Origin of the sequence: Pantoea sp. ACRSC, assembly GCF_022346785.1 — a bacterium.
In the GTDB taxonomy this organism is placed as follows: Bacteria; Pseudomonadota; Gammaproteobacteria; order Enterobacterales; family Enterobacteriaceae; genus Pantoea; species Pantoea alvi.
This window is the reverse complement of sequence record NZ_JAKRNN010000004.1, coordinates 168,282-225,952: the sequence shown is the minus strand read 5'-3', so window position 1 is coordinate 225,952 and position 57,671 is coordinate 168,282. Positions and strand designations below refer to the sequence as shown.

50 protein-coding genes and 1 other annotated feature (1 of these 51 only partly in view) are annotated in these 57,671 nt (G+C 56.3%); of the genes, 30 read left to right on the top strand and 20 right to left on the bottom strand.

Annotated features, from left to right (window positions below):
- On the bottom strand, window positions 1-500 hold the start of the coding sequence (locus MHZ97_RS07185) for an MdtA/MuxA family multidrug efflux RND transporter periplasmic adaptor subunit (protein ID WP_239313770.1). The gene continues 724 nt to the left of window position 1, outside the view; only the first 500 of its 1,224 coding nucleotides appear in the window; the start codon lies at window positions 498-500; its stop codon lies beyond the left edge, outside the window.
- A 238-nt stretch (window positions 501-738) separates the two neighbouring features.
- Here MHZ97_RS07185 and MHZ97_RS07180 point away from each other — a divergent pair, with 238 nt between their 5' ends.
- Together MHZ97_RS07180 and MHZ97_RS07175 are read left to right on the top strand one after the other, a co-directional pair.
- Window positions 739-1,698 (top strand): aldo/keto reductase, encoded by a 960-nt coding sequence (locus MHZ97_RS07180; protein WP_239313773.1) that lies wholly within the window; start codon window positions 739-741, stop codon window positions 1,696-1,698.
- A 212-nt stretch (window positions 1,699-1,910) separates the two neighbouring features.
- Window positions 1,911-3,251, top strand: a complete 1,341-nt coding sequence (locus tag MHZ97_RS07175) for a carbohydrate porin (RefSeq protein ID WP_103794068.1) — start codon at window positions 1,911-1,913, stop codon at window positions 3,249-3,251.
- 156 nt (window positions 3,252-3,407) lie between these two features.
- Here the strand turns inward: MHZ97_RS07175 and yegD are convergent, their stop codons facing one another.
- The 3 genes from yegD to MHZ97_RS07160 all read right to left on the bottom strand — a co-directional run bounded on the left by yegD (window position 3,408) and on the right by MHZ97_RS07160 (window position 8,166).
- On the bottom strand, window positions 3,408-4,760 hold the full coding sequence (gene yegD, locus MHZ97_RS07170; RefSeq protein WP_103794067.1) for a molecular chaperone: 1,353 nt from the start codon (window positions 4,758-4,760) through the stop codon (window positions 3,408-3,410).
- Between the two features lie 63 nt (window positions 4,761-4,823).
- Complete coding sequence (locus tag MHZ97_RS07165) at window positions 4,824-7,385, bottom strand: diguanylate cyclase (RefSeq protein ID WP_239313776.1); 2,562 nt, start codon at window positions 7,383-7,385, stop codon at window positions 4,824-4,826.
- A gap of 166 nt (window positions 7,386-7,551) precedes the next feature.
- Complete coding sequence (locus MHZ97_RS07160; protein WP_103794065.1) at window positions 7,552-8,166, bottom strand: phosphatase PAP2 family protein; 615 nt, start codon at window positions 8,164-8,166, stop codon at window positions 7,552-7,554.
- Between the two features lie 296 nt (window positions 8,167-8,462).
- On the opposite strand from MHZ97_RS07160, the gene udk reads away from it, so the two are divergent.
- The 3 genes from udk to asmA all read left to right on the top strand — a co-directional run bounded on the left by udk (window position 8,463) and on the right by asmA (window position 11,613).
- A complete protein-coding gene (udk, locus tag MHZ97_RS07155) occupies window positions 8,463-9,104 on the top strand; it encodes a uridine kinase (RefSeq protein ID WP_103794064.1) in 642 nt (213 codons plus the stop codon).
- Window positions 9,105-9,187: 83 nt separating this feature from the next.
- A complete protein-coding gene (gene dcd, locus MHZ97_RS07150) occupies window positions 9,188-9,769 on the top strand; it encodes a dCTP deaminase (RefSeq protein WP_239313779.1) in 582 nt (193 codons plus the stop codon).
- A gap of 20 nt (window positions 9,770-9,789) precedes the next feature.
- Entirely contained in the window at window positions 9,790-11,613 is a 1,824-nt protein-coding gene (gene asmA, locus MHZ97_RS07145; protein WP_239313782.1) for an outer membrane assembly protein AsmA, read from the top strand.
- A 1-nt stretch (window position 11,614) separates the two neighbouring features.
- Here asmA and MHZ97_RS07140 read toward each other — a convergent pair whose 3' ends face one another.
- Window positions 11,615-13,189 (bottom strand): TerC family protein, encoded by a 1,575-nt coding sequence (locus MHZ97_RS07140; RefSeq protein ID WP_239313785.1) that lies wholly within the window; start codon window positions 13,187-13,189, stop codon window positions 11,615-11,617.
- A 796-nt stretch (window positions 13,190-13,985) separates the two neighbouring features.
- On the opposite strand from MHZ97_RS07140, the gene wbaP reads away from it, so the two are divergent.
- The 24 genes from wbaP (at window position 13,986) to gndA (ending at window position 43,979) form a co-directional block, all read left to right on the top strand.
- Window positions 13,986-15,419 carry an undecaprenyl-phosphate galactose phosphotransferase WbaP gene (wbaP, locus tag MHZ97_RS07135; RefSeq protein ID WP_103794061.1) on the top strand — a complete coding sequence of 478 codons (1,434 nt, stop codon included), beginning with the start codon at window positions 13,986-13,988 and terminating at the stop codon, window positions 15,417-15,419.
- Between the two features lie 293 nt (window positions 15,420-15,712).
- Complete coding sequence (locus MHZ97_RS07130; protein WP_033750198.1) at window positions 15,713-16,852, top strand: polysaccharide export protein; 1,140 nt, start codon at window positions 15,713-15,715, stop codon at window positions 16,850-16,852.
- Window positions 16,853-16,860: 8 nt separating this feature from the next.
- Window positions 16,861-17,295 carry a protein tyrosine phosphatase gene (locus MHZ97_RS07125; protein WP_239313799.1) on the top strand — a complete coding sequence of 145 codons (435 nt, stop codon included), beginning with the start codon at window positions 16,861-16,863 and terminating at the stop codon, window positions 17,293-17,295.
- A 12-nt stretch (window positions 17,296-17,307) separates the two neighbouring features.
- Entirely contained in the window at window positions 17,308-19,485 is a 2,178-nt protein-coding gene (wzc, locus tag MHZ97_RS07120; RefSeq protein ID WP_103794059.1) for a tyrosine-protein kinase Wzc, read from the top strand.
- Between the two features lie 239 nt (window positions 19,486-19,724).
- Window positions 19,725-20,861, top strand: coding sequence for an EpsG family protein (locus MHZ97_RS07115; RefSeq protein ID WP_103794058.1), 1,137 nt, complete (start codon window positions 19,725-19,727; stop codon window positions 20,859-20,861).
- 13 nt (window positions 20,862-20,874) lie between these two features.
- Window positions 20,875-21,597 carry an SGNH/GDSL hydrolase family protein gene (locus MHZ97_RS07110; protein ID WP_103794057.1) on the top strand — a complete coding sequence of 241 codons (723 nt, stop codon included), beginning with the start codon at window positions 20,875-20,877 and terminating at the stop codon, window positions 21,595-21,597.
- Between the two features lie 32 nt (window positions 21,598-21,629).
- A complete protein-coding gene (locus MHZ97_RS07105; protein ID WP_239313802.1) occupies window positions 21,630-22,832 on the top strand; it encodes an acyltransferase in 1,203 nt (400 codons plus the stop codon).
- Between the two features lie 81 nt (window positions 22,833-22,913).
- The gene (locus tag MHZ97_RS07100) at window positions 22,914-23,831 is read left to right on the top strand and encodes a glycosyltransferase family 2 protein (RefSeq protein WP_103794434.1); all 918 of its coding nucleotides are present in this window, start codon (window positions 22,914-22,916) and stop codon (window positions 23,829-23,831) included.
- Window positions 23,832-23,896: 65 nt separating this feature from the next.
- Window positions 23,897-24,649, top strand: coding sequence for a glycosyltransferase family 2 protein (locus MHZ97_RS07095; protein ID WP_103794055.1), 753 nt, complete (start codon window positions 23,897-23,899; stop codon window positions 24,647-24,649).
- Window positions 24,650-24,689: 40 nt separating this feature from the next.
- Window positions 24,690-25,724 carry a glycosyltransferase gene (locus MHZ97_RS07090; RefSeq protein ID WP_103794054.1) on the top strand — a complete coding sequence of 345 codons (1,035 nt, stop codon included), beginning with the start codon at window positions 24,690-24,692 and terminating at the stop codon, window positions 25,722-25,724.
- A 90-nt stretch (window positions 25,725-25,814) separates the two neighbouring features.
- Entirely contained in the window at window positions 25,815-28,025 is a 2,211-nt protein-coding gene (locus MHZ97_RS07085; RefSeq protein WP_239313805.1) for a phage tailspike protein, read from the top strand.
- Between the two features lie 186 nt (window positions 28,026-28,211).
- Window positions 28,212-29,474 carry a colanic acid biosynthesis pyruvyl transferase WcaK gene (gene wcaK, locus MHZ97_RS07080; protein WP_239313808.1) on the top strand — a complete coding sequence of 421 codons (1,263 nt, stop codon included), beginning with the start codon at window positions 28,212-28,214 and terminating at the stop codon, window positions 29,472-29,474.
- A 4-nt stretch (window positions 29,475-29,478) separates the two neighbouring features.
- Window positions 29,479-30,702 (top strand): glycosyltransferase, encoded by a 1,224-nt coding sequence (locus MHZ97_RS07075; RefSeq protein WP_103794051.1) that lies wholly within the window; start codon window positions 29,479-29,481, stop codon window positions 30,700-30,702.
- Window positions 30,699-32,039 (top strand): MOP flippase family protein, encoded by a 1,341-nt coding sequence (locus MHZ97_RS07070; protein WP_239313811.1) that lies wholly within the window; start codon window positions 30,699-30,701, stop codon window positions 32,037-32,039. Before MHZ97_RS07075 ends, MHZ97_RS07070 begins: the two co-directional genes overlap by 4 nt.
- 275 nt (window positions 32,040-32,314) lie before the next feature.
- Complete coding sequence (gene galF, locus MHZ97_RS07065; RefSeq protein ID WP_103794049.1) at window positions 32,315-33,211, top strand: UTP--glucose-1-phosphate uridylyltransferase GalF; 897 nt, start codon at window positions 32,315-32,317, stop codon at window positions 33,209-33,211.
- A 53-nt stretch (window positions 33,212-33,264) separates the two neighbouring features.
- On the top strand, window positions 33,265-34,278 hold the full coding sequence (gene galE, locus MHZ97_RS07060; RefSeq protein ID WP_103794048.1) for a UDP-glucose 4-epimerase GalE: 1,014 nt from the start codon (window positions 33,265-33,267) through the stop codon (window positions 34,276-34,278).
- Window positions 34,279-34,578: 300 nt separating this feature from the next.
- On the top strand, window positions 34,579-35,346 hold the full coding sequence (locus MHZ97_RS07055; protein ID WP_103794047.1) for an ABC transporter permease: 768 nt from the start codon (window positions 34,579-34,581) through the stop codon (window positions 35,344-35,346).
- A complete protein-coding gene (locus tag MHZ97_RS07050; RefSeq protein ID WP_239313814.1) occupies window positions 35,346-36,083 on the top strand; it encodes an ABC transporter ATP-binding protein in 738 nt (245 codons plus the stop codon). Before MHZ97_RS07055 ends, MHZ97_RS07050 begins: the two co-directional genes overlap by 1 nt.
- 11 nt (window positions 36,084-36,094) lie before the next feature.
- Window positions 36,095-37,996 (top strand): DUF4422 domain-containing protein, encoded by a 1,902-nt coding sequence (locus MHZ97_RS07045; RefSeq protein WP_239313817.1) that lies wholly within the window; start codon window positions 36,095-36,097, stop codon window positions 37,994-37,996.
- Window positions 37,997-37,999: 3 nt separating this feature from the next.
- Complete coding sequence (gene glf, locus MHZ97_RS07040) at window positions 38,000-39,151, top strand: UDP-galactopyranose mutase (protein WP_239313826.1); 1,152 nt, start codon at window positions 38,000-38,002, stop codon at window positions 39,149-39,151.
- The gene (locus MHZ97_RS07035; RefSeq protein WP_239313829.1) at window positions 39,148-40,050 is read left to right on the top strand and encodes a glycosyltransferase; all 903 of its coding nucleotides are present in this window, start codon (window positions 39,148-39,150) and stop codon (window positions 40,048-40,050) included. The genes glf and MHZ97_RS07035 overlap by 4 nt, the downstream gene beginning before the upstream one ends.
- A complete protein-coding gene (locus MHZ97_RS07030) occupies window positions 40,050-41,177 on the top strand; it encodes a glycosyltransferase family 4 protein (protein ID WP_103796772.1) in 1,128 nt (375 codons plus the stop codon). The genes MHZ97_RS07035 and MHZ97_RS07030 overlap by 1 nt, the downstream gene beginning before the upstream one ends.
- Window positions 41,178-41,189: 12 nt before the next feature.
- A complete protein-coding gene (locus tag MHZ97_RS07025) occupies window positions 41,190-42,404 on the top strand; it encodes a hypothetical protein (RefSeq protein ID WP_239313832.1) in 1,215 nt (404 codons plus the stop codon).
- Window positions 42,405-42,569: 165 nt separating this feature from the next.
- Window positions 42,570-43,979, top strand: coding sequence for an NADP-dependent phosphogluconate dehydrogenase (gndA, locus tag MHZ97_RS07020; protein ID WP_103796774.1), 1,410 nt, complete (start codon window positions 42,570-42,572; stop codon window positions 43,977-43,979).
- Window positions 43,980-44,011: 32 nt separating this feature from the next.
- Here gndA and MHZ97_RS07015 read toward each other — a convergent pair whose 3' ends face one another.
- From MHZ97_RS07015 to hisL, 12 genes are all read right to left on the bottom strand, one after another.
- Window positions 44,012-45,310: a succinylglutamate desuccinylase/aspartoacylase family protein gene (locus MHZ97_RS07015; protein ID WP_103796775.1), complete on the bottom strand. Its 1,299-nt coding sequence runs from the start codon at window positions 45,308-45,310 to the stop codon at window positions 44,012-44,014.
- Between the two features lie 106 nt (window positions 45,311-45,416).
- Window positions 45,417-46,211 carry an ABC transporter substrate-binding protein gene (locus MHZ97_RS07010; protein WP_239313834.1) on the bottom strand — a complete coding sequence of 265 codons (795 nt, stop codon included), beginning with the start codon at window positions 46,209-46,211 and terminating at the stop codon, window positions 45,417-45,419.
- Between the two features lie 62 nt (window positions 46,212-46,273).
- Window positions 46,274-46,750 carry a YbaK/prolyl-tRNA synthetase associated domain-containing protein gene (locus tag MHZ97_RS07005; protein WP_239313836.1) on the bottom strand — a complete coding sequence of 159 codons (477 nt, stop codon included), beginning with the start codon at window positions 46,748-46,750 and terminating at the stop codon, window positions 46,274-46,276.
- Window positions 46,751-46,820: 70 nt separating this feature from the next.
- Window positions 46,821-47,432, bottom strand: coding sequence for a bifunctional phosphoribosyl-AMP cyclohydrolase/phosphoribosyl-ATP diphosphatase HisIE (gene hisIE / locus MHZ97_RS07000; RefSeq protein WP_239313843.1), 612 nt, complete (start codon window positions 47,430-47,432; stop codon window positions 46,821-46,823).
- Window positions 47,426-48,202: an imidazole glycerol phosphate synthase subunit HisF gene (gene hisF / locus MHZ97_RS06995; protein ID WP_103796779.1), complete on the bottom strand. Its 777-nt coding sequence runs from the start codon at window positions 48,200-48,202 to the stop codon at window positions 47,426-47,428. The genes hisIE and hisF overlap by 7 nt, the downstream gene beginning before the upstream one ends.
- On the bottom strand, window positions 48,184-48,921 hold the full coding sequence (gene hisA / locus MHZ97_RS06990) for a 1-(5-phosphoribosyl)-5-[(5-phosphoribosylamino)methylideneamino]imidazole-4-carboxamide isomerase (protein ID WP_103796780.1): 738 nt from the start codon (window positions 48,919-48,921) through the stop codon (window positions 48,184-48,186). Before hisA ends, hisF begins: the two co-directional genes overlap by 19 nt.
- The gene (hisH, locus tag MHZ97_RS06985; RefSeq protein WP_103796781.1) at window positions 48,921-49,511 is read right to left on the bottom strand and encodes an imidazole glycerol phosphate synthase subunit HisH; all 591 of its coding nucleotides are present in this window, start codon (window positions 49,509-49,511) and stop codon (window positions 48,921-48,923) included. Before hisH ends, hisA begins: the two co-directional genes overlap by 1 nt.
- On the bottom strand, window positions 49,512-50,579 hold the full coding sequence (hisB, locus tag MHZ97_RS06980; protein WP_103796782.1) for a bifunctional histidinol-phosphatase/imidazoleglycerol-phosphate dehydratase HisB: 1,068 nt from the start codon (window positions 50,577-50,579) through the stop codon (window positions 49,512-49,514).
- Window positions 50,576-51,652 carry a histidinol-phosphate transaminase gene (hisC, locus tag MHZ97_RS06975; protein ID WP_239313854.1) on the bottom strand — a complete coding sequence of 359 codons (1,077 nt, stop codon included), beginning with the start codon at window positions 51,650-51,652 and terminating at the stop codon, window positions 50,576-50,578. Before hisC ends, hisB begins: the two co-directional genes overlap by 4 nt.
- Window positions 51,649-52,956: a histidinol dehydrogenase gene (gene hisD / locus MHZ97_RS06970; protein WP_103796784.1), complete on the bottom strand. Its 1,308-nt coding sequence runs from the start codon at window positions 52,954-52,956 to the stop codon at window positions 51,649-51,651. The genes hisC and hisD overlap by 4 nt, the downstream gene beginning before the upstream one ends.
- Before the next feature lie 3 nt (window positions 52,957-52,959).
- Window positions 52,960-53,859 (bottom strand): ATP phosphoribosyltransferase, encoded by a 900-nt coding sequence (gene hisG, locus MHZ97_RS06965; protein WP_239313862.1) that lies wholly within the window; start codon window positions 53,857-53,859, stop codon window positions 52,960-52,962.
- A gap of 50 nt (window positions 53,860-53,909) precedes the next feature.
- Window positions 53,910-54,030, bottom strand: a sequence feature (His leader region).
- Window positions 54,006-54,053, bottom strand: coding sequence for a his operon leader peptide (hisL, locus tag MHZ97_RS06960; protein WP_100396937.1), 48 nt, complete (start codon window positions 54,051-54,053; stop codon window positions 54,006-54,008). It overlaps the preceding feature by 25 nt.
- Window positions 54,054-54,200: 147 nt before the next feature.
- Between hisL and MHZ97_RS06955 the strand changes: the two genes are divergently transcribed.
- On the top strand, window positions 54,201-55,028 hold the full coding sequence (locus MHZ97_RS06955; protein ID WP_239313865.1) for an SDR family oxidoreductase: 828 nt from the start codon (window positions 54,201-54,203) through the stop codon (window positions 55,026-55,028).
- Between the two features lie 9 nt (window positions 55,029-55,037).
- Here the strand turns inward: MHZ97_RS06955 and MHZ97_RS06950 are convergent, their stop codons facing one another.
- The 3 genes from MHZ97_RS06950 to puuD are packed head-to-tail and all read right to left on the bottom strand — an operon-like array spanning window position 55,038 to window position 57,658.
- Complete coding sequence (locus MHZ97_RS06950; RefSeq protein WP_239313868.1) at window positions 55,038-56,315, bottom strand: FAD-binding oxidoreductase; 1,278 nt, start codon at window positions 56,313-56,315, stop codon at window positions 55,038-55,040.
- A 24-nt stretch (window positions 56,316-56,339) separates the two neighbouring features.
- On the bottom strand, window positions 56,340-56,897 hold the full coding sequence (puuR, locus tag MHZ97_RS06945; protein WP_103796787.1) for an HTH-type transcriptional regulator PuuR: 558 nt from the start codon (window positions 56,895-56,897) through the stop codon (window positions 56,340-56,342).
- Entirely contained in the window at window positions 56,894-57,658 is a 765-nt protein-coding gene (gene puuD / locus MHZ97_RS06940) for a gamma-glutamyl-gamma-aminobutyrate hydrolase (RefSeq protein ID WP_239313871.1), read from the bottom strand. Before puuD ends, puuR begins: the two co-directional genes overlap by 4 nt.
- Window positions 57,659-57,671 lie beyond the last annotated feature (13 nt).

Here is a 57,671-nt window from a genome sequence, read left to right as displayed (position 1 = left end):
ACCAGCGAACGCTGGGTATCCAGCTCCTGCTGCGACACCAGCGAGGTTTTCGCCAGCTTTTCAAAGCGCGCCAGGTCGCGGCGGGCGTTCGCCAGCGTCGCCTGATCTTTCGCCAGCTGGCCCTGCGCCTGAGTTAACGCTACCTGATAAGGCCGGGGATCGATCTCCGCCAGCAGCTGGCCCGCTTTGACCTGCTCGCCTTCCTGAAAATGGATCGCCATCAGCTCGCCATCGACGCGGCTGCGCACCGTCACGGTGCTGGCGGCGGTGACGGTGCCGAGCCCGCTTAAAAAGTGCGGCACGCTCTGGCTGACGGCGGTGGCGGCCTGCACCGGGGCCGGCGGGGCGCCTGCGCCCCCTTTGCCGCGCTGCGGTCGGGTTGACGCCTGAGGGTCGGCGTCAGGCTGCGCCGGATGGTGCCACCAGTAGTAGCCGCCTGCGGCGGCAGCCAGCAGGGCCAGCAGCAGCAGGCTCTTTTTCAACAAGGAAGGTCGGTTCATCTTATCGGTTGCTCTCCAGCAGTGTCGAAATCCCCAAAACGCAGGCTGAAACGCGGCAGCCTGCAAATAGCAGAGTGTAGACCCGCAACGCGGGCAGAAGTTGAAGGAATTAAGGATATCTGTCAGACCGACGTAAGTATCCCTGTCAGAACAAACTTATCGAGGAATTACGCATAAGGAGTGGTTTTTGCTTTTGCTATGCTGTTAAGCAGGGCATTTCTTACAGAAGGAGAAAATGATGAGTCAGGTTGAAACCCGCCAGCTCGGCGATACCGGTATTCAGGTGCCGCTGCTGACCTTCGGCGGCAACGTCTTCGGCTGGACGCTGGATGAGGCGAACTCTTTTTCCTTGCTCGATGCGCTGGTGGAGAAAGGGCTGTGGTTTATCGATACCGCCGACGTCTACTCGCGCTGGGCGCCGGGCAATAAAGGCGGCGAGTCTGAGACCATTATCGGCAACTGGCTGAAAAAGAGCGGCAAACGCGACCGCATCGTGCTGGCGACCAAGGTCGGCATGGCGCTTTCGCCGGAGAAAACCGGCCTGAAGCCGCAGTATATTCGTCAGGCGGTAGAGGATTCGCTGCGCCGTCTGCAAACCGACTATATCGATCTCTATCAGGCGCACCGTGACGATACCGATACGCCGCTGGCGGAAACCCTCGCGGCGTTTGATTCGCTGATCAAAGAGGGCAAGGTGCGCGCCATTGGTGCCTCCAACTACAGCGCGCCGCGCCTGCAGGAGGCGCTGAAGATCAGCGAGGAGCAGGGCCTGGCGCACTACGCCACCCTGCAGCCCGAGTACAACCTTTACGATCGCGAAGGCTACGAGTCGGGGCTGGAGGCGGTGGCGACCCGGCATGGGCTGGGGGTGATTAACTACTATTCGCTGGCGAGCGGATTCCTGAGCGGCAAATATCGCAGCGCGGCGGACGCCAGCAAAAGCGCGCGCGGGCAGGGCGTGGTGGAGAAGTATCTCAATCCGCGCGGCCTGAAGATCCTGGCGGCGCTGGATGAGATCGCCCTGACGCGCGGCGTGACCCCGACCCAGGTGGCGCTGGCGTGGCAGATTGCCCGACCCAGCATTACCGCGCCGATTGTCAGCGCAACGTCGCTCGCTCAGCTCGACGATCTGATCGGCGCAAGGCAGCTGCGCCTGACGCCGGAAGAGAGTGAAAAGCTGACCCAGGCCAGCCGCTAATCCCGCCAGACGGGGCGTTAGCGCCTCGTCTTTAATTTGCGTGCCATATAGTGCGTTAATTTCAGCCGCGTTTCTGTTCAGCGATCCCCTTCACAATTGTTTGAAGAAACTGTCTCTTTGCCTATTCGTGCGCACATTTTTACAAAAGTTGAACTTTTTGCAGCACTATTCTCTGCGTGGAAATAACCTCCATCCAGATAAGAAGAACGATTATGAACACAAATAAAGCAGTGCAACGCTTCCCGCTGCGCCGAGTGGCGGCCGGCTCCCTGATGTTTGCCATGCTGAGCGCCTCTGCTGTGGCCGCAGACGCTTTCAGCTATGACTCGCCTTATATGTTCGGCGACTGGGGCGGTTCGCGAACGCAGCTGGAAAATGACGGCGTTAAATTTGACGTTAATTACACCATGGAAAGCGCATCGAACCTCGGCGGCGGCGCCGATACTAACACCTCTATGCGCTACAGCGATCAGTGGGCGTTCGGTGCCAATCTCGATCTGGAAAAGCTGCTGGGCTGGCAGGATACGCAGTTCCAGGCGACCATCACCAACCGCGACGGGCGTAATATTTCCGATCAGGTGGCCGATCGTCGCACCGGCATGCTCTCTTCGGTGCAGGAAGTGTACGGACGCGGGCAGACCTGGCGTCTGACGCAGTTCTGGCTGAGCAAAGGGTTGTTTGACGACGTCGTCAACCTGAAAGCGGGTCGCGTGACCGTGGGCGAAGATTTCGATAACTTCGACAGCAAGTTCCAGAACCTGGCGTTCGGCAGCGGCCAGGCGGGTAACTGGCGCGGCGACCGCTGGTTTAACTGGCCGGTATCGCAGTGGGGCGGCCGCGTGAAGCTCAATATCACGCCGGAAGTCTTCTTCCAGGTCGGCTTCTATAACCAGAACCGCGCTAACTACGATCGCGGCGACGGTTTCCGTCTCGATACCAGCAACTCCGAGGGCAACCTGGTGCCGGTGGAACTGGGCTGGAAGCCGACGCTGGGCCCGGATAAACTGCCGGGTAACTACCGCATCGGCTACTACTATTCGTCCGCCAACGGCGACGTTTACGGCAGCTGGCGCGACGGTGCCTATCAGGATAAAGATCACGCCTACGGCGGCTACGTGCTGTTACAGCAGCAGCTGACCGCGCAGGGCGGCGACGCCAGCCGCGGCATCGGCGTGTCGGTGCAGGCGGTGATGAACGATCACAAAACGTCGAAGACCGACAACTATCAGTCGATCGCCTTTACCTGGGCGGGGCCGTTTGATGCGCGTCCTGAAGATGAGATCGGCATTGCCGCGGCGCGTATTCACGTTAACAGCGACTACACCCGCGCGCAGCGTCAGCAGAACGCCGCCAACGGCGAAACGGACTTTAACAGCCCGACCTATCTGCCGATTCAGGATGGTTCGGAATATAACTACGAGCTTTACTACAACGTGAAGCTGGCGAAATGGCTGCAGGTGCGTCCGAACGTGCAGTATATCGTGGCGCCGGGTGCGGTAAGCGAAGTGAAAGACGCCTTTGTCGGCGGCATCAGCGCCAATATCAACTTCTGATAGCGCAGCGGCCTGAGGCTGACGCCTCAGGTCGCACAGAACATGGCATGGTGCAAAGCCTGCCGCGACCGGGACAAAACGCCGGGCGCGTTTTTGCTCAACGCGGCGCCTTGCCCCTTTACGGACGCACCTCAGAGATGAGGTGCGTCTTTTCTTTTAGCGAAACATGACCTCTGCCCAGCGCGCCAGACCGGCCGTAACCGAGCCGAAGTCATCACCGCTGGCGATGGGCGTCTCCGGCAGCGCCTGCTGTAGCGCGGCGCGCAGCACCGGCGAACGCGCGCTGCCGCCCGTCAGATAGATCACCTCGGGTTTTGCGTCGCAGCTGGCGAGCGCCAGATGCACCTGCTCCAGAATACGCTCCAGCGGCTGATTAATCGCCTCCTGCAGCATGCCGTCGCTGATGGCGGCCTGCATCTGTGGCGCGATAAAGTCGAGGCTGGCGTCGAAAGCGGCGCGATCGGAAAGGGCGATCTTGCTCTCCTCCGCCGCGCGCACCAGACGATAGCCGAGCTTCTGCTGCCAGACTTTCAGCAGATGCGCCACCTGTTCGCTCTGTTCCGCGTCGCGCACCAGATCGCGCAGCAGCTTGCCGCAGGCGGCGGAGTAAAACTCGCTCTGCGCCGGTACGTCATTAATCGCCACCGCGTTCCACCACGGCAGCGCGGGCAGGGCGGTGCCTTTCTGCGTCCGGCCGCCGAGGCCGAGCAGGGGCATCAGGGTTTTAAACGCCAGCATAATATCGAGATCGTTGCCGCCCACGCGGCAGCCGCTGTGGCCGAGCAGGCTCTCGCGGCGGTCTGACAGCTTGCGCCACTCCGGCCCCATCAGCAGCATCGAGCAGTCGGTGGTACCGCCGCCGATATCCACTACCAGCACGCGCGTCTCTTTGTCCAGCGTCGCTTCGAAATCGAGTCCCGCCGCCACCGGCTCGAACTGAAACTCCACGTCGCGGAAACCGGCGCGCTTCGCGGCGCGCAGCAGAATGCCCTGCGCCTGGGCGTTAGCGTCGTCGCCGCCGAGCCCCTGAAAGTTTATGGGACGGCCAATAACCGCCTGATCGATCGCCGCGTCGAGCTGCGCTTCGCCCTGTTCGCGGATATGGCGCATCATGGCGCACACCAGGTCTTCAAACAGCGCGATCTGCTGCGGCTTCAGGCCGCTGGCACCGAGAAAGGATTTGGGGGATTTAACGAACCAGGTCTCTTCCGGGTCGGTCATATAGTGCTGCAGCGCGCTCAGGCCGAACTGTACGCTGGTGGCTGACACCTCGATATCCTCTTCGCGGTTGTAGCGCAGCGCGCGCTGCAGCAGCGCGGTGGTCTCCGCGTCCGGGGTCGCGACCTGATGGTGGCGATAGAGCCATTCGCTCACCGCTTCGCGCGTGGGTGCGGCAATCATCGACGGCAGCAGGCGCTGACCCTTCTCCAGCGTCAGCAGACGCGGCGTGTGATTTTCGCACACCGCAATGGAACAGTTCGCCGTACCGTAATCGAAACCAATGAACATCTGATGCCCCTCCCGGAAAAAAGGGGGCGACTTTAGCGCAGCTGGGCGGGGCTGGCAAGCGGCTCAGCGCGCCTGCGGCGCGTAAACCATCAACCGTCCGCGGCCGGCATTTTTGGCGTTATAACAGGCGATGTCCGCCTGCGACAGCACCTCGGTACCGACGCCGTTGTCGGCGGCTATCTGCGTCAGCCCGGCGCTGGCCCCCACCTGATACACGCTGCCCTGCCAGTTAAATTCATAGCTGTTAACCGCTGAGACGATGCGCTGCACCACCTCGCACCCCTGCGGCATTGCGCATTCCGGCATCAGCAGGGCGAACTCGTCGCCGCCGAGGCGCGCCAGGAAATCGGCGCCGCGCAGATGGCGCTGCATCAGCTCGGCGAGTTCGCGCAGCAGCGCGTCGCCCGCCGCGTGGCCGGCGCTGTCGTTGACCGCTTTAAACTTATCGAGATCGATAAATGCCAGCACATGCTGATGCCCACGCGTCACCGCGTCGCCCAGCAGACGCTGCAGCTGACCATCGAAGCTGGCGCGGTTCGGCAGCCGGGTCAGGGTGTCATGCAGCGCGCTGTAGCTAAGGCGCTGCATCATCTGGCGCGATTCGCTGACGTCCTGAATAACGATGACCGCCCCGATCTCTTCCCCCTCCAGGGTGCGCAGCGGGGTGATGCTGTAGTGGATCTCTACCACGCCGCCGTCGGCGCCGTGCAGCACCAGTTCGTCATCCAGATCGGGGGTAATTTTTTCCGTCGGCAGGCGGCGCAGGCGCTGGTTTTCCATCGGCGCGCCGTGAACGCCCTGGGTGATATGCAGCAGTTCGCTCAGCGGTTTACCCGCCGCCTCTTCCTGCCGCCAGCCGCTCATCTTCTCCGCCACCGGGTTCATAAAGGTCACGCGCATCTCGCTGTCGGTGCTGATAACCGCTTCGCCGATGGAATCGAGCGTAATCGCCATGCGCTCTTTTTCCTGAAACAGCGCGTCGGTGAGGTGGCGCAGGTGGGTCACATCCTGGCAGATGCCCAGCATGCGTTCGATGCGTCCCTCCTGATTAAAGAAGCGACGCGCCTGAGTGCGCAGCGTGCGCGTCCCGTCGGCGCGCTGAATGCGGTACTCAATATCGAAAACGTCGACCTTCTCTGACGGCTGCAGCGCGCGGTCGAGCCGCTCGCGATCCGCCGGGTGTACCTGGCTGCGCCACAGCTCGCGGCTGGGCGGCTGGTGGGCGGGCAGGTCGAACAGCCGGTACATATGGCGGTCCCACATCATCTCATTGCGCGTCAGGTTCCATTCATAGACGCCAATATCGCCCGCCTCGTTGGCCAGGGTGATGCGCTCCATCAGCTGCCGGTTTACCTGCTCGCTCTGCTTCAGCTCTGAAATATCGATAATCTGGGAAATAAAGTAGAGCGGCTGCTGCACGCCGTCGCGCACCAGCGACACCGTCAGGCGCGCCCAGACGATCTCGCCGCTTTTACGGAAGTAGCGTTTCTCGATGGTATAGGCGTCAATCTCGCCGCGCAGCAGCCTGTCGGCATGCTGCAGATCGTTTTCCAGATCGTCGGGGTGGGTAATCTGCTGGAAGGTGAGCTTTTTCAGCTCGGCATCGGGAAAGCCCAGCGTCAGGCAGAGAGAGTGATTGACCTGCAGCCAGCCTCCCTGCGGCGACACCAGCGCCATACCGATGGCGGAATATTCCATCGCGTGGCGAAACCGGGTTTCGCTTTCGCTAATGTGATGCTTTTCGCGCTGAAAGGCGTCCATAACCAGCGCCATCACATGGCTCGGAATCAGCACCAGCAGTAAGGGCAGCCAGCTGGCGATCTGGCCCGGCACGTCGCTGCGCGTTTCGATGGGGGTAGGGCCGAGCGTCAGAAACAGCGAAATCGCACAGGCGTTGAGCAAAAACAGTAAAAAGGCGTCACGCTTCGGCAGCCGCACGGCGCACCAGAAGAGGATCACCACGATAAAGGTAAATGGCCAGGGCATAAAGCGCAGCGCCAGCCAGCTCGCGCCCGCGGTCAGCAGCAGGGTAAAGAGGAACTCCGCCACGCGGTGCAGGCTAACCGCGGCAAGCCGCAGCGGCCAGGGCATCAGCAGCAGCACCGGGCCGAGCGCCAGCATGCCGATGATTTCAGAAATTACCCAGGTCGAGAAAAAGGATAAGGTGCCGTGGCTGCTGATATTCAGCATCCACAGCGCCAGCAGGCCGCCCACCAGCGGCGTAATAATGCCGACCGAGAGCACAAATCGCAGCCAGTCGTGCAGGGCGTTCAGCGGCGCATGGCGCTTCAGCAGCGCGCGCAGCAAGAGGCCGCCCACCATCGCCTGCAGCACGTTAAGCAGGGTAAATTTCAGGTTCCCCAGATTGAACCCGAGTATCAGCGCGTTCGCCAGCGCGGTGCCCGCCGCACAGCCCAGCAGCAGCAGCGGCGCATGGCGGGAAGGCGAGCGAAAGGCGACGATGGTCATCAGCGCGGTCGCGAACCAGAGAGGCGAAATGCGGCCGCTGAAGACAATCAGCTCCAGGCAGAAAAGCGTCAGCAGAAAAGCGAGCGCTGCCAGAATCAGGGCGCTCAGCAGGGTTTTTTGCGGTTTGTCCGGCAAGGACAACAGTTCAATACTCATTCACTAACCCGGCAACGCGCACCGCGTCTGGATGACGAAAAATGCGCCAGTCATTCTCTTTTGGGCATGCTAGCACATCGCCGCTGCCGTGGGTCGGTTAAATCAAATTAGTGTGTTATTCAACGGATTGACTGGCCCTGTCGCGGCGCAACAGGGCGTAGACAGGCTACTGGCGGAAGAGATCGGCGCGCGTGAAGGGTTTCTCCAGCCCCGCCAGATCGGCGGAAAAGCGCTCGAGGAACTGTTGGGTCGTGGCCAGGCGTCCGTGGCCCAGCAGCAGCAGCGGCACTAAAAAAGCGGCGCCAATCTGCGGCCAGCTAAAGCCCTTCAGGGCGGTGCGGCGCTGGCTAAGCAGAAACGCCGAGCTGAGAGTAAAGCCCAGCAGGAGGCCGGTTGCCACTTCGCTGGCGGAGTGCGCGTGGATCACCAGGCGTGAGAAGCCCACCATCAGCGGAATCAGATAGCCGACGCCGATGGCGAGCAGCCGCAGCGGGGTCGGCCAGCGGCCGGAGACCAGCCACAGCATCACCGGCCAGAGCGTTGCCGACATCGCGCTGTGCCCGCTGAAGCCGGTAAAGTTAAAGCGGGCGCTGCCGATGCCGAAGCCGAGAAACAGAATCTTCGACAGGCTCACCAGCAGGCCAGCCAGGCCAAAGGCGAGCAGCCAGTACCAGACCGTGCGGCGGTTATCGCTCTTCCACGGCAGGATCAGGGCGATGATCACCGCAGTAGGGATCAGCAGCATGCTGTCGCCGAAATAGGTCAGTGTTCTCCAGTGCATAAGCTTCCTTTTTGTGGGCCGACAGTGATATTCCCGCGCCCTTTTCCGGGGCGGAACGCGCTTCCGTCGCCTGTTGCGCCAGCCGCATAAGTAAAAACAGATCTGTCAGTTAGTTTATCGGGTAATGGTTTCGGTTTGAAAAGGGGAAATTCTGAAATGCCTGGAGCGGCTTTTTCTGGCGTCAAAAGAATGAAATCCCTATACTTAGCGCCTACTAAACCCTCTCCATTCCGTCCTGCGTCAAAACGTCTAAACCGCGTACAGCGCAGGCTCCAGTATCAGGTCTTAAAAAAAGTATGAGTGACAAGTCTCATCAGTGCGTGATTGTGGGCATTGCCGGTGCCTCCGCATCCGGAAAAAGTTTAATCGCCAGCACGCTCTATCGTGAAATCCGCGATCAGGTCGGTGACGAGCATATCGGGGTTATTCCTGAAGATGCTTATTACAAGGATCAAAGTCACCTCACCATGGAAGAGAGGGTAAAAACCAACTACGACCACCCCAGCGCGATGGATCACGATCTGCTGCTGCAGCATCTGCAGGCGCTGAAAGCGGGCCAGGCGATCGATCTGCCGGTCTACAGCTACGTTGAGCATACCCGCACCCGCGACACTATTCACCTGAAGCCGAAAAAGGTGATTATTCTGGAGGGGATCCTGCTGCTCACCGACGCGCGCCTGCGCCAGGAGCTGAACTTCTCTATTTTCGTTGATACGCCGCTCGACATCTGCCTGATGCGCCGCATGAAGCGCGACGTGAACGAGCGCGGCCGCTCAATGGATTCGGTGATGAGCCAGTATCAGAAAACCGTGCGTCCGATGTTCCTGCAGTTTATCGAACCTTCGAAGCAGTACGCCGACATTATCGTGCCGCGCGGCGGGAAAAACCGTATCGCCATTGATATCCTCAAGTCGAGGATCAACCAGTTTTTTGAGTAGCCGCGTCGGGTCTGGCGCGCAGCGAGCCGCCTGTCACGCGAGTTTCAGGCAGTTCGCTACACTTATATCATGGAGACAGATGAATGAGATTATGTGACCGCGATATTGAAGCCTGGCTGGATGACGGCAGGCTTGCTATCGATCCGCGTCCCCCGGTCGAGCGCATCAACGGTGCCACCGTCGATGTCCGTCTGGGCAATCAGTTCCGCACGTTCCGGGGCCACACCGCCGCCTTTATTGATTTAAGCGGCCCGAAAGATGAAGTCAGCGCTGCGCTGGATCGCGTAATGAGCGATGAGATTGTGCTGCCGGAAGGCGAAGCCTTTTTCCTGCATCCCGGCGAACTGGCGCTGGCGGTAACCTTCGAGTCGGTCACTATTCCAGACGATCTGGTGGGCTGGCTGGACGGCCGCTCCTCGCTGGCGCGTCTCGGGCTGATGGTGCACGTTACCGCACACCGTATCGATCCCGGCTGGCAGGGCCGTATCGTGCTGGAGTTCTATAATTCCGGTAAGCTGCCGCTGGCGCTGCGTCCAGGCATGCTGATCGGCGCGCTAAGCTTTGAGCCCCTTTCCGGGCCGGCGGTGCGGCCTTACAACCGTCGCGAAGACGCTAAATATCGCGGACAGCAGGGCGCTGTCGCCAGTCGTATCGACAAAGATTAAACCGCGAGCATGGGGATGTGATGAAAAGAGTGATAACCACGCTGGCCATTTTACTGGTGGTCATCGTTGCAGGCATGACCGCGCTGGTGCTGCTGGTCAATCCAAACGATTTTCGATCCTACATGGTGAAGCAGGTCGAGCAACGCAGTGGTTATCGGCTGGAGGTGAGCGGCGATCTGCGCTGGCACGTCTGGCCTAAGCTCAGCATTCTGGCCGGTCGCATGAGCCTGACCGCTCCCGGCGCCGCGCAGCCGCTGGTCACGGCGGAAAATATGCGTCTTGACGTTAATCTCTGGCCGCTGCTGTCGCACCAGCTCAGCGTCAGCCAGGTGATGTTAAGCAACGCGGTGGTGCGCGCCACGCCGGAAAGCGCGCCGCAGCAGCCGCAAAACGCGCCGGTGGCCCCCGGCCGCAGCGAAGCCGCCGCGCCAGCCAGCGGCTGGTCGTTCGATATTGGCCAGCTGCGCGTCGCCAACAGTTTGCTGATCTGGCGCCAGCCGGGCGGCGACGAGTACAACTTCCGCAACCTTAATATCAACCTTAATCAGGACGCCCGCCATCTGGCGAGCATCGAACTCAGCACCAGCCTGACGCGCAATCAGCGCAACGCCGTGCTGTCGCTGAAGGGCCAGCTCGACGCGTCGCAGTATCCCCACCGCCTGAGCGGCCAAATCGACGAACTCAACTATGCGCTGAGCGGCGCCGATATTCCGCCGCAGGGCATTAAGGGCACGCTGAGCGCGCAGGGCAGCTGGCGCGCCGAGACGCAGCAGTTTGCGCTGACGCAGATGCAGCTGAGCGCCAACGACAGCGCGCTGTCGGGCGAGGCGAGCGGTTCGCTGGCGTCGCCGCAGCAGCTGGCGCTTCAGCTGCACGCCACGCAGCTTAACTTCGATAACCTGATGGCAAACGCGCCGCAGGCGGGCGACGGCGCGGCGCAGCACGCCACGGTGGCGCGCGCGCCGGTCATTGCGACGCCGCGCGAGCAGAATAATCTCGATTCGCCCCTTAACGCGATGAATCTGGCGGTGAACCTGAAAGCGGACAGCGCGGTGTGGCGTGGACTGACGCTGCAGGACTTTGCGCTGGATGTCACTAACCAGCAGGGGCTGATCGCGCTGCGCACGCTGCGCGGCAGGCTGGGGGAGGGGGATTTCTCCGCGCCGGGCACGATTGATATTCGCCAGGCGGAAACCCGCGTCGCGCTGCAGCCGGTACTGAATAAGGTTGCGATCCAGCCGCTGCTCGCCGCCTTCGATCTGCCACAGACCGTGCAGGGGGCGCTCTCCCTTAACGGCGAGCTGAGCGGCGAAGGGCTGTCGCTGGAGGCGGCCAAACGCCGCTGGCGCGGCGACGCGCAGCTCAGCGCCAGCGATGTTAAGCTGGCGCAGCTCAACCTGCAGCAGATGGTGCGCCGCGCGGTGGCGCGCGCCAGCGATCGGGTCAGCAGCGACGAGAGCAGCGAGCAGGGCATTCGCCAGCTCGACGGCAGGCTGGCGCTGAATAATGGCGTGCTGCGCCTGACGGATCTCAAAGGCGAGGGCGATCGGCTCAGGCTGCAGGGCGGCGGCGAGGTGAATATGCCGACGCAGCAGTTGGATATGACGTTCGGCCTCACGCTCACCGGCTGGAAAGGCGACGACAGGCTGGTTGCACTGCTGTCGCAGCAGGCAGTGCCGCTGCGCATCTATGGCGGCTGGAATAACGTGCAGTATTCGCTGCCGGTGGATCAGCTGCTGCGCCAGCAGCTGCAGAGCGAGGCGAAGTCGCGCCTCAATCAGTGGCTGGACCGCCAGCCGAAAAACAGCGACAGCGACAGCCTGCGCAAGCTGCTGCGACCCTGAGTCACACCTCGTAATCGGGATCCTGCGGCTGCTGCAGGATCTCCACCTTCTGCACGCGATGATTCTCCACCTGCAGCGTGCGCAGCAGATAGCTGCCGACCTGCAGGGTTTCCCCCTCTTCAGGAATATGCTGCAGGCTATCCATCAGCAGGCCCGCCAGCGTGTGGTAGCTGCGTCGCTCATCCAGCGGCAGCCTGACGTAGAGCGCTAAATCCTCAAGCGGAATATTGCCGTTGACGATCCAGCGGCCTTCGCCCTGCGCCTGCACATCGTAGCGGGCATCAATCTCTTCCCCCTCAAGGGGTAAGTTGCCGGCGATGGTTTCCATCAGATCGCTCAGCGTTACCACCCCCTCGACCGAGCCGAATTCATCTACCACAAAGGCAAAATGGGTGCGCGCCTGGCGGAACTGCTCCAGCGCCTGCAGCAGCGTCAGCCGCTCGGGAAACACCAGCGGCTGACGCACCAGCGCGCGCAAATCGAGCGACTGGTGATGCAGCGACTGATGCAGCAGGTCGATGGCGTGCACCACGCCCAGCAGTTCATTGCTCTGATCGGTGATGAGCAGGCGCGTATGCTGGTTGCGGTCAAGGCGCGCCATAATTTCCGCCGGGTCGTCGTCCAGATTGATATGTTCGATATCGTGACGCGAGGTCATGATGCTGTTGACGTGGCGCTGGGCGAAGTTGAGCACCCGCGCGATCATCACCCGCTCCTGGCGGTTAAACAGCGCCTGCCGGTCGCTGTCGGCGAGCATCATCGCGCTCTGCGGATCCAGCTCGGCATGTTCCGCTTCGCCGCGCAGCAGCCGCAGCACCGTCTCTGCGGTGCGCTGGCGCAGCGGACGCCCGGCCGACAGCGCGCGGCGCCGGTTGCGCTGCGCCAGCTGGTTGAACGCCTCAATAACGATAGAGAAGCCAATCGCCGCATAGAGATAGCCTTTGGGGATCACAAAGCCGAGCCCTTCCGCCACCAGGCTGAAGCCGATCATCAGCAAGAAGCTGAGGCAGAGAATAACGATAGTGGGATGGCGGTTGACGAAGCGCGTCAGCGGCTTGCTGGCCAGCAGCATCAGCAAAATGGCGATGGTAACCGCCGTCATCATCACCGGCAGCTCACTGACCATGCCGACGGCGGTGATCACCGCGTCCAGCGAGAAAATAGCGTCCAGCACCACGATTTGCGCCACGACTGGCCAGAATTTAGCGCCGCGCTTTTGCTGATTATCCGCGTGATCCTCACCCTCCAGCCGACTATTCAGCTCGGTGGTGGCCTTAAACAGCAGGAAGAGTCCGCCGAGCAGCAGCAGCAAATCGCGTGCGCTAAAGGGGTGGCCCCGCAGCGTAAACAGCGGCTGCGTCAGCGTGACCAGCCAGGAAAGGGAGGCCAGCAGCAGCAGGCGACAGAGTAACGCCAGCAATAAACCGATAACGCGCGCCCGATCGCGATCTTTGCCGGGCAGCTTTTCCACCAGAATGGCGATAAATACCAGGTTGTCTATCCCCAGCACCAGTTCAAGAACGATTAGCGTAATTAACCCCGCCCATAGCGAGGGATCCGCAAACACCTCCAACATGCCTTAGCCGCCTGAATATATCGAAGTCAGTAAAATCTGAGGATAGTGGAGCAGGGGGCAGGGCACAACAGGGGATGGCGACCGGGGTGCCGTGCCTTATCAGGGAATAATGGAAGGGTAGTGCCAGGTTTGTTTCACCATTTTGTCAGGATCAGGTAAATGCGAAGATGGCGGCGCGATGAATAACTGATGAATTGATTAAGACGAGAGGGCGGCATCTGAAGAATTTATTAGCGTCGCGAATATGGCATTAATCTGATTTTTGCGCAGGGTATTGCACTTTCATTTTTACCGGTTGGCGGGCCTCAATACTAATGGCTGGTAGTCTTTTTCCTAAAATAGTCAGGGGACAGCGGGGCCTACTTGTAAAGAAGCCAGTAATAACTAGTATAGCAACGTGCTGTTAAAAGTCTGCGCTTATGTTGATATTCGCCCACTGATTTGGCACCTAATGTTGTGAATTGTGATCTGCCCCGTGGGTATGCATCAGGCAACCGGTCCGGGAATAGCAGGCCGGAAACAGGATATCAAAAGCGGTATTGGCAGCGACAGCCAAGGGCGGTAGCGTGCCTGAAACGCCTTTTACGTTTAGAAAATAATCAGTGCGTCACCACAGGTAAGTCAGAGTAATCTGTTGGTATTCATCACGATTTTCCTGTTTTTTACTAAGGAAACGGGTGTAGACGTACCCTGGAACTCCCCTCAGTTACGCATATGTCGACGAGAGACTGGTTCGCTCAATTATTACACAGCTCAGGGCGTCACGGGTTAAAGGAAATAAAATAAAGAGTTAAATATGCGCGATACTGAAATTACGTTTAAAAGTCTTTTCACTAAATTGTTGTTGGCAGGTTCGGATTTAATTTGTTTTAACGCAGCATTATTCATCGCGCTGGCGTTAATTAATATGATGTCTGATTCACCGCTGGCAGATATTTCTGAAAAAGATCTGAATTTGAAAATAGCTACGCATATTCTCCTGTCGGTAATTTGCGTCGGATGGTTCTGGGTCAGGCTGCGTCACTTTACCTACCGCAAACCATTCTGGTTCGAGCTGAAAGAAGTTTTTCGTACCATTCTTATTTTTTCTATTATCGACCTGTCGATTACCGCGCTGTCACAGTGGCAAATGTCGCGCTTCGTCTGGTTGCTGACCTGGGTGCTGGCGCTGGTGTTGATTCCGCTGTCGCGCGCGGTGGTCAAACATATGCTTAATCACTATGGCCTGTGGAAAAAGCAGACCATTATTATCGGCAGCAGCAAGAACGCGCAGGAAGCCTGGCAGGCGCTGCAGAGCGAAGAGGTGATGGGCTTCGACGTTATCGCCTTTTACGACGTCGACGGCAGCTGCCCGCAGGCGAGCATCTCCGGCGTGCCGGTGCTGCGCGAAGAGGCCGAACTCTGGAACCTGACCCACAGCGAAACGCAGTTTATCGTGGCGGTCGAGTTTGAGCAGAGCCAGTATCGCGACGTATGGCTGAAGAACCTGGCGATGCACAACTGCCGCTCGGTCTCTGTTATCCCGACGCTGCGCGGCGTGCCGCTCTACGGCACCGACATGGCCTACATCTTCAGCCATGAAGTGATGATCCTGCGCGTGAATAACAACCTGGCGAAGCGCACCTCGCGCTTCCTGAAGCGGGCATTCGATATCGTCGGCGCGCTGTCGATTATTATCATGCTGCTGCCTGCGCTGCTGGTGCTCGGCTTTCTGGTCGGCCGCGACGGTGGACCGCCGATTTACGGACATGAACGCGTCGGCATGAACGGCCGCAAGTTCAAATGCCTGAAGTTCCGCTCGATGGTGATCAACTCCAAAGAGGTGCTGGAAGAGGTGCTGCGCACCGACCCCGTGGCGCGCGCCGAGTGGGATAAAGATTTCAAACTGAAAAACGATCCACGCATCACTAAGGTCGGCCACTTCATCCGCAAAACCAGTCTGGATGAACTGCCGCAGCTGTGGAACGTTGTGCGCGGCGACATGAGCCTCGTCGGTCCGCGCCCGGTGATTGAAGATGAACTTTGCCGTTATGCCGGGGATGTCGACTACTATCTGATGGCGAAGCCAGGCATGACGGGATTGTGGCAGGTCAGCGGTCGTAACGACGTTGATTACGAAACGCGTGTCTATTTCGATTCGTGGTACGTAAAAAACTGGTCGCTGTGGAACGATATCGCCATTTTGTTCAAAACGGTTGGTGTCGTACTGAAGCGCGATGGGGCGTATTGATAGCAGGCGAGTGCGGGGAGTGAAGCTCAGACGCTCCCTGATTTCAAGCGCCGCTGCTGGCAACGTCATTGGCGATAGCCGCCATTATCGTGGCTGAAGGAAGCCGTTAACGGGTGGAACGCAACGCATGCGTTTGCTTATTCATCTGTTAACGGTAGCAACAAAAAAGAGTTAGGGAGCAAGTGATAATGACAGGCATTTTCAGTGCTTAGGCTGGCGAGTTTATTTTTTTTCAGCGCTTACACAGCGGCGTTTTCGCCTCTATCAATCAATAACTGATAGCGAAGATCTAAATGATTACAATCAAAACGAAATTGATACCCATGCTGGTATCCGCCACATTTCTCTCAGGGTGTACGGTTGTTCCAGGCCAGCACCTTTCCACTAGCGGAAAAGATGTCGTTGAGCAGCAGGACAGCAACTATGACATCGATAAGTATGTCAATGTCTTCCCGTTAACGCCGCGCCTGGTTGAGCAGATGCGTCCCAAGCCGCTGGTGGCGCAAGCTAACCCAGGGCTGCAGAACGAAATTCAGAACTATGAATACCGCATCGGCATCGGCGACGTGATTAACGTAACCGTATGGGATCACCCGGAGCTGACGACGCCGGCTGGCCAGTACCGCAGCGCCAGCGACACCGGCAACTGGGTACACTCTGACGGCACCATCTTCTACCCCTATATCGGCAAAGTCCGCGTCGTTGGCCGCACGGTCACCGAAGTGCGCGGTGAGATTGCGCGTCGCCTGGCGCAGTATATCGAGAGCCCGCAGGTTGACGTCAGCATCGCCTCCTTTAAGTCGCAGAAAACCTACGTGACCGGCGCGGTGACCACCTCAGGTCAGCAGCCGATCACCAACGTGCCGCTGACGGTGCTGGACGCCATCAACGCCGCGGGCGGTCTGGCGGCAGACGCCGACTGGCGCAACGTGGTGCTGACGCACAACGGCACCGAGCAGCGCATCTCGCTGCAGGCGCTGATGCAGAACGGCGACCTGAGCCAGAACCACCTGCTCTACCCGGGCGACATCCTTTACGTGCCGCGCAACGACGACCTGAAAGTTTTCGTTATGGGCGAAGTCCGTCAGCAGTCGACGCTGAAAATGGACCGCAGCGGCATGACGCTGGCGGAAGCGCTGGGCAACGCGCAGGGCATGGATCAGACTGCCGCTGACGCCACCGGCGTGTTCGTTATCCGTCCGATTCGCGGCACCAACCGCACCAAGATCGCCAACATCTATCAGCTGAACACCAAAGATGCGGCGGCGATGGTCATGGGTACCGAATTCCAACTTGAACCTTACGATATCGTGTATGTCACCTCGACGCCGCTGACGCGTTGGAACCGCGTGATTTCGCAGCTGCTGCCGACCATCGCCGGCATCAACGATGCGAGCGAGGCGGCGCTGCGTTTCCGCAACTGGTCGAACTAGGTTAAGCCATGATTACCTCCGTGTTAGTGGTCTGCGTCGGCAACATCTGCCGCTCTCCTACCGGAGAGCGCTTACTGAAGCGCGCGCTGCCGGAAAAGCGCATCGCCTCGGCGGGGCTTGGCGCCCTCAAGGGCTATCCGGCGGACCAAACCGCCAGCGAGGTGGCTGCACGCCATGGCCTCTCGCTGGAGGGGCATCACGCGCAGCAGCTCACTGCCAGTATGTGCCGCGATTTCGACCTGATTCTGGTGATGGAAAAACGTCATATCGAACAGGTCAATCGCATCGATCCAGCCGCGCGCGGAAAAACCATGCTGCTTGGGCACTGGCTCAACCAACAGGAAATCGCGGATCCGTATAGAAAAAGTCGTGAGGCCTTTGAAGAGATTTACGGGTTACTGGAAAACGCTACCCAGAAATGGGTCAACGTATTAAGCCGATAGTTGGGATTATCCATGAATATTAAAAATAAGGTTATGACCGCGCCAAGAGAGGAGTCCACAGGATTCGATCTTGGCCACCTTTTGGGACAGCTGATCGATCATCGCTGGATCATTGTCGCCGTAACCGCCTTCTTTATGCTGGTGGGAACGCTCTACACACTTTTTGCAACGCCGATTTACAGCGCTGACGCCATGGTGCAGGTCGAGCAGAAGAACAGCAGCACCGTGCTCTCCGATCTGCAAAGCATCATTCCAGCGACGCCGGAATCGGACACCGAGATTCAGATCCTGGAATCGCGCATGGTGATCGGCAAGACCGTGAGCGATCTCGGTCTGGACACCGTGGTGGAGCAGAAATACTTCCCGATCATCGGTAAAGGTCTGTCGCGCCTGATGGGCAATAAACCGGCGCAGATCGCTATCTCGCGTCTGGAGATCCCGCGCACCGTCGACAAGCGCAGCGTTGAGCTGGAAGTGAACAGCCCGACAACCTATACCGTGACCAAAGATGGCGACGAGCTGTTTAAAGGCCAGGTGGGTCGTCTGGAGCAGCATGGCGAAATCACTATGCTGGTCAGCGGCATCCAGGCGGAAGAGGGCACCAGCTTCACCGTCACCAAGCTGAACGAGCTGCAGGCGATCAACTCCGTGCTGGCGAACCTGACCGTTGCTGACAAGGGCAAAGACACCGGCGTGCTGGGTCTGCAGTATGTCGGCGAAGATCCGGAGCGCATCAGCCAGGTGCTGAACCAGATCGTCAACAACTATCTGCTGCAAAACGTCGAGCGCAAATCTGAGCAGGCTGAGAAGAGCCTCGAGTTTCTGCGCAACCAGCTGCCGCAGGTGCGCGCCAAGCTGGACGATGCTGAGAACAAGCTGAACACCTTCCGTCGTCAGAACGAATCGGTGGATATGTCGCTGGAAGCGAAATCAGCGCTCGACTCCTCCGTCAGCGTGCAGAGCCAGCTCAACGAGCTGACCTTCCGCGAAGCTGAAGTGTCGCAGCTGTTCACCAAAGACCACCCGACCTACCGCGCGCTGCTGGAAAAACGCAAAACGCTGGAAGGCGAGCAGGCGCAGCTGAACAAGAAAATCTCCCAGATGCCGCAGACGCAGCAAGAGATCCTGCGCCTGACGCGTGACGTGCAGGCGGGTCAGGAGATCTACATGCAGCTGCTGAACCGTCAGCAGGAGCTGGGCATCAGTAAAGCCAGCACCGTCGGCGACGTACGCATCATCGACAACGCCGAAACGGCTAACGCGCCGGTCGCGCCGAAGAAAGCGCTGATTATTGTCGCCAGCCTGCTGTTTGGTCTGGTTGTCTCTGTGGGTCTGGTACTGCTGAAGGCGCTGCTGCATCACGGCATCGAGAACCCGGAACAGCTGGAAGAGCTGGGTATGAACGTCTATGCGAGCGTGCCGCTCTCTGAATGGCAGCGTAAGAAAGACACCGAAGCGCTGGCGCGTCGCGGTCATAAAGTGAAGACCGATCCGCACGAAACGCTGCTGGCGCTGGGCAACCCGACCGACCTCTCTATCGAAGCGATCCGTAGCCTGCGTACCAGCCTGCACTTCGCGATGATGGAAGCGAAGAACAACATCCTGATGATCACCGGCGCGAGCCCAGGCATTGGTAAAACCTTTATCTGTGCCAACCTGGCGACGCTGGTGGCGAAAGCGGGTCAGCGCGTGCTGTTTATCGACGGTGATATGCGTCGCGGCTATACCCACGACCTGATCGGTGCGGAGAACAAGTCTGGTCTCTCTAACGTGCTCTCCGGCAAAACCGAGTTTACCCCGGCGATGATCCAGCGCGGCGCATACGGCTTCGACTTCCTGCCGCGCGGCCAGGTGCCGCCGAACCCGTCGGAGCTGCTGATGCACCGTCGCATGGGCGAGCTGCTGGATTGGGCGAGCAAGAACTACGACCTGGTGCTGATCGATACGCCGCCGATTCTGGCCGTCACCGACGCCTCGATTATCGGCAAGCTGGCGGGCACCTCGCTGATGGTGGCGCGCTTTGAGACCAACACCACCAAAGAGATCGACGTCAGCTTCAAGCGCTTCGCGCAGAACGGTATCGAGATCAAAGGCGTGATTCTGAACGCCGTGGTGCGTAAAGCCGCCAACGCCTACGGGTATGGCTACGACTATTACGACTACGAATATGGCAAGCCGACCAAAAGCTAAACTTTGACGATTAACGGGGCGGCGAGACCGCCCCTTTTTATCGTCTCTTAAAGACGACACGCAACGATGTACACAGGTGATTCTGTGTTTCGCGCCAGACGCCACGCATAACACGCATAACCGGGCGGGCGCCCATAACAGAATGGTTCAGCAACAGGCAGGCGCCTTGAGGCGCGGCTTTACGCAGAAGGCGTAAACGCCTGTCGAGCTGGCAACGTGTGGAATTAAGGAATCACACCATGGCTCCATATTGGTATATATCAGGGTTTCTGCTGCTGATTTCGATCGTAGAAATCCTGCTGAAAAAAGACGAACGCACCACGCACATCCTGACTTATCTGCTTTGCATCGCCGCTGCGACGCTGGTGGTGTTTGGCGGTATCCGCGGCCTCGGCACCGGCATGGATGATTATCAGTACCGCAGCTTTTTCGCCGACTTTATCAACCGCATTCAGGTTAACGGCTTCGCCAACACAGTGGCCTTTTTCCGCTATGAACCGCTGATTTTTGGCCTGGCCTGGCTCACCAGCCTGGTGTCACACAACGCCGACGTTTTCCTGTTTATCTTCTGCCTGCTGGCGGTAGCGGTTAACGCCGTCTTCTTTAAAAAGATGTCGCCTTATCCCATTCTGGCGCTGGCGCTCTATTCGGCGCATATCTTTATTAACAAAGATATGAACCAGATCCGCTTCGGCCTCAGTTCGGCGCTGTTTCTCGGCGTGATCTGGTATATCTATCTGAAGCGTTACTGGATGGCGCTCGCCTTTACCCTGCTGTCGTTTTTCAGCCACAACACCGCGGTAATGGTGGTGACCATTGTGCCGTTCCTGTTTATCCGCGACTCGCGCTGGTGGCCGGTGGCGATTATCCTGCTGAGTATCCCCGCCTCAAAAGTTGGCGGCACCAGCTTTATCTCGCTGATTTCGGCACATCTGGGATCGCTGGGGGAGAGGGCGGAAGGCTACAGCAACGAGACCTCCAATACCGGTGAAGGCAGTATCTTCTCGGTATCGAACCTGAAAAACATCATGCTGGTGTTTATCTTCGTCTACTTCCTGCTGAGTAACGAGATTAAAAAGTATAACTACCAGCAGTATCGCCTTAACTACCTGCTGGTGCTGACCTTCGCCATCGGCGGCGGCATCCGCATCTTCTTCTATAACTATTCGTCGGGCGCGCGCCTCTCCAACTACCTGTTGCAGGTCGAGCCGATTATTTTAGCCTCGCTGGTCTATCAGGTGCGTCCGATACTCAAGCCGGCAATGTTCGCGATGTTCGCTTTCTTCCTTGTCTACTACCTCTACTACAACACGATTTCTCTGAAGCAGGCCGTTGTCGGCTATGAAGTGGCTCAGGGATTCAGGCTGTTCCATTAACCGGGGAGGTAACATGACTAAATCACTTATTGCCGCAGCGATCCTTTCACTCTCCTGCTTCGCGCAGGCCGCCGATCGCGGCGCATTTATTATCGACGCCTACGGCGACTCCACCACGGCGGGCGTCACCTCCTCTGGCGGAAAAAATATTATCGCGCCAGGCAACGAGATGGCTTATCTGCAGCAAATGCTGCAGAGCAAATATGGCAGCGCTATTGAGGTGAAAAACCACGGCGTGCCCGGGGCGCAGGCGGCGGAGCTGCTCTACAAGAAGGGCACTGACGATACCAGCCCCTGGCGCGAGCGCATGGCGAACTCCAGCGCGCAGCTGATCCTGCTTAACTACGCCATTAACGATGCACGTCACTACTTTTTTAAAGACAAGAACGCCCATCTGGAAAGCCCGGAAGAGTACGGCCGCATTATGACCGCGCTGGTGAAAGAGGCGAAGGCGCACAACAAGCTGGTGGTGCTGCAGGAGCCTAACCCTATCTGCGGCAAGGTCGAGCGCTGGAATGTCTGGCCCTACGTCTATCAGCTTAACGCGGTCGCGAAGGCGGAAGGCGTGCCGGTGGTGAAGCAGTGGTCGGCCATTAAGGCGCAGCGCGACTGGCAGAGCGGCATGTCGGCGGATTGCATTCATCCCTCCGAATCGCTTTATAAGCTAAAAGCGCAGCAGACCTTCGACGTCATCAGCGCCAGCTTCGGCAAACAGCTGGCGCAGCCGGGTAGCTAAATTCAACTTCCCTCTGGGCTTCAGGAGTTGTCATGTATGTATTAATCATGGTGGTGTCGTTCTGTCTGGCGCTGCTTATTCTGCGCGCGACCGGCTTCCATAAAGATGTCTATAACGGCAGCGGCATTAAGAGCATCTCTGGGCTGCGCGCGCTGCTGGCCAGCATCGTCGCCTTTTCCCATCTGGTGCACTATCTCTATTCACTGGACGGCAACTGGATCTTCGATAAGGACTACTTTGTCTGGTTCTCCGAAGGCAACTTTTTCGTCAACGCCGGCAAGTTCGGCGTACTGCTGTTCTTTATGATCTCGGCGTTTCTGTTCTATCGCTGGCTGGACAACGACGGCATGCCGGCGAGCCAGCTCACCTGGAAGCTGCTGAAGTCGCGCGTGCGCCGTATCGTGCCGATGTTCTGGTTCTCCGGGCTGGTGATCATTCTGGTCGGTCTGGTGCAGGGCGATTTGCAGATCGACGCGCACAGCATTACCGACGCCGTGCTCTGGCTGCTGTTCGTCGGCAGCTATCATATGGGTGATTTTCTCACCGCTGACGTTAACGCTGGCGTGGAATGGACGCTGCGTCTTGAGTGGCTGCTCTATCTCTCTATTCCGCTGATTTTCGTGGTGAACCGTGCCACCCGTGGCAAATATAAAACCCTGCTGATCCTCGGCTCTATCGGCGCAATTTTCTGCGTCGCCGTGGCGCTGCGCCTGTGGGGCAAAACCTATACCGACCCGCGTCCGGTGCTGGGCTTTGCCATGGGCTACTTCGCCTACACCTGGCGCGACCGGCTGGTGGGCTTTAGAGAGTCGCGCGTTGCGGGCGTGGCCTGCATCCTGCTGGCGATTTTCGCGCTCGCCTTCACCAGCAACGCCTTCTGGTATCTGGTGTTCCTCTGCTGCCTGACGGCGATCTTCTTCGTGGTAAGCAGCGGCAATAACCTGCTGGGGATGCTGGAGAACAAAACCCTGATGTCGATCGGCGAGGTGAGCTACAGCCTCTATCTGATCCACGGCGTGGTGCTCTACTTTATCAAGCAGATCCCGCAGAGCATGGTGCCGCACAACATGGTGGCTTACACCCTGATCTCCACGCTGTTCTTCGTGCTCTCGTTCTACGTGGCGAAGTTGACCTATCTCTATGTTGAAAAGCCGTTTATCGGCAGCAGCAACAAGAAGAAGGTGGCGGCCGAGGTGGCGCCGACAAAGCAGGATCGCTCCGGTAACCCTTACTGATTGACGGGACTGCGTCCGGCGCCGCGCGGCACGCAGTCCGTTTTTTTATCGATTTCAGCCCTGTTTTTAAGAGGTACTGGCATGAAGGACATTCGTTTCTCCATTGTAATCCCCGCGTATAACGCGTCGCAGTCGATCGTCGCGACGCTGGATTGCGTCAAGGCGCAGAGCTACCGCAATTTCGAAGTGATTATCGTTGACGACAAATCCGCCGATGCGGCGGCCCTGGCGGAGGTAGTCAACAGCGAGCGCTATCAGGAGCTGGGCATTAACCTGGTGCTCTCCGAGGTGAAACTGAACGGCGCAGGCGCGCGCAACAAAGGGATTGAGCTGGCGACAGGGGACTACATCAGCTTTCTCGACGCCGACGACGAGTGGCACGCTGATAAGCTGCTTGAGACCAGCCGCAAAATCGAGCAGCTGGAAGCGCAGGGCAAAAGCAAATTTGTGATCTACAGCCAGGTGAACATCTATCAGGACGGCAGCTTCCTGAAGGTGATGCCGATGCAGTCGCCGGGCAAGAACGAAACCGTGGCGGAATATCTTTTCGGCTGTTACGGCTTTATCCAGACCAGCACCATCGTGCTGAAGCGTGAGGACGCCTTGCGCATCCAGTTTGATACGCGCTACATCCGCCATCAGGATTACGACTTCTGCATTCGCGCCGATCGCCTCGGCTATGAGTTTGTGATGATCGCGCGCCCGCTCGCCACCTACCATCTGGTCACGAAATTTGGATCCAAACATAAAGGCGAATCGGTGAAATATTCGCTTTTCTGGCTGGATGCCATGAAGCCGCACCTGACCGCGCGCGATATCGACACCTACAAGGCGTTTAAGCTGCCGCTGCGCTACAAAATGGACGGCAAATCGCTGATGGCGAGCCTGACCTTTGCGCGCTACTTCTTTCTCACCAACAAAGATAACCAGGCCTACTTCCTTAACCGCGTGAAAGACAAGTTAAGGGCGCGGCTGGGCGGTGAGAAAGCGGTTTCCTGACTTCTTCTTGCTCCCCAGTGCGGGAGCGTTTTCCCGGAAAGACACTTTTTTATTCAGGTATGAATATGACGAATCATGTTGGCACCGTAGGCATTGTGATGCCGATGTATAACGCTCGCCAGACGGTTTTACGCGCCGTGCAGTCGGTAATGAACCAGACCTGGCCGGACTGGCACCTTTACCTGATCAACGACAAATCTACCGATGATTCGCTGGCGCTGGTGCGCGAGCACTGTAACGATCCGCGTATTACCATCCTCGACAACGAGGTGAACCTCGGCGCGGCGGAGACCCGTAACGTCGGGCTGCGCGCGGCGAAAGAGGAGATCATCGCCTTTCTCGACAGCGATGACGAATGGCACGTCGACAAGCTGGCGCAGCAGGCGGCCGCTATCGCCGCCGGCGACGATTTTGTGATCACCGAATATCACTACAAAACCAAAAACGCCGATCACGACATTACCTACAGCAAACCCTATCTGCAGCAGGAAAACTTCGTGAAGAAGCAGTATCGCGTCTGCTTCTCCTCGGTCTGCTTCCGCCGCCCGCCGCAGGGCATTTTCTTCCAGCGTAAAGGGCACGAAGATTTCCTGTTCCTCTACGAACTCTTCACCCGCTATAAACAGGCGCGCGTGATCCAGAGCATCCTCGTCAACTACTACGAATTAGGCGATTCCCTTTCGCGCAACAAGAATAAAGCGGCGAAATGGCACCTGGAATTATTAAGAATTATCTATAAAAACAATCCTTTAAAAATCTATTACTATTACGGCTGGTATATGGTGAACGGCGTGCTGTTTACCCTCAAGCATCGATAACAGGATTGTCTTTTTACTCTTTTGAGGTGGGTAGCGTTAAATGAAAAAAATCGTCCTGGTGATCAAAGATGCCTATTCGTACGCCGGCACTGAGAACATCTGTAACTTTATGTCCGAGTGTCTGGGCGAAACGCATGACGTCACCATCTATTCGCTGGAAGGCAGCGGTAAAACCTTCTATCCCTTTGAGCACGTGAAAGAGATCGTCAGCTTCGAGGGGCACAGCAATCCGATCAAAAGCATCGTCAAACGCATTCACAGCGAAGAGGTCGATAGCGTATTTCTTATCAGCATGGGGCGCCTGAGCGTGATGTTCGCCTTCTGGAGCCTGCTCTCCGGCAAGAAGAAGCGCTTCAAGGCCTATGCCTGTGAACATATCGCCATCAACTCCTTCAGCAAGCCGATCAAACTCCTCAAGTACCTGCTGCTGCGCTACTACGATCGGGTCATCGTCCTGACCGACAAAGACCACCAGGTCTTTTCCCGCTGGCGCATTCCGAGCAAGCAAATTCCCAATCCGGTGGTCTACAAAGCCTTTGAGCGCACCTCGCGCAGCCGTCAGGCGCTGGCGGTGGGCCGTCTCGATCATCAGAAAGGATTCGATCTGCTGCTCGATATCTGGCGCGACTTCGCGCAGACCCATCCGGAATGGACGTTGGTCATCGCCGGCGACGGCGAACTGCGCCAGCAGCTGGAAGATCAGGCGGCGGCGCTCGGCATCAGCGGCCGCGTCAACTTTGTCGGCCGCGTCAGCAATATCAACGACTACTACCGCGACAGCGATATGGCGCTGATGACCTCGCGTTATGAAGGGCTGCCGCTGGTGCTGCTGGAAGCCAAATCCTGGTCGCTGCCGGTGGTGGCCTATGACTGCCCGACCGGCCCGCAGGAGATTATCAACCAGGGCGAAGATGGCTTCCTGGTGCCGATGAATGACAAAGCGACCTTCCTGGCGCGCATGGATCAGCTCGCCAGCGACGACGCGCTCTTCTACGCCATGAGTCAGAAAACAAAAATTACCGCGCTGAAATTTGACGGTAAGCAGATCAAGCAGAGCTGGCTGGCGCTGGTTTAACAGCGGCAAGGGACGGGCCCGATTGCAACGTGCCTCAGGGGACACTGTTATGGCCCATTGCGCGGCCCCATCGACTACGGGATTAGATGCATGAAAAGAAGAGAAGTCTTGCAGAGCGCAGCCTCCTCCATTGTTGCCGCACTCTCCGTCAGTGCGTTCTCCAGCCACGCCGCGAAAAACAGCGGCGTCACCCTGAAAACGGTCGATCCGGCGGCGGTGCCGAAAGGCGACGTGCCGATTCTGACCCCGGAGAACCTCTACGCCATGCCGCCGCAGTTCTGGCAGGGCTTCGAAGGAGAGCTCTGGATCGGCAAAGCGGGCAGCGACGCCAGCCAGGCCGGCAACCAGATCCCGGTTTTCCTGCGCGACGACAGCGGCAAGCTGGCGCAAATCACCCAGCCCATCGCGCTCAACAAAGGCAGCTTCGCCCGCTTCGTTCACGACAACGCCGCGCTGATCGCCGACCCGGCGCACTCCATGACGGTGAAAGACAAAGACGGCAATACGCTGTTTAACATTCCCGACGTCAGCCGTCCGGGGCAGGCGGCGTTCAGCCAGCGCCTGGCGCAGCCGGGCGGCTACCAGCTGATTGGCGAGATCGCCTCGGTTGAGGAGCTGCGCAAAACCCGTCCGCTGTTTGAAGGGGCGAAAATCAAGCTAAAAAGCTGGCATGAAGGGCTGGAAGTAGGCGGCGGCGAGTTCGTCGGCAGCTTCCAGAGCGTGAAAGATGACGGCGGCGTAAACTTTGCCGGCGAGGGCTTTTACTGGCGCCGCGTGGTAGACGACTTTAACCGCCTGTCGCTGTTCGACTTTGGCGCCATCGCCGACGGCAAAACCGACGCCGCACCCGCCATCAAGGCGATGTACCAGTGGTCGGAACAGGCGCAGCAGCCTATCTGCGTGCAGTTCCCTGCCGGCACCTTCTTTGTCTCCGCCTGCGATTTCGGCAGCGAAGGCCGCCGCTTTTTCCGCATCTCTGGCGCGATGGTTAACTTCGGCTACTTCCCGGCCACTACTATCATCTCCGACGGCCAGTCGGAGTTCGTCTTCGACGTCAACGCGCGCTGGGTGGAGATCTCTAACCTGATCTTCAACGGCAACAGCGACAAGCGGCCCAATAAACAGGGGCTGTTTCGCAACACCTGCGACGGCGGCCAGTTCTTCCGCGGCGCCTGCCTGCGTTTCAACGCGGTGGGCGGCACTGCGCTCAGCCTGCTGGATACGCTCGACTGCAAAATCGACCAGTGGTACGCCTCGCGCTGCACCGGCGACGTGATTAAAGCGGGCTGGTCAGGCCGTAAAGCGGGCGCCTGGGATCACAGCACCGCTATCGAGCTTTCTAACTTCAACGCGCAGAACTGCCGCGGCGGCATGGTGCTTAACCTGCCGCGCTGCAGCCAGTCGATTATTCATAATGGCTGGATCGAGCACTGCGACCATCCGGGCGATATCTCCAACGGCCAGTGGATCGTCGATGCGCTGAGCCTGGAAGATTGTAAAAATCCGCTGATTGCGCACAACTCGCGCCTCAATATGCGCCAGACCAATTTACAGTCCGGTAGCTGGATCGATAACTCCGATCAGGGCGAGCGCTGGCTTAACGTCTGGGAGATGGGATCGACGCGCGTGGAGTCTTACGGCGTCGCCATCGACGGCAGTCTGAAATACAACTACATCACCTCGCGCTGGCGGCTGGTGAACAACAGCGACCAGCAGACCTGGTTCGAGCTGGGCACGATCTATTCCCCTGATGTCGGCGACGCCTGGGAGATCGAAATCTTTGGTCAGTCGGAGTTCAGCAACGGCAGCACTAGCCAGCCGCTGATGAACCCGATCGCCGATCGTTCGACCGGCGGCCGCGCGGTAATCCACGTGCAGCGCAAGAAGAGCAAGGCGGAGGCGAGCTGGTCGGCGGAGGGGAGCAGCCCGGTGGTCGAGGTGCGCTACGTCGCCACCAGCGACAGCGAAGTGCGCCTCTTCGTTAAGCTGGCGGGCTGGACGCCGTCGGCGGTGGTGCTGATGAAGACCACCAGCAAAGACCGCTTCGCCACCGGCCGCTGCGCCCGCGTCAGCGCCAGCATGGAGAAGGCCACGCCGCCGTCCGGCAACGTGGCGGCGCCGCAGCGCTTCAGCCTGCATAACGGCAAGGCGGGCATCGGCGGCAACGAGCAGGGCGATCTGCTGCTGGCCTCGCGCGCGCTGCATGCCGATCAGGTCGACACCAGCAAGCCGAAAGGCTTTATCTCAATGGTGATTAATGGCGAACAGTGCGCCGTGCCCTATTTCGCCGTGAAGGGCTAATAACCTCTTACCGCGCGCAGGGAAGCGCGCGAGCAGCACCCTCTGGAGCGTTTTTTAGCTTGTCTTTTGGTTGTTTTTTAAACACAGAGTTTACTTTGCCCGTCAGGACAGGGCGGTTTGTTTATCCGACGCATCGCAGCAGTACCGGCCGGGTAAAAAATTAAAAGAATTTTTTCGGAGTTTTGGATGAAAATTTTATTGGTGGGTAACCACACGTGTGGGAATCGCGGGGATGGCGCGATTCTCCGCGGGCTGATCGATTCAATACATGCCGCCCGCAGTGACATAGAGATTGATGTGATCAGCCGTTATCCAACGAGCTCTGGGTATTTGCTCCAGCAGGACATTAAGCAGGACTCGCTGTTTCTGCACAACAGCAAAGGGGCGAAGGGCCTTATTGGCACGGTTAAGCGCAAGATTGCCAACCGGCTGATGCCGAACATTATGATGGCGCATCTCGGCAAAGGCGGCCCGTTTAAATCCTTCGCCGTACCGGCACATCTGCAGACCTTTGCCGACAGCCTGAAGCAGTATGACGCGATTATTCAGGTCGGCGGCTCCTTCTTCGTCGATCTCTACGGCGTGACGCAGTTCGACCATGCGCTCTGCGCCCTGATGACGAAAAAGCCGATCTATCTGATCGGCCACTCGGTCGGCCCTTTTCAGAATCCGCGCGTTAACGCGCTGGCGAACTTTGTTTTTGACCGCGTCGACAGCCTGGTGCTACGCGAATCGGTCAGCCTCGATCTGATGAAAAAAGATGGCGTGACCACGCGCAAAGTCGCCCCCGGCGTCGACACCGCCTTTCTGGTGCGCGCGCGCAGCGTCGAACAGCCGAGCCATAACCTGCTGCACTGGCAGAAGATTATCAGCAGCCGCAAAACCATTGCTATCACCGTGCGCGAGCTGGCGCCGTTCGACAAGCGGCTGGGCGTAACGCAGCAGGAGTATGAGGCCGCCTTTGGCCGCGTCATCAACGCGATGATCGCCGAAGGCTATCAGGTGGTGGCGTTTTCAACCTGCACCGGCATCGACAGCTATGCCAAAGACGATCGTATGGTGGCGCTGACGCTGCGCGACAGCGTCGAGCGCCCGGAGAATTACCACGTCATTATGGATGAGTTCAACGACCTGGAGCTGGGCATTCTGCTGAGCCACTGCCATCTCACCATCGGCACGCGCCTGCACTCCGCCATTATCTCCATGAACTTCGGCACGCCGGCCGTGGCTATTAACTACGAACACAAGTCGATGGGCGTAATGAATCAGCTCGGTCTGCCGCAGATGGCGACCGACGTGAAGAGCCTGATGGACGGCTCGCTGATCGGCAAAGTTAACGAGGTGCTGGCGAATTACGACGCCATCAGGCAGCAGGTCAATACGGCGGTTGCGCATGAGCGCGAAGTCGGTAACCGGATCACAGAAGAGATCCTCAACGTATTGGGGTAATGCTATGAAACTGACTTTTTTCACCATGCGTTTCCCGGTCGCCTCTGAGACCTTCGTGCTGAACCAGGTGACCCATTTTATCGACGCCGGCTACGACGTAGAGATTATCTCTGTGTTCCCTGGCGATCTGGTGAACCGTCACGCGGCCTTCGACGAATATCAGCTGGCGGCGCGCACCCACTATCTGCTGCCGGAAGAGAAAGTCTCGAATATCGACAAGCTCAACCAGCGGCTGAAGCTGGTGCTGCCGAAAGTGGCGAAGCCTGCGCTAATCCGCTCGCTGAACGTGCGCCGCTACGGCGCGCAGTCCAGCAAGCTACTGCTGCCCTCTATCGTGGCCAATACCCGCCAGCCCTATACCGCCGACGTGTTCCTTGTACACTTCGGCTATGCGGGCGCGCTGGCCAACAAGCTGCGCGAGCTGGGCGTGCTGGTGGGCAAACAGGCGACGGTGTTTCACGGCGCGGATATTTCTCGCCGCCATATCCTGGAAGAGCACAAGCAGGACTACGTCAATCTGTTCGAACAGAGCGAGCTGCTGCTGCCGATTAGCCATCTCTGGGAGCGCAAGCTGATCGAGATGGGCTGCCCGCCGGAGAAGATCCACGTCACCCGCATGGGCATCGAGCCGGAGAAGTTCAGCTTTGAGCCGCGCCAGGCGTTTCACTCGCCGCTGCGCATTGTTTCCGTGGCGCGTCTTACCGAGAAGAAGGGGCTCGACGTGGCGGTGAAGGCCAGCGAGATCCTGAAGCAGCGCGGCGGGCAGTTTGAGTTCACCATTATCGGCAACGGCGACCAGGATGAGATGATGCGCGAGCATATTGCCAACGCCGGCCTGGAAGATTGCGTCAGCATGCCGGGCTTTAAGCCGCAGGAGGCGATCCGCGCCGCCCTGAGCGAAGCGGATATTTTCCTGCTGCCATCTAAAACCGCCGCCGATGGCGATATGGAGGGCATTCCGGTCGCGCTGATGGAGGCGATGGCGGTGGGTCTGCCGGTGGTGTCCACCTTCCACAGCGGCATTCCTGAGCTGATTGAGAACGGCGTCTCGGGCTGGCTGGTGCCGGAAGATGACGCCGAGGCGCTGGCCGATACGCTCTTCAGGCTGTCGCAGGGCGATATTGACGTCGCGCCGGTGGTTGCGGCGGCGCGGCATAAAGTTGAAACGGAATTTAACCAGCATATCGCCTACGGCGAGCTGGCGAGGCTTCTGGAGCAGCTGGCGTGAGTGGTTTGAAAAAACAGGCGATTTGGCTGTTTGGTAGTACCTGTTTCGCCGCGCTGCTGCAGGTGCTGCAGCTTAGCGTGCTGGCGCGCAAGCTGGAAGCGCATGAGCTGGGGCTGCTGGCGATCATCAACGCCATTCTGGCGGTGGCGACCGTGCTGCAGGATATGGGGATGAGCAGCTATATCGTGCATCGGCAGCAGATCACCCGGCGCGAGCAGAGCACTATCTACTGGGTCAACGTCTCGCTGAGTCTGGCCACCGGCCTGATCCTGCTCGGCATCGCTTATCCCATCGCCTGGTTCTACCACCTGCCGGAGCTGGTGGGGCTGATTATGCTGACCAGCCTGAACTTCCTGGTGCTGGGGCATCTGTCTCAGTATCAGGCGCACTATATCAAGACCAAACGTATGGTGCTGCTGGCGAAAATCGAGATGGCCACTAAGCTGTTCGCTTTCGCCTGTACCGTAGCGATGCTCTACTTCACCTCGCTGACGGTGGCAGCGGCGATCCTTGGCCTGTTTATCAACGCCTTTACCCGCATCCTCTGTATGATCGCCTTTGGCGAGAAGTCCTGGCGGCCCGGGTGGGAGTTTGACAAAGCGACCTTTATCAGCGCGGTGCGCTACGGCATCTATCAGCTCGGCTCGCAGACTATCAACCAGCTGCGCACCCAGGCGGACGCGCTGATTGTTGGCAAGGTGATGGGCGCCGAGATGCTCGGCATCTACTCGCTGGCGAAAGAGCTGATCCTTCAGCCGCTGAAGCTGGTATCGCCGGTGATCAACCGCCTGGCGCTGCCGCGCTTCGCCGAGAAACAGCAGGATCCGGAGCAGCTGAAAAAGCTGTTCCTGAAGGGCACCTTTGTCATCATGCTGTTCAGCAGCGCCATGTATCTCGCCATCGGCATCCTCTCGCCGGTGATTGTGCGCGTGCTCTATGGCGCGTCGCACGAGCAGGTCTACCATCTGATCCCGCTGATGCTGCTGTTTGGCATGCTGCGACCGATGGGCGGGCTGACCGGCGCGATTTCCCAGGCCAACGGACGCACCAGCGTTGAGTTCTACTGGAATGTGGTCGCGAGTCTGGTGGTGCTGGCGGTGCTGGCGACCACCTTTATCTGGCCGAATGTGCTCTATGTGGCGCTGACGCTGTCGATCTCGCAGGTGCTGATCTCCGCCTTCGCCCACCCGTTCTTTATCAGGCCGGTGATTGGTATTCGCTTTATGCCCTATGCGCGACAGTGGGTGTCGGTATCGGCGCTATTTATCGCGGCGATCGGGCTGGTGAGCCATTTCAACCTGTTTATCATGCCGGAGTGGTTTGAAGGCTGGCTCTGATCGACCTCTCCTGTCTCGGGCGGCCAGCGTGCCGCCCGACTCTTTTTTAGCCTGGCATTGCCCCTGATTATGTAGCGTGCCCGGTACAGGTTTTAACACCTGGGTTAGCGCTTGTCTTTACTCACTTTATGGCGCCTCTGAACAGTGGGAAAAAGATGAATTTCTAAGGGATGACAGGCATTTAGTGTCGGATTTTCGGATAAAGATTATACTTGCAGTTCTGGCCGATCCTGCATAATCGGCCGCACGTATTCACTTCATGAAATGGAAAAAATATGACCAAGCTTAAAGCAGTAATCCCGGTTGCGGGTCTCGGTATGCATATGCTCCCGGCGACGAAAGCAATTCCAAAAGAGATGCTGCCTGTCGTTGATAAGCCGATGATTCAATACATCATTGATGAGTGCGTTGCAGCAGGCATCAAAGAGATCGTGCTGGTCACCCATGCTTCCAAAAATGCGGTGGAAAACCACTTCGACACCACTTACGAGCTGGAAGCGCTGCTTGAAGCGCGCGTAAAACGTCAGCTGCTGAGCGAAGTGCAGTCAATTTGCCCGCCGGGCGTCACTATTATGAACGTTCGTCAGGCGCAGCCGCTGGGCCTCGGCCACTCTATTCTGTGCGCACGCCCGATGATTGGCGATAACCCCTTCGTCGTGGTGCTGCCGGACGTGCTGCTGGATGATTCCACCGCCGACCACCTGCGCTATAACCTCGCCGCTATGGTGGCGCGTTTCGAAGAGACCGGCCACAGCCAGGTGCTGGCGCAGCATATGCCGACCGCCGATCTCTCTGAGTACTCAGTGATCACCACCGAGCAGCCGCTGGACAACCCAGGGGACGTCAGCACGATCACCAACTTCGTCGAGAAACCGGAAGAGCCGGCACCGCTGAACTCCGATCTGGCCGCGGTCGGCCGCTATGTGCTCTCCGCTGATATCTGGGGCGAGCTGGAGCGCACCGAGCCAGGCGCGTGGGGCCGTATTCAGCTTACCGATGCGATCGCCAGCCTGAGCCAGAAGAAGCCGGTTGACGCCGCCCTGCTGATGGGTCGCAGCTTCGACTGCGGTCGTAAACTCGGCTATATGCAGGCGTTCGTTTCTTACGGCCTGCGCAGCAACGGCATGGGACAGGAATTCCGCGCCGCTATCGAGAAAATTCTGGCAAAATAACCTTTTCTCACGTTTTGCCGCGCCCTGACGCGGCAGCTTAGACAGGAGCACACATGGCTATTTTGGTAACGGGCGGGGCGGGATATATCGGCTCGCATACGGTGCTGGCGTTATTGCAGCGCGGCGACGACGTTGTGGTACTGGATAACCTGTGCAACGCCTCGCGCGAGGCGATTAATCGCGTTGAGAAGCTGGCAGGTAAAAAAGCGACCTTTGTCGAAGGCGATATCCGCGACCGCGCCTGCCTGCGCGATCTCTTCGCCAGCAGCGACATCGAAGCGGTGATTCACTTCGCCGCGCTGAAAGCGGTAGGGGAGTCGACCCGCATGCCGCTGGAGTATTACGAGAACAACGTTGCCGGCACCGTAGTGCTGCTGGAAGAGATGCGCGCCGCTGGCGTCTATAACTTTATCTTCAGCTCTTCCGCCACCGTTTACGGCGCTGACGCCCCGGTTCCCTATGTGGAAACCACGCCGATTGGCGGCACCACCAGCCCTTACGGCACCTCCAAGCTGATGATTGAGCTGGTGATGCGTGACTTCGCCTTCGCCGAACCGAAATTCAAAGCCATCGCGCTGCGCTACTTCAATCCGGTAGGCGCTCACGAGTCTGGCGAGATTGGCGAAGACCCGACCGGCATTCCCAACAACCTGCTGCCCTATATCGCGCAGGTGGCAATCGGTCGTCTGCCGCAGCTCGGCGTGTTCGGCGGCGATTACCCGACGCCGGATGGGACCTGTCAGCGCGACTACATTCACGTCGTCGACCTGGCGGAAGGGCATCTGAAAGCGCTCGATCACTTACCCAGGGTGGAAGGCTATAAGGCCTACAACCTCGGCGCGGGTAAAGGCTACTCGGTGCTGGAGATGATCAAGGCGTTTGAAGCGGCGTCCGGCAAGCAGATTCCTTATGAGATCAAACCGCGTCGCGACGGCGACCTGGCGGCCTTCTGGGCCGATGCGAGCCTGGCGGATAAAGAGCTGGACTGGCGCGTGACGCGCGGGATCGAAGAGATGATGCGCGATACGTGGAAGTGGCAGTCGAAGAATCCGAACGGATTTAAATAACTGATTATTTAATCAAAAGCCTGTCTACGGACAGGCTTTTTTACTTTATAACTAATCTAAATTTGCTGGCTTTGAAGTCTTAGCAGGAAATGCTAATATCAAACGTTTACTATATTTTGTTGCAGCAATCATAAGGCACTGACTGGCAGTTTTAGCCTTTAACATTGTTACAAAAGGACCCGACAACGTGGCTTAGTCTGTAGTTTACTGGTAGCTGTTGAGCCAGGGGCGGTAGCATATTTATTGCGCAAGGCCGAACGTAAATCAATCAATTTGAAAGTTGAATACAGAGCGTAAAGTATGAAGTTTAGTTTAGGTTATCTCATTGATTTAGTATCAGTTATCACTGAGAAAGAGCTCAAAGTTCGATACAAAAGTAGCTTTCTGGGATATTTGTGGTCGATAGCAAACCCATTGCTTTTTGCCATGATCTACTATTTTATTTTCAAACTTATCATGCGGGTACAAATACCTAATTACACCATTTTCATCATTACAGGATTATTTCCGTGGCAATGGTTTGCGAGTACGACATCGAACTCGTTATTTTCATTTATTGCTAACGCCCAGATAATCAAGAAGACAGTATTTCCTCGCTCTGTTATCCCCTTCAGCAATGTTATGATGGAATGTCTGCACTTTTTATGTACTATCCCAGTGATAATTGTTTTTCTGTTTATTTATGACATGACGCCTCACTGGAACTGGATATATGGCATTCCTCTAATCGGCCTGGCGCAACTACTATTTTCATATGGCATTGCCCTTTTTCTCTCGACGCTAAATCTTTTTTTTCGCGACCTGGAGCGTTTTATTACTTTAGGTATCATGTTGCTCTTTTATTGTACTCCGATTCTCTATGCAGGAGATATGATCCCTCAAAATTATCAGTGGTTGATTAACTATAATCCCCTTGCTGATATGATTTTGAGCTGGCGAGAGCTATTTATGAATGGTCACGTCGATTATGAAAAAATCTTATCTTTATATGGAATGAGTGTGGTCACCCTCATCATTGGTTCATGGGTATTCAATAAATTAAAATTCCGATTTGCTGAGATCTTATAATGGAAGTCGCAATAGAATTTAAAGGGGTGACTAAACGTTACCCTTTATATCACCATATTGGTTCTGGTATTAAAGAGCTCATTTTTAATCCAAAGCGTGCTTTGACATTGCTATCTGGCAGAAGTTATTTAGCTATAGAAGATATAAGTTTCACCGTAAATAAAGGTGAATCTGTTGCACTCATTGGGCGAAATGGCGCGGGTAAAAGTACTTCACTAGGCTTGGTTGCAGGAGTAATTAAGCCTAGCGCAGGCTCAGTAACAACTTCAGGAAGAGTCGCCTCAATGCTGGAGCTAGGCGGTGGCTTTCATCCAGAACTGACCGGGCGTGAAAACATTCGGCTCAATGCTACTTTACTTGGTTTACGGCGAAAGCAGCTGAATGAACGGCTGGAAAAGATCATTGAGTTTTCTGAGCTAGGTGAGTTTATCGATGAACCTATCAGAGTGTACTCAAGTGGAATGCTTGCAAAGCTAGGTTTTTCAGTAATTACACAAGTCGATCCGGATATTCTTATTATTGATGAAGTGTTAGCTGTGGGTGATTATGCATTTCAAAAGAAATGTATTGATACCATTGATAAATTCAAAGCTAAAGGGGTGACAATATTATTTGTCAGCCATAATTTAAGTGATATTGAGAAAATTTGCGATCGTGTTATCTGGATTGAAAACCACCGATTAAAAGCGAGTGGCAATGCCGAAAATATATTAAAAGAATATCGTTCTTCAATGTAAGGAAACATCTAATGAATATCAACAAAGAAAAAGTAAAGCTTTATACAAGCCATCATAAGCCAAGCGCTTTCTTATCATCTCCTGTCATCAAACCTATCCATGTAGGCAAAGCTAACAGCTATAATGAAATTTGCTGCGATGGGGATGACACTGGAGACAATATTTCATTCAAAAACCCCTTTTATTGTGAGCTGACTGCACAATATTGGGTCTGGAAGAACGATATTTCATCCGAGTATGTCGGTTTTATGCACTACAGACGTCACCTGAATTTTTCTGAGCATCAGGATTATGTTGAAGATGCATGGGGTGTCGTTAATGAAGATATTATTTCTCCTGAATATGAAGAGAAATTTGGTTTAAATGAAGAAGCTATCGTTAAGGCTATTGGTGATAATGATATTCTTTTGCCCAGGAAGTGGAGCGTAAGGCAAGCTGGCAGTAAAAATAATTATGAGCATTATAAGATATCCCCTCATCTACATATTGAAGATTATCAGGCAGCAATTGATAGTCTTTTATATCTTTATCCTGAGTATGCTTCAGCTGTTAAAACCTTTAACAGCGCACATGATGGTTATTACACTAACATGTTCGTTATGCGTTCAGAGCTTTTTTGTGAATACTCTGAATGGCTTTTCAATATATTTGATGATCTCGAAAAAAACTTTGCATTACGTAACTATAATGCACAGGAGAAAAGGGTCATTGGACATATTTCAGAAAGGCTTTTTAACATCTTCATCATTCATAAAGAAAAGCATTCGCCCTTAAAGAAAAAAGAGCTTCAGCGAACCTTTGTTAAAACAGAAACTTTTAATGGCAAGCTTAAGCCTGCATTTCCTGAAAAAAATGTGCCGGTGGTAATTTGCTTTGATGACAATTATTCTCTTAGCGGTGGAGCATTAATCAACTCTATCGTTAAGAATAGCCACGCAGATGATAATTATGATATCGTCGTGCTTGAAAATGGAGTCTCAGTAAGAAACAAGACTCGTTTATGCTCCCTGTTAAAAGGTAAAGAAAATTTTTCCATTCGTTTCTTCGATGTAAATGCTTTTAGTGAAATGAAGAGCGTTTATACGCGAGCGCACTTTAGTGCCGCGACCTATGCACGATTATTTATTCCCTCTCTTTTCTCTGATTTTGAAAAAGTTCTATTTATCGATGCTGATACAATCGTTGAAAGCGATGTGGCAGAGCTTGTTCATATTCAACTTGGCGATAACTTGATTGCGGCTGTTAGAGATATTGTGATGGAAGGATTCGTCAAGTTTGGTGCTATAGCCCATATTGATGAGCCTAAAGACATTGCTGCAAAAGAATATCTCGAAACTGTCCTGGAGATGAAAGAGGCTCAACAATACTTCCAGGCAGGGCTAATTCTTTTTAATATTGCTCAAATGCAAAAAGAGAATACTTATGGGAAATTAATGCAGGCAATGAAGGCCAGAAACTACTGGTTCCTCGATCAGGATATCATGAATAAGGTATTCAATGACCGCGTTCATTATCTACCAGGCGAGTGGAACGTTTATCATGGTAATGGCAATACCGATGATTTTTTCCCAAACCTGAAATTTGAAACTTATATGGGTTTTTTGAAGTCACGTAAAAATCCAAAAATGATTCATTTTGCAGGCGAAAATAAACCGTGGGATACACCACATGTAGATTTTTTTGATAACTTTATGTCGTATGTTAATAATACGCCATGGCAAAAAGAAATTTATGATCGGCTTAACAGAACGTTTGTGTCAGCCGCACCTCAAATAGAACATAAAATACTTTTGCAGACTAAAATCAAAAGAAAATTAATGCCCTATTTGAATAAATATGCACCTGTTGGAAGTAAGCGCAGGCAGTTAATTGCTCGTAATTATTACAGAGTTCGTCGCGTAATTTTAGGTTAAACTATGAAAAAGAATATTTTGATTGTCGGTGCAGGTTTTTCAGGTGCAGTTATTGGTCGCGAGCTAGCTGAAGATGGACATAATATCCATATTATCGACTCGCGAAATCACATAGCCGGTAACTGTTATAGCGAAAGAGACGCTAATACTAATGTGATGGTGCATACCTATGGCCCACATATTTTCCATACTGATAATGAAGAAGTATGGGATTATATAAATGCTCACGGTGTCATGATGCCATATGTTAATAGGGTGAAAGCGACCGTAAATGGAAGCGTTTATTCTTTGCCTATTAACTTGCATACTATAAATCAATTCTTCAATAAAACCTGTAATCCTTCGCAAGCTAAAGAGTTGATTGATTCTAAGGGCGATAAAGGTATTACCGACCCTAAAACGTTTGAGGATCAAGCATTACGATTTGTGGGCAAGGAATTGTATGAGGCATTTTTTAAAGGTTACACTATAAAACAATGGGGTATTGAACCGAAAGAATTGCCTGCTTCTATTCTGAAAAGATTACCTGTGCGATTTAATTATGATGACAATTATTTCAATCATAAGTTCCAGGGGATGCCTAGAGATGGGTATACGGTAATCGTAGAGTCTATTTTAAACCATGAAAACATCCATGTTGAATTAAATACACACTTTGATAAAAATGACAAAGATAAATATGATCATGTTTTTTATAGTGGTCCTTTAGATGGATATTTTGACTTCACATTAGGTCGTTTAGGCTACAGGACTTTAGACTTTCAACGGCTTGAGGCGGAAGGTGATTTTCAGGGTTGTGCAGTAATGAATTACGGTGACGTGAATGTTCCTTATACACGAATAACAGAGCACAAGTACTTCGCGCCTTGGGAAAATCATGAAAATACCGTTTGTTATAAAGAGTTTAGTCGTGCATCAACGGAGAAAGATATTCCTTACTATCCGATTCGTCAAATGGGCGAAATGCAATTGTTAAATCAATATCTGGATGCGGCGGAAAAAGAAACCAACCTTACTTTTATAGGGCGGCTTGGCACTTATCGTTATCTTGATATGGATGTTACGATAAAAGAAGCTTTAGATGTCGTTAAGACATACCGTAATTGTATTCAGAATGAACTGCAAATGCCGGTCTTTGTGGTTAACCCTAGATGAAAATCGCCGCTTTAATCGTCACTTACAATCGTCTCGACAAACTAAAAAAATGTTGGGCTGCAATTGAGCCGCTTTCATTTCACGAAATAATAATTGTGAATAATGCATCAACTGATGCTACGGGAGAGTGGCTTAATGAGCTACAAGATTCACGTCTTAGAGTTATTTCAAATGACGTTAATGAAGGCGGGGCAGGTGGCTTTTATAAAGGCTCTGAATGGTTAGCGAAAAACAGCACCCCTGACTGGGTGCTTTTCTTTGATGATGATGCCTACCCTGAGCCAGATATACTTAAAAAATTTATGACGAGTCATAATGACAACGCACAGGTAGTTGTTACTAACGTTGTTGATATGAAAGGTTCACGATGTAAAATGAATATTCCCTGGCTCAAAATTCCGAATAGCCTGGGGGATATTATTAGCTATTATAATGAACCTTCTCGTTACGAAGCCCATCCTTCCCAGGTTTCAGAAGTTGTTACTTTTTCCTTTGTTGGTGTGTTCATTAACTTCAATGTTTTAAAAAGACATTACCATAAAATAAACAAAGACTTGTTTATTTATTTTGACGATGTATATTTTTCGTGGGAACTTCATCTCAATGATTGTAAAATTATTTTCAATCCAGAATTAAATTTTTATCACGATATTCTTGAGTCTAACTCAGCAATGCTGCCATGGAAGGTTTATTATTTGTCGCGAAATTTGATTTTATCGAGATTCCTTTTTAAGAAAAATAGACCTTTTAGCTTGATTTCTATAATACTAAGATTAGTGAAATGCTATTTTATGGTTGTAAAGTCAGATAACAAACTTAGTTATGTGAAATATCTGACGAAAGGGATCTTTGACGGAATTAGTTTCAGGTTAAAGGAATCAAAGAATGGCAGGGTTTAATGAAAAAGCTTTGTTTTTATATCAACTCTGATTGGTATTTTAATCTGCACTGGAAAGAGCGAGCATTGGCTGCAAAAGAAAGCGGATATGAGGTTCATGTAGTATGCAAATTTGAAGACGTAATGATTATGAGCGAATTTACATCTTTAGGTATTAAAGCCCATAATTCAAAAATGTCTGAGCAATCACTTAATCCGCTTGTTATCGTAAAAGATTTAATTAATTCCTTTAGGATCATCCGCGCTATTAATCCCGACATTTTGCACTGTATTACAATCAAGCCTTGTATTATTGGTGGGTTGTATGCAAAATTTTTTAAGAAGAAACTTGTGATGAGTTTCGTTGGGTTGGGGAGAGTTTTCTCTTCGCCTTCTAAAAAATATAAAATTATAAAAAGATTGGTTTCGGGTTTTTATCGATGGCTTAGCACCAAACCTGATATTTTTATGATTTTTGAACATGAAAGTGATCGGGCGGACTTAATATCAATTACAGGGATTAGGCCTGAAAAAACCATAGTTATAGATGGTGCAGGAATTAATACGGACGAATTTAAATATTTGCCAGATCCTGCCAATAACACTCCAGTTGTTCTTTTTGCAAGCAGGCTAATTTGGAGTAAAGGGTTGGCTGATTTAGTGAAAGCTAAAAACTTGCTCCAAAATAAGGGCGTTGATTTCGAATTACTTGTCGCAGGGATAACTGTCAAAAATGATCCTGATGCCATCCCTCACAGTGTAATTGAGCAATGGTCCAATTCTAAAGCTATATATTGGTTAGGTCAGCGAGATGATATCAAAGATCTAATAGGAAGATGTAATATTGTTGCACTGCCTTCTGTTTATGCAGAGGGGGTTCCCCGTATTCTTATTGAAGCTGCAGCCGTAGGCCGTCCTTCTATAGCTTACAATACTGGAGGATGTAGCAGTATAGTAATAAACAACTTGACTGGATTTATTGCAAATAAGGATATAATTGACCTTGCGGATAAATTAGAGTGTTTAATAAAAAATAAGGAATTAAGAGAGAGTCTTGGGCATAATGCGCATTTAAGAGTTAAATCACATTTTTGTTCAAAATATGTGGTAGAGAAAACACTTGGAATTTATCGGCATCTGGTTGAATAAGTGGAGAAATTAATGCCTAATAAAATAGTAGTAGAAGTCCCAGTCTCCTGGACGAAAAACCCAGTAGATGGATATAAACATAAATCTTTTATTACAAATCTTATTTTGGCCTTAACAGAAAGAAAGATTCCATTGTATTTTAGGGAAGTGCCATTTGGCGCAGATGAAGCACCTCGACAACCAGAAAAAGGAACTTTAGTTTTTTCTTATCATTCCTGGGGAGCAGAGAAAAATATCATAAGGATGAAAGAAGCAGCCGTGACTCCATTGTTTTCAATGGATTCTTCTGGCTATTCTGGATGGTCAGATATTTCTATCAATTTCGAGCGCTATGAGAAAGAGATTGCAAAAATAGATGAAGGGACTGTTGATCTGGTTCTTGAAGAATGGAAGCAGCGGTTTATAGAAAAAAACAATTCCAAATATCCTCAGTCAGATGAATTAGTTCCAGAAATTGCCACGGATTTTGTCTTCTATCCAATGCAAGTGCAGAACGATCCCGTATCTATTCACAGTCCCTACGACGGTTTAAAGTTACTTCATGACGCGGCAGAATTAGCAAGGGAAAATCAGGTCTATTTGCTTGTAAAGCGGCATCCATTTTGTCAGTCTTTTGCCATAGAAGAGACTATTACGCTTTTGACGGAAAGCAATCCGTGGGTAATTCGCACCAATAGTAATATTCATGATCTTGTAAGGAAATCAAGATCTGTAATAACGGTTAATTCAGGCGTTGGCATTGAAGCATTAATAGATGGTGCAAGTGTATTTTGTTCTGGAAGATGTGAGTGGCAGCGATGCTGTAATATCATTTCAGATAAAAACGATCTAAGTAAAGCGTTTTCGTCACAACCTGAAAAAATGAATCTTTTACAAAAGAAAACGCTTACTTATATCCTTACAAAGTATTGGATAAATCCCGAGTCGCCATCTGATTTCGAGAACGCTATTGATAAGGCTTTGGAAAATTTTGATCCTGAATTTGGTGTTGTTGATGCGCATATCAACCCATCTGATGTTTTAATGCCTATAATTCTTGATCTTCAAGGCCGTCTTGAGTATGAGCAGCGTAAAGCAAAGCAATCAACGTTAGATGCTTATGCTGCAATAGATCTTTATGAGGATCTGAAAAAGGAAAAAGCGGCCTTAGCTTCTGAGCTTCAGCGATATATAGAGCGTGTTCGCGCTTGTGAGGAAGAATTAGAGCAACTTCGTAGCAATATATAAAATTATAGAATGCTCTGGCCTCGTTCACATATTAATTATATGGGTTTTGTCAGTTAGTGCTTGATTTTAATATGCTGATATATGTTACCTGTATCCTACTGTAAGATACTAAAGCTCATTTCATTTTGTATGATTATTAGCCTCAAACTCAGACAGGAGTAAATAATGTCCAAGCAACAGATCGGCGTTGTAGGTATGGCAGTGATGGGTCGTAACCTGGCTCTCAACATTGAAAGCCGCGGTTACACCGTATCTATCTTCAACCGCTCTCGCGAAAAAACCGATGAAGTCATCGCTGAGAACGAAGGAAAAAAACTGGCGCCTTACTACACCATTGAAGAGTTTGTGGAGTCCCTTGAGAAACCGCGCCGTATTCTGCTGATGGTGCAGGCGGGCGAAGCAACTGACAAAACCATTGCCTCCCTGACTCCGCACCTCGACAAAGGCGATATCCTGATCGATGGCGGTAACACCTTCTATAAAGACACTATCCGTCGTAACAAAGAGCTGTCTGAGCAGGGCTTTAACTTCATCGGCACCGGCGTTTCCGGCGGTGAAGAGGGCGCGCTTAAGGGCCCGTCTATCATGCCTGGCGGCCAGAAAGAAGCTTACGAGCTGGTTGCGCCGATCCTGGATAAAATCGCCGCGCGCGCTGAAGATGGCGAAGCCTGCGTGACCTACATTGGTCCAGACGGTGCGGGTCACTACGTCAAAATGGTGCACAACGGCATCGAATATGGCGACATGCAGCTGATTGCTGAAGCCTATGCCCTGCTGAAAGGCGCGCTGGGTCTGAGCAATGAAGAGCTGGCGAAAACCTTTACCGAGTGGAACAACGGCGAGCTGAGCAGCTACCTGATCGACATCACCAAGGATATCTTCACCAAGAAAGATGAAGAGGGTAACTACCTGGTTGATGTGATTCTGGATGAAGCGGCTAACAAAGGCACCGGTAAGTGGACCAGCCAGAGCTCGCTCGATCTCGGCGAACCGCTGTCGCTGATTACCGAGTCTGTTTTCGCGCGTTACCTCTCCTCGCTGAAAACCCAGCGCGTTGCCGCGTCCAAAGTGCTGAGCGGCCCGCAGGCGCAGGCCTTCACCGGTGACAAAGCTGAATTTGTTGAGAAAGTGCGTCGCGCGCTCTATTTGGGCAAAATTGTCTCTTACGCTCAGGGCTTCTCTCAGCTGCGTGCGGCTTCCGAGCAGTACAACTGGGATCTGCACTACGGCGAAATCGCTAAAATCTTCCGCGCTGGCTGCATCATTCGCGCGCAGTTCCTGCAGAAGATTACCGATGCCTATGCAGAAAACGCCAACATCGCTAACCTGCTGCTGGCGCCTTACTTCAAAAATATTGCTGATGAATACCAGCAGGCGCTGCGTGACGTCGTGGCCTACGCCGTGCAGAACGGTATCCCGACGCCGACCTTCTCTGCCGCTATCGCTTACTACGACAGCTACCGTTCAGAAGTGCTGCCTGCCAACCTGATTCAGGCGCAGCGCGACTACTTTGGTGCGCATACTTACAAGCGCATTGATAAAGAAGGTGTGTTCCACACCGAGTGGCTGGACTAACATTAAAAAGGCTTCCGTCAGGAAGCCTTTTTTTATCCCACCAGCAAATCCCCGCTTCTCACCTCATCTTCACCCGCCAGCCTCACCACCAGCATGCCCGCCGTCGCAAACTTCGCCCAGTGCCGCGCATAGAGCACGCCGCCGAACTCCGCCACCAGCGGCGTCACACTGTCGGTAACCGGATCCACCACCTCCGCCACCACTTCGCCCGGACGAATATGCGCGCCCAGCTTCTTACGGTGCAGAATCAGTCCCGATACCGGTGAGTGAATATATTCGCACGCAGCCAGCGGTGTGGCAGGGTGCTTAAGGGCAGGGGAGACCGCACCTGCGCCTTCGCTGTGGCGCGGCTTAATCACGCCACTCTCTGCTGGCACATCCACCGCTTCCAGCGCGCTGGCCGCCGCGCTGCTCTCGGTCATGCCGGCGATATCCTCGGCATTGGCTGTCACCAGCGCCAGCTCGTCGCCGCCAATCACCGGCGCGGCGACTTCCGCCGACACAAGCGGGTTTTCCGCAGCGATATAACCGCTCTCACGTAGCGCGCTGATAATCGCATCTGCATCCTGCTCCGCCTGCTCGGGATCGACGTCGCGCACCCCGCGCAGCTCCAGCGTCACCGGCAGCAGGCCGCGCGGCATCGGATACTGGTCGCCAAAGCGTTGCGCCAGCGTCAGCCAGGGTTCGCAGCAGGCTTCGTCGAACGGCTCACCGCCGGAAACCTGCGCCAGCAGCTGCACTTCGCTCCCCAGCCAGCGCGCCAGCGGCTCAATGTCTGGCCAGGCGTGCGGCGTGGTATAGAGGTGAGGCAGCGCCTCCCAGTCGCAGTGCAAATCAATCATCAGATCCGCCTGGCTCGCCATACGCATCAGCGTAAAGCGCTGCGCCTCGAGTTCGGTTTTTGCAATCACATCGCGGTAGTGACGATCGATAGCCTCGCGGACCAGCCGCTTGTTGTCGCCTTCGTTCGGCGTCAGCGATCCCGCCAGCTCCGTGGCCAGCTTCTCGCCCAGCGCCGGAAAGCGGCGGTTGAAGTCCTGGCCCGACTCGCAGTGAAAACGTCCCAGATGGGTGCCGTGCCAGTGCTGGCCCAGCGCCAGCGGATTCGCCACCGGCACCAGCGTAAAGCCAGCGCGCAGCCTGCCAGCGGACTCCAGCGCCATCAGCTTCTGCTTCAGAAACCAGGCGACCGCCATACCGGGGATCTCGTCGCCGTGCAGCGACGCCTGAATATAGACCTGTTTATATTTTTCTTCGCCGAAGTGGAAGCTGACGATTTCGCGCTGAGTGCCCAGCGAGGCGCTAAGAAGGGGATGATGTTGTTGATGCATAGGGCGCCGATTGTCCTTTCATTTAGAAGAGGGCGCAACTGCGCCCAGGAAATGAAGAAAAGTATAGTGCCGAATCAGAGCGGGCGACCACTCGGGTCGCCTCAGACTACTGCTGGATAGAGATATCGGTGGCGAAATAGTGCTTCTGGATCTTATCGAAAGTGCCGTTCTTTTTGATTTCGGCAAAGGCGTTGTCCAGCGCGCTCTTCAGCTCTCTGTCGCCTTTACGCAGGCCGATGGCCGTGCCGGGGCCGATAATAGGATCCTCGACAACAGGCCCCGCCAGTTCGAAATCTTTGCCCTGCGGATGCTTGAGGAAGCCGATTGCCGCCTGCGCCGCATCGGTGAATACCGCATCGAGCCGCCCGGAAACCAGATCGCTCTCAACCTGCGCCTGATCGCCGTAAGGCACTACGTTGACGCCAAACGGCTGCCATTTGGCGCGCGCGTAGCGCTCCTGCACCGTACCCTGTTCGACACCGACGGTTTTGCCCTTCAGCGATTCGGCGGTCGGCAGCAGGCCGCTGCCTTTGCGCGCAACCAGCTGGGTATGGGTATCATAGAGCGGTACGGTAAAGTCGATCTGCTTCAGACGCTCTTCGGTAATGCCCATATCCGAGAGGATCGCGTCGAACTTGCGCGCCTTCAGCGCCGGGATCATGCCGTCAAACTGGCTTTCCACCCAGACGCACTTCGCCTGCATCTGCTGGCACAGGGCGTTGCCCAGATCAATATCGAAACCGACCAGCTTGCCCTGCGGGGTTTTTGACTCGAAAGGCGGATAGGTCGGATCGACGGCAAAGCGTACCTGTTCGATTTTTGCCTGCGCGCCAAAGGCGCAGCCTGCCAGTACGGCGGTTATCAGCGCGGCGCGCAGACGAGAGAGAGTAGGAGTGGCCATAATGTCTTCTTTTATCGTGATGTTGAATTAAGCAGAGTACCTGCCTGTTTTCACGATGACAATTACTGGATTATTTTCACTACGTTAGCATTGCAGAGGCGGCGATAATCTTCCGTGTTGAGCACCACCGACCTGTCGAGTCGTCCGGCGTTAAAGGCGATCTCGCTAAAGCGCTCGAACAGCAGCGGATCGACCACCAGCCTGAGATCGGGATGAAAAGAAAAGGGCGGAATGGCACCGAACACGCAGCCGGTCAGCATATCAACCTCTGCCGGACTGGCGAGCGAGGCGCGTCGACCGCCGACCGCTTCCGCTACCCGGGCTAAATCCGCCTGCTGGTCTGCAGGCAGCACCGCCAGCACATGCTGTTTAACGCCGTTGCCTTTTACGTGGCAGACAAGGGCTTTCGCGCCCTGGCCGATGGCGGTGCCGCGGATCGCCGCCACCGCTTCGCATTTGCCGGTCGCCTCATGGCTCATCAGCTGATAGCGCGCCTGATGCTGTTCCAGCAGGGCGATCAGTTTTTCATGGGTGGTCATAGCCAGATCCTGACGCTAAAGAACAGAGGCTGCTCAATATCATTCCGGTATTGAGCAGCATGGCGCGCTGCTATTTATGCCGCGCGCGCAGGTTGCTGATAATGGCGCTGAGATCCAGCTCCTGATCCTGCAGCAGCACCATCAGGTGATAGAGCAGGTCAGAGGCCTCATTGGTCAGCTCGTGGCGATCCTTTACCGTAGCCGCCAGCGCGGTCTCGACGCCTTCTTCACCGACTTTCTGCGCGATGCGCTTGGTACCGCTGGCATAGAGCTGCGCGGTATAGGAGCTGGCCGGATCGGCGCTTTTGCGCGACGCCAGCAGCTGTTCCAGCTGATAAAAAAAGGTCCAGTCCGGTGCGGCAGGTGAGAAGCAGCTTGAGGTGCCGCGATGGCAGGTGGGGCCGATGGGATCGGCCAGCACCAGCAGCGTATCGTTGTCGCAGTCCGGCGTGATGCTGACGACCTGAAGAAAATGGCCAGAGGTCTCACCTTTGGTCCAGAGACGCTGTTTGGTGCGCGAAAAAAAGGTGACGTTGCCGTCGCTCAGGGTTTTTGCCAGCGCGTCCTGATTCATATAGCCGTGCATCAGCACTTCGCCGGAGACGTTGTGCTGCACGATAACGGGCATCATGCCCTCAGTTTTAACCCAGTCGAGGCGGGCCAGTTGCTCTTCAGTTAACACGCGCGAATCTCCACTCCGTTCTCTTTCAGAAAGCTTTTCAGCTCGCCGATATTGATAATTTGCTTATGGAACACCGAGGCGGCCAGCGCGCCGTCGACGTTCGCCTGTTCAAAGGCGTCGAGGAAGTGCTGCATGGTGCCCGCGCCGCCCGAGGCGATCAGCGGCACCTTACAGAGGTCGCGCACTTTTTGCAGCTGCACCAGATCGTAGCCGTTGCGCACGCCATCCTGGTTCATCATGTTCAGCACGATCTCTCCTGCGCCGCGCTGCTGTACTTCCTGCACCCACTGCTCAGTTTCCCACTGGGTCACGCGGGTGCGCGCTTCGTCGCCGGTATACTGGTTAACGTGATATTTGCCGCTCGCCTCGTCGAACCAGGTATCGATGCCCACTACGATGCACTGCACGCCGAATCGGTCGGCGAGGCGGGTGATCAGCGTGGGATCGGCCAGCGCGGGCGAGTTGATGGAGATTTTGTCGGCGCCGAACTCCAGAATGCGCGCCGCATCCTCTTCACTCTTAATGCCGCCCGCCACGCAGAAGGGAATATCGATCACTTCCGCGACGCGCGACACCCAGCTTTTATCGACCACGCGGCCGTCGCTGGAGGCGGTGATATCGTAGAACACCAGCTCGTCCGCGCCTTCCTGGGCGTAGCGCTGCGCCAGCGGCACGATGTCGCCGATGATCTCGTGATTGCGGAACTGGACGCCTTTGACGACCTGGCCGTCGCGCACGTCAAGACAGGGGATTATGCGTTTTGCCAGCATGCGATAGCCTCCGAAACCGTGAATTTGCCTTCAAGCAGAGCACGTCCGACGATCACGCCCTTAACGCCGCTGCCGCGCAGCGCCGCGATATCCTCAATGCCGCCAATACCGCCGGAGGACTGAAACGCAATATCGGGATAGCGCGCGGTCACTTCCTGATAGAGCGCGACGTTAGAGCCGCTCAGCGTGCCGTCGCGTGAAATATCGGTGCAGAGCACATGCTTCAGGCCGACCGGCTCAAACCAGGCGACAACCTCTTCCAGCGTCACGCCGGCCGCTTCCTGCCAGCCGCTGATGGCGACCTCTTTGCGGTTTGCCGCGTCGATGCGCACGTCCAGCGCCAGCACGATCGCCTCGGCGCCGAACTCACTGAACCACTTCTTCACCTCTTCCGGCTGTTTAACCGCCGTGGAGCCGACCACCACGCGGCTGGCACCGGCGTCCAGCAGCGCCTTCACGTCGTCGCGCGTGCGGATGCCGCCGCCGACCTGCACCGTTGCGTCGACGCCGTTCAGCAACGTTTTCAGCAGCGGGATCTGGCGCTGCGCCGGATCTTTCGCGCCGGTAAGGTCGACGAGGTGCAGCACCGTCGCGCCCTGGCGGGCGTAATCCTGCAGGCGCGGCAGCGGATCGCTGCCGTAGTCGCGCTGCTGGCCGTAGTCGCCCTGATGCAGGCGCACCACCTTGCCATCAATCAAATCTAACGCGGGGATAATCATCACATCTCCAGGAAGTTTTTCAGCAGCTGCGCGCCCGCTTTGCCGGAACGCTCGGGGTGGAACTGCACGCCGAAGAAGTTATCTTTCTGCACCGCCGCGGTGAACGGCTGGCCGTAATCGCACTGGGCGATGGTGCTGGCGTTGACCGGCATGGCGTAGCTGTGCACGAAATAGAAGTAGCTCTCTTCGTCAATGCCGCGAAACAGGTGGTTGCCCGCCTGGGCGGTGATTTGGTTCCAGCCCATATGCGGCAGCGGCAGGCCGCGCGTGTCCATCAGGCCACATTCGGCGTCGATAATGCCGAGGGTGCTGATGCCGCCGTTCTCCTCGCTGCTGCTGCCGAGCAGCTGCATGCCGAGGCAGATGCCGAGCACCGGCTGGGTGCAGGCTTTGATCAGGTCGACCAGGTCGCGCTCTTCCATCTGGTTCATCGCCGCCCGCGCGGTACCAACGCCCGGCAGAAACAGCTTGTCGGCGCGCAGCACCACGTCAGGATCGCGGCTGACGTCGGGCGTATAGCCAAGGCGCTCTACTGCCCACTTCACCGAGGAGAGGTTGGCGCAGCCGGTATCAAGGATCACCACGTTCATTTACAGCACTCCTTTCGAGCTGGGCAGGGTGTTGCCCTCAACGCGGATCGCCTGGCGCAGCGTGCGGCCAAAGGCTTTAAACAGGCTTTCCACGCGGTGGTGATCGTTCTTGCCTTTGGTTTTCAGGTGCAGGGTGCTCATCATGGCGTAGGAGAGCGAGCGGAAGAAGTGCTCCACCATCTCGGTGCTCATATCGCCGACGCGCTGATAGCTGAACTCTGCCTTAAACTCGAGGTGCGGACGGCCGGAAATATCGAGCGCGCAGCGCGCCAGGCACTCATCCATCGGCAGCACAAAGCCGAAACGGCCGATGCCGCGCTTGTCGCCCAGCGCCTTCAGCAGCGCTTCGCCGAGCGCCAGCCCGGTGTCTTCGATGGTGTGGTGGTCGTCGATATAGAGATCGCCTTTCACCTCGATGCTCATACGGAAACCGCCGTGAACGGCGATCTGGTCCAGCATATGATCGAAGAAGCCGACGCCGGTGTTGATTTTGCTGCCGCCTTCGCGGTCCAGCCACACCTCGGCCTGAATCTGCGTCTCTTTGGTGTTGCGGTTAACCAGCGCATGGCGATCGCGTCTGGTGAGGCGCGCCTGAATGGCGTTCCACTCCTCGCCTTCGCGCCCGAAGCGGATACCCTGGATGCCCATATTCTGCGCCAGCTGGATATCGGTCAGCCGGTCGCCGATCACATAGCTGTTGGCCACGTCGATGGCGCCTTCCGCCAGCCAGGCCTCGACCATTTTGGTTTTCGGCTTGCGGCAGTCGCAGTTATCTTCCGGCTTGTGCGGGCAGATCAGCACGTCGTCGAAATGGATCCCCTGCGAGCTGAACACCTGCATCATCAGGTTATGCGGGCCGTCGAAATCGGCCTGCGGGAAGCTGCTGGTGCCCAGCCCGTCCTGGTTGGTGATCATCACCAGCCGATAGCCAGCGCTCTGCAGAGCCAGCAGCGCCGGGATGACGTTGGCTTCAAACGCCAGCTTCTCCATGCGATCCACCTGAAAATCTTCAGGCGGCTCGGCGATAAGGGTGCCGTCGCGATCGATAAAAAGGGTCTTCTGACTCATGCTCTCTCCACAGATAAAGCCTGTAACGCGGCGATCAGGCGCTCGCACTCTTGACGCGTGCCGATTGAGATGCGCAGGCATCCCGCCAGGCCCGGATTTTTGTTCTGGTCGCGCAGAATAATGCCCTGATCCCACAGGGATTTAAACACCGCATGGGAATCGGTAAAGCGCGCCAGGATATAGTTGGTCTCGCTCGGGAAGACCTGCTGCACAAGGCTCAGCTGCGGCAGCTGTTCCAGCAGCCAGGCGCGGCTGGCGTTCAGCTCGGCGACGTGCTGGCGCATCAGCGCGATGCCCTGATCGCTCAGCGCCTGACCGGCGACGTCGGCGACCGGCGTTGCCAGCGGATAGGGGGCGATCACTTTCATCAGCAAATTGATGACCTGCGGGTTGGCCAGCGTAAAGCCGCAGCGCAGGCCGGCAAGCGCAAAGGCCTTCGACAGCGTGCGCAGGATCACCAGGTGCGGATACGTTTTCAGCCAGCCGCTCAGCGTCGCCTGCGGACAGAATTCAATATAGGCCTCATCGGCCACCACCAGCGCTTTTCCGGCGGTCATCTCCAGCAGCGCACGGATATCATCTGGATCGATCAGGTTGCCGGTCGGGTTGTTAGGGCTGCACATATAGACCACTTTTACGCCGTCGAGCTGTTCGGCGATGGCGGGCAGGTTCAGCTGCCAGTTCTCCAGCGCGGGCACGGTGCGGTACTCAATGCCGATGGTCTCGGCGCTGACGCTGTACATGCCGTAGGTCGGCGGGCAGAAGAGGATCGCGTCTTTGCCCGGCTCGCAGAAGGCGCGCATCACCAGCTCAATGCCCTCATCGGCGCCGCGGCTGACCAGCACCTGCTCCGGCTGTAGTCCAGCGTAGGCGGCGTAGCGCTCGATAACGATCTTTGGCTGACACTCCGGGTAGCGGTTCAGCGTCTGCTGCGACAGCTCAAAGGGGACCGGCAGCGGAAATTCGTTGGCGTTGAGCCAGACGTCGCCGTTGCCGCCCAGGCGGCGCGCAGACTGGTAAGGGGTCAGGGCGCGCACGTTGTCGCGCGCCAGCTCTTCAATATTCTGGCTCATGCCTGCTCCTCTTTCAGCGCGGCGACGCGCAGCGTAACGGCGTTTTTGTGGGCTTCCAGCTGCTCGGCGGCAGCCAGGGTTTCAATGGTTGCGGCCAGGTTGAGGAAGCCCTGCGGCGTCAGCTCCTGCACCGTCATGCGCTTCTGAAAATCGGCCAGGCCAAGGCTGGAGCAGGTGGCGGTATAGCCGTAGGTCGGCAGCACATGGTTGGTGCCGGAGGCGTAATCGCCCGCCGACTCCGGCGACCAGTCGCCGAGAAACACCGAGCCGGCGCTGGTGATGGCGTCGACCAGATCGCGCGGCTGGCGCGTCTGAATAATCAGGTGTTCCGGGCCGTACTGGTTGGAGATCGCCACGCACTCCTCCAGGTCGCGCGCCACGATCAAGCGGCTGCTCGCCAGCGCCTGACGCGCGGTGGCGGCGCGCGGCAGCGCCTGCAGCTGCGCCTCTACCGCTTCGGCCACCTGCTGCGCCAGCGTCAGCGACGGCGTCAGCAGGATCACCTGCGAATCGGGGCCGTGTTCCGCCTGTGACAGCAGATCGGAGGCGACAAAGGCGGGCGTCGCCCCTTCGTCGGCGATCACCAGCACTTCCGACGGACCGGCAGGCATATCGATGGCCGCGCCGTCGAGACGCTGGCTCACCTGGCGCTTCGCCTCGGTAACGTACGCGTTGCCCGGCCCGAAAATCTTGTCGACTTTCGGCACGCTCTCGGTGCCGAAGGCGAGGGCGGCGATCGCCTGCGCGCCGCCGACCTGAAACACCTCTTCAACGCCGCAGAGCTGCGCCGCATAGAGGATCTCGTCGGCGATGGGCGGCGGCGAGCAGAGCGCCACGCGGCCGCAGCCGGCGATACGCGCCGGGGTCGCCAGCATCAGCACGGTAGAGAAGAGCGGGGCGGAGCCGCCGGGAATATAGAGGCCGACCGACCGCACCGGCCGGGTGATCTGCTGGCAGCGCACCCCTGGCTGGGTCTCTACATCCACCGTCGCCAGCTGCTGCGCGTTGTGGAAGGTTTCGATATTGGCGACGGCAACGGCCATCGCCTGCTTCAGCTCGTCGCTGAGTCGCGCGCCGGCGGCGGCGATCTCGGCGGGCGTCACGCGCAGCGCCTCTACCTGCGCCTTGTCGAAGCGCGCGCTGAACTCACGCAGCGCCGCATCGCCGCTGCTCTTTACCTGATCCAGCACCGCGCGCACCGTGGCGCTGATAGTGTCGGAAGCGGCGATAGCCGGACGCTGGAGCAGTGCCTGGCGCTGCTCCTCGCTGCACTGCTGCCATTCGACGGGGGTCATAAAGGACATGGCTTACTCCATCATCTTTTCAATTGGCAGCACCAGAATCGAGCTGGCACCCAGCGCTTTCAGTTTTTCCATGGTTTCCCAGAACAGGGTTTCGCTGCTGACCATATGCATCGCCACGCGGCTCTGGTCGCCCGCCAGCGGCAGCACGGTTGGACGCTCGGCGCCGGGCAGCAACTCGATCACCTCTTCCAGCCGATCGCTCGGCGCGTGCATCATGATGTATTTCGATTCGCGCGCTTTAATGACGCCCTGAATACGCGTCATCAGTTTGTCGATCAGCTCCTGCTTCTCCGGTGCCATCTCGCCGTCGCGCTGGATCAGCACCGCTTTTGAACGGTAGATCACCTCGACTTCACGCAGGCCGTTGGCTTCCAGCGTGGCGCCGGTCGATACCAGGTCGCAAATCGCGTCGGCCAGTCCGGCGCGCGGCGCGACTTCCACCGAACCGTTCAGCATACAGGGTTTGAAGTTAAGGCCTTTTTTATCGAGATACTGCTTCAGCAGGTGAGGATAGGAGGTGGCGATGCGGGCGTTATTGAGACACTGCGGGCCGCTATACTCTTCATCTACCGGCATCGCCAGCGACAGGCGGCAGCCGCCGAAGTCCAGGCGACGCAGGGTAAAGTAGCGCGGATCTTCGCCCTGCGAGCGGCGCGTCAGCAGCTCCTCTTCCAGCACGTTTTCGCCGATAATGCCGAGATCCACCACGCCGTCCATGACCAGACCGGGAATATCGTCATCGCGCACGCGCAGAATATCGATCGGCATATTCTCCGCGAAGGCGATCAGACGCTGCTGCTGCAGGTTGATTTTAATGCCGCAGCGCGCCAGCAGCTCGCGTGAATCATCGCTTAAACGGCCAGATTTCTGCATAGCTATGCGAATTCGCTTGTTATCTAACATCATTCCCGTCCTCTGTTTCATTCCTGTCTGAAAAGGTATCGCTTCAGCCCATAAAAAAACCCCCGGAAGACGATCTTCCGGGGGTTCTCTTTGCGCTCGCACCACTGGAAGATCTGAATGTCTCCCAGCACACATCGCCTGAAAGACTAGTCAGGATGATGGTGATGATGATGGTTGAACTGAACGCGTGTCATAGTTAATTCCGTTGCTGAATGGATATTCATTTGCGTGCTGATTAACCTAGCGAAGATAACGGCGATGCGCAACCCTTTTTTAACCTTTGCGGTTCGGCGGCGCGGCGCACTAAGATGGACGACAGTGAATCAGGCGCAGGAGTCTATATGAAGAAGGTCGCAATTATCGGTCTGGGATGGCTGGGCATGCCGCTGGGTCTGGCGCTAACGGCGCGCGGCTGGCAGGTCACCGGCAGTAAAACCACGCTGGACGGCGTCGAGGCGGCGCGCCGCTGCGGCATCGACGCGGTGCAGCTGCAGCTGACGCCGGAAATCGAGTGCGACGCCGAGGATCTCGATCTGCTGCTGGCGGTGGACGCGCTGGTGGTGACCCTGCCCGCCAGCCGGACGGCGGAAGGCGGCGAAAGCTATATGCAGGCGGTGCAGAACGTGGTGGACAGCGCGCTGGCGAAGCAGGTGCCGCGCATTATCTTTACCAGCTCTACCTCGGTATACGGCAGCGGCAACGGGGTGATGAAAGAGAGCAGTGCGCTGCAGCCGGAAACGGTGGCGGGAAAAACCCTGGCCGCGCTGGAGAGCTGGCTGCACGATCTGCCTGGCACCCAGGTGGATATTCTGCGGCTGGCGGGGCTGGTGGGGCCGAGTCGTCATCCCGGCCGCTTCCTGGCGGGAAAAACCGGGCTGGAGAATGGCGCGCACGGCGTCAATCTGGTGCATCTGGATGATGTGGTCAGCGCAATTACGCTGCTGCTGCAGACGCCGAAGGGCGGACGCGTCTATAACCTCTGCGCGCAAAAGCACCCGTCGCGCGCGACCTTTTATCCCGCCGTCTCGCGCCAGCTGGGCCTGACGCCGCCGACCTTTTTGCCGTCAGCCTCCGGCGAGACCGGCAAGCTGATCGACGGCTCGCGCATCTGCAGCGAGCTGGGGTTTGAGTACAGCTACGACGATCCGGCGAAGATGCCGCTGGAGTAGTCGTGGTCCTCAGACGCCGAGCCGGTCGCGCAGCGCATACCAGGCGGCGCCCATCGCGGTCAGCGGCACCTTAAAGCGCCGTCCGCCGGGGAAGGGCAGGTGCGGCAGCTTCGCAAAGGCGTCGAAGCGCTCCGCATCCCCGCGCAGCGCTTCGCAAATCAGCTTGCCGGCAAGGTGCGTGCAGGTGACGCCGTGGCCGCTGTCGCCCTGCATAAAGTAGACGTTATTCTCCAGCCGGCCAAACTGCGGCAGGCGCGAGAGCGTCAGCAGAAAGTTGCCGCTCCAGCGGTAGCTGAAGGTGAGGTCGCGCAGCTGCGGGAAGGTGCGCAGCAGCTTGGGACGGATCAGCGCCTCGATGTCGCCGGGATCGCGCGCGCCGTAGACCACGCCGCCGCCGTAGAGCAGGCGGTTATCCGCCGTCAGGCGAAAATAGTCGAGCAGATAGTTACAGTCTTCGACGCAGTGATTATTGGGCAGCAGCGCCAGCGCGCGATCGCGGCTCAGCGGCTCGCTGGCGAGGATCTGCGACCCGCACGCCATGCTGTTGCGCGCCAGGCGCGGCTCCAGCTGCGAGGGCAGATAGGCGTTGCCGGCGAAAATCACAAAGGTGGCGCTTACCTCGCCATGTTCAGTTTTCACCCTGTTCGGCGCGCCGTAGGTCAGCGCCGTTGCGGCGGATCGTTCATAGATGCGCCCGCCGTGGCGTCGAATCGCCTCAGCTTCGCCCAGCGCCAGGTTCAGCGGGTGCAGATGGCCGCCGCGCCGATCCAGCAGGCCGCCGACGTAGCGTTCGGTGGCGATTTCGCGGCGGATGCCGCGCTCGTCCAGCAGCTCCAGATGGTGATTGCCATACTTTTCCCACAGCCGCTGCTGGCGGCGCAGGTGATTCATCTGGCGCAGGTTGAGCGCGGCGAAAATATTGCCGGGCCGGTAGTCGCAGGCGATGGCGTAGCGGTCGATGCGGTCGCGAATAATCTCCGCCCCCTCAAACATCATGCTGCCGAGCATACGCGCGCTCTCTTTGCCATAGCGCTGCTCGATCACGTCCACATCGCGGCTGTAGGAGTTGACCACCTGCCCGCCGTTGCGGCCGCTGGCGCCAAAGCCGACGCGCGCCGCCTCCAGCACCACTACGTCATAGCCCGCTTCGGTAAGATAGAGCGCGGCGGAGAGGCCGGTAAAGCCAGCACCGATAATGCAGACGTCGCACTGGATGCTCTCCTGCAGCGTCGGCCAGGGCGCATGGTCGTTGGCGGTCGCCGCGTAGTAGCTTTCAACATGTTTCATCTCAACCTCCTGGCTGCAAGTGCATCAGAAATTGGCGGGCGTATGGGCGCTGACGATACGGCAGGGCTGCGCCGAAAGATTGGTGAAGCTGTGCGGCAGCCCGGTATCGATGACATAACTTTCGCCCGCGTTAAGGTGGTAGCTTTGGCCGTTGACCACCAGCGTGATCTCACCTTCCAGTAGCGTTCCGGTCTCTTCGCCCGGATGGCGCAGCTTTTCGCCGGTGCTGGCGCCGGGCTGATAGGTCTCCAGCAGCATGCCGAGCGAGCGTTTCGCCTGCCCGTTGTCGACCAGCTTCAGCGACACGCCCTGGCTGCCGATCTCCACCAGATCGGCCGGCCTGACGATGACCTTCGGCGCGTCATGCGCTTTGGGTTCGGAGAAGAACTCCGACAGCGACAGCCCGTAGACCTTTAACAGCTTTTGCAGCGTGCTGACCGCCGGACTGACCTTGTCCTGTTCGATGGTGCTGATTGCGCTGTGGGTTAAACCTGACAGTTCAGCGGCGCGGCGCTGAGACAATCCCAACTCTTGCCGGATTTGCGATAAGCGTCGTCCCGGCGCCAGAGCGGCATCGTTCATGGTGATTTTTCCTTGTGATAGTGCTGTGCGGCGTGGATAAACCCCGCGAAAAGGGCGCGCGAGGCGTCGTGATGTTCCGGCTGCCATTCGGGATGCCACTGCACCGCGAGGGCGAAGGGATGGTGGCGCAGGCTGACCGCTTCGATCAGGCCGTCTGGCGCGCGCGCCTCGATGCGCAGCTGCGGGCCCGTTTCGCGGATGCCCTGATGATGCAGCGAATTGACCGCCAGGGCTGCGTCGCTGCCCAGCAGAGAGGCCAGCAGCCCGTCCGCCTCGGGAAAGATGTCGTGGGCCAGCGCGTACTGTTCGCTCAGCGGCAGCGTCGACTCGGCATGATGCGGCAGCCCGGTTTTACGCTGGTCGAGATCGCGCCACAGCGCGCCGCCGTTGGCCACCACCAGCTCCTGCATGCCGCGGCAGATGCCCAGCAGCGGCATGCGGCGGCTGGTGGCCCAGGTAATAATGGCGAAGGCGAGCCGGTCGCGGCCGGGATCGGCGAGCGGCTCGCTGCCCGCTTCGCCGTAGTGCCAGGGTTCGATATTGCTGATGCTGCCGGTCAGCAGCACGCCGTCGAGCGTCGCCAGCGCCTGCTCCAGCAGGTGAGGGGTCGCGCAGAGCTGCTGGGGCAGGGCAATCGGCACGCCGCCCGCCTGCGCTATCGCCGTCAGGTATTTGTTATGCACCGACTGGGTGGGATGGCCGCCGTTGTCGATCTGGCACATCGCTACGCCGATCAAAGGGTTGTTAAAAATAATGCCCATCTCACTCCTCGAC

Bases quoted from the DNA above. Each gene is read 5' to 3' on its own strand.
- MHZ97_RS07180 (WP_239313773.1), top strand. From the start codon at position 739: ATGAGTCAGGTTGAAACCCGCCAGCTCGGCGATACCGGTATTCAGGTG.
- MHZ97_RS07175 (WP_103794068.1), top strand. From the start codon at position 1,911: ATGAACACAAATAAAGCAGTGCAACGCTTCCCGCTGCGCCGAGTGGCG.
- yegD (WP_103794067.1), bottom strand. From the start codon at position 4,760: ATGTTCATTGGTTTCGATTACGGTACGGCGAACTGTTCCATTGCGGTG.
- MHZ97_RS07165 (WP_239313776.1), bottom strand. From the start codon at position 7,385: ATGAGTATTGAACTGTTGTCCTTGCCGGACAAACCGCAAAAAACCCTG.
- MHZ97_RS07160 (WP_103794065.1), bottom strand. From the start codon at position 8,166: ATGCACTGGAGAACACTGACCTATTTCGGCGACAGCATGCTGCTGATC.
- udk (WP_103794064.1), top strand. From the start codon at position 8,463: ATGAGTGACAAGTCTCATCAGTGCGTGATTGTGGGCATTGCCGGTGCC.
- dcd (WP_239313779.1), top strand. From the start codon at position 9,188: ATGAGATTATGTGACCGCGATATTGAAGCCTGGCTGGATGACGGCAGG.
- asmA (WP_239313782.1), top strand. From the start codon at position 9,790: ATGAAAAGAGTGATAACCACGCTGGCCATTTTACTGGTGGTCATCGTT.
- MHZ97_RS07140 (WP_239313785.1), bottom strand. From the start codon at position 13,189: ATGTTGGAGGTGTTTGCGGATCCCTCGCTATGGGCGGGGTTAATTACG.
- wbaP (WP_103794061.1), top strand. From the start codon at position 13,986: ATGCGCGATACTGAAATTACGTTTAAAAGTCTTTTCACTAAATTGTTG.
- MHZ97_RS07130 (WP_033750198.1), top strand. From the start codon at position 15,713: ATGATTACAATCAAAACGAAATTGATACCCATGCTGGTATCCGCCACA.
- MHZ97_RS07125 (WP_239313799.1), top strand. From the start codon at position 16,861: ATGATTACCTCCGTGTTAGTGGTCTGCGTCGGCAACATCTGCCGCTCT.
- wzc (WP_103794059.1), top strand. From the start codon at position 17,308: ATGAATATTAAAAATAAGGTTATGACCGCGCCAAGAGAGGAGTCCACA.
- MHZ97_RS07115 (WP_103794058.1), top strand. From the start codon at position 19,725: ATGGCTCCATATTGGTATATATCAGGGTTTCTGCTGCTGATTTCGATC.
- MHZ97_RS07110 (WP_103794057.1), top strand. From the start codon at position 20,875: ATGACTAAATCACTTATTGCCGCAGCGATCCTTTCACTCTCCTGCTTC.
- MHZ97_RS07105 (WP_239313802.1), top strand. From the start codon at position 21,630: ATGTATGTATTAATCATGGTGGTGTCGTTCTGTCTGGCGCTGCTTATT.
- MHZ97_RS07100 (WP_103794434.1), top strand. From the start codon at position 22,914: ATGAAGGACATTCGTTTCTCCATTGTAATCCCCGCGTATAACGCGTCG.
- MHZ97_RS07095 (WP_103794055.1), top strand. From the start codon at position 23,897: ATGACGAATCATGTTGGCACCGTAGGCATTGTGATGCCGATGTATAAC.
- MHZ97_RS07090 (WP_103794054.1), top strand. From the start codon at position 24,690: ATGAAAAAAATCGTCCTGGTGATCAAAGATGCCTATTCGTACGCCGGC.
- MHZ97_RS07085 (WP_239313805.1), top strand. From the start codon at position 25,815: ATGAAAAGAAGAGAAGTCTTGCAGAGCGCAGCCTCCTCCATTGTTGCC.
- wcaK (WP_239313808.1), top strand. From the start codon at position 28,212: ATGAAAATTTTATTGGTGGGTAACCACACGTGTGGGAATCGCGGGGAT.
- MHZ97_RS07075 (WP_103794051.1), top strand. From the start codon at position 29,479: ATGAAACTGACTTTTTTCACCATGCGTTTCCCGGTCGCCTCTGAGACC.
- galF (WP_103794049.1), top strand. From the start codon at position 32,315: ATGACCAAGCTTAAAGCAGTAATCCCGGTTGCGGGTCTCGGTATGCAT.
- galE (WP_103794048.1), top strand. From the start codon at position 33,265: ATGGCTATTTTGGTAACGGGCGGGGCGGGATATATCGGCTCGCATACG.
- MHZ97_RS07055 (WP_103794047.1), top strand. From the start codon at position 34,579: ATGAAGTTTAGTTTAGGTTATCTCATTGATTTAGTATCAGTTATCACT.
- MHZ97_RS07050 (WP_239313814.1), top strand. From the start codon at position 35,346: ATGGAAGTCGCAATAGAATTTAAAGGGGTGACTAAACGTTACCCTTTA.
- MHZ97_RS07045 (WP_239313817.1), top strand. From the start codon at position 36,095: ATGAATATCAACAAAGAAAAAGTAAAGCTTTATACAAGCCATCATAAG.
- glf (WP_239313826.1), top strand. From the start codon at position 38,000: ATGAAAAAGAATATTTTGATTGTCGGTGCAGGTTTTTCAGGTGCAGTT.
- MHZ97_RS07035 (WP_239313829.1), top strand. From the start codon at position 39,148: ATGAAAATCGCCGCTTTAATCGTCACTTACAATCGTCTCGACAAACTA.
- MHZ97_RS07030 (WP_103796772.1), top strand. From the start codon at position 40,050: ATGAAAAAGCTTTGTTTTTATATCAACTCTGATTGGTATTTTAATCTG.
- MHZ97_RS07025 (WP_239313832.1), top strand. From the start codon at position 41,190: ATGCCTAATAAAATAGTAGTAGAAGTCCCAGTCTCCTGGACGAAAAAC.
- gndA (WP_103796774.1), top strand. From the start codon at position 42,570: ATGTCCAAGCAACAGATCGGCGTTGTAGGTATGGCAGTGATGGGTCGT.
- MHZ97_RS07015 (WP_103796775.1), bottom strand. From the start codon at position 45,310: ATGCATCAACAACATCATCCCCTTCTTAGCGCCTCGCTGGGCACTCAG.
- MHZ97_RS07010 (WP_239313834.1), bottom strand. From the start codon at position 46,211: ATGGCCACTCCTACTCTCTCTCGTCTGCGCGCCGCGCTGATAACCGCC.
- MHZ97_RS07005 (WP_239313836.1), bottom strand. From the start codon at position 46,750: ATGACCACCCATGAAAAACTGATCGCCCTGCTGGAACAGCATCAGGCG.
- hisF (WP_103796779.1), bottom strand. From the start codon at position 48,202: ATGCTGGCAAAACGCATAATCCCCTGTCTTGACGTGCGCGACGGCCAG.
- hisA (WP_103796780.1), bottom strand. From the start codon at position 48,921: ATGATTATCCCCGCGTTAGATTTGATTGATGGCAAGGTGGTGCGCCTG.
- hisH (WP_103796781.1), bottom strand. From the start codon at position 49,511: ATGAACGTGGTGATCCTTGATACCGGCTGCGCCAACCTCTCCTCGGTG.
- hisB (WP_103796782.1), bottom strand. From the start codon at position 50,579: ATGAGTCAGAAGACCCTTTTTATCGATCGCGACGGCACCCTTATCGCC.
- hisC (WP_239313854.1), bottom strand. From the start codon at position 51,652: ATGAGCCAGAATATTGAAGAGCTGGCGCGCGACAACGTGCGCGCCCTG.
- hisD (WP_103796784.1), bottom strand. From the start codon at position 52,956: ATGTCCTTTATGACCCCCGTCGAATGGCAGCAGTGCAGCGAGGAGCAG.
- hisG (WP_239313862.1), bottom strand. From the start codon at position 53,859: ATGTTAGATAACAAGCGAATTCGCATAGCTATGCAGAAATCTGGCCGT.
- MHZ97_RS06955 (WP_239313865.1), top strand. From the start codon at position 54,201: ATGAAGAAGGTCGCAATTATCGGTCTGGGATGGCTGGGCATGCCGCTG.
- MHZ97_RS06950 (WP_239313868.1), bottom strand. From the start codon at position 56,315: ATGAAACATGTTGAAAGCTACTACGCGGCGACCGCCAACGACCATGCG.
- puuR (WP_103796787.1), bottom strand. From the start codon at position 56,897: ATGAACGATGCCGCTCTGGCGCCGGGACGACGCTTATCGCAAATCCGG.
- puuD (WP_239313871.1), bottom strand. From the start codon at position 57,658: ATGGGCATTATTTTTAACAACCCTTTGATCGGCGTAGCGATGTGCCAG.